The following is a 57,671-nucleotide window of genomic DNA, read 5'->3' on the forward strand; positions in this document are numbered from 1 at the left end:
GATAATCTGTCAATACCTTTTAAGAAAAAAAGACCCCTATGTCATTTCTGACATAGAGATCTTTTGGGCTGTCATCTTAACTTAATGACATTGATTTTCTATCGGCTAGCCTTTTTCATTCTTGTTTCCACTCAACTGATATAAAAAATCATACTAAAAACCGACTAAAAAGAAGTTTTTAGTATGTACACAGGCTTTAGCTTGTGCTAAGCAAAATTTACTTTTGACACTCACATCATTATATAGGGTGATTATATCAATTAATTTCCTTAATAAAATTAACCAGGATATCTGAGCATTTCTCAGGTTTATCCAGATATATTTCATGCCATCCAGGGCACTCTACCATCTGACAATTTCCTAGCTTTTCCATATATGTTGCTTTTATATCAGGATTTTCACTTTCTACTCCATATGTTGTGGCCGCAACATATACTTTAGGTATTTCATTCGTTTTTAAGGTGTCCCAAGTCTTTCTAATGTTGTCTCCAAATAGCTTTTCTTCTGAGTTACAGGCATTTGAACCCATAGTCTTAGATAATACTCTCCAGGCTATATCTCTATGCTTTTCATCCAAGATAGCAAAAGTACTGTCGTCATCATCCTCATTACAGATAGGCTTAATCAGAGCGTTGATTAGACCAAATTTACCAGCTGTATGCATCCAACCAGGGAAGAAGTCCCAAGCACTGTACTGGTCCTCTTCAATCGGATAAACTGGTACGCCATCAAAAATTGCGACACCTTCTATTTCATCAGGATATTTGCTTTCCCAATAAGTAGAATATATACCGCCTAAGGAATGGCCTATAAGAACATATGGAGGCTTCACGCCGGCATTTTTAAGAGCCTTGCGATAGTCCTCAACAACATATTCAACTGTCATATCGTTTTTAGTGTCGTCACTCAAGCCATATCCAGCCCTGTCGATGAAATACAATTCATTATTCTTTTCAATTTCTTTTGTCATTTCTCGCCAGGCTATGACAGCTTCACCATCAATAAATCCCGATAAGCAAACTATTCTATGATTACCATTTTCTTTTCCACACTGATACACATTAAGCGAATAATCACCCACTGAAACTCGATTTTCATAGCCTTCTGTTCTAAGCTGCTTAAGAGCTCCATGCATATTCAAATGCTGATAAACAGCAAATATAGTAATAAACAGGACAATCCCTGCCAAAATAACACCTGTGACACGGCCTATTATCTTCTTCATCTTTCTCTCCCCTATTAATAAAACATATTCCGATTTCTATACTCGACTGTCATAGTATGTCTGACGTAGTATGTTATATCATAGGATTTCTTCCCTGTCAAGGATTCAACAAGATAGAGTTTCGCTATGCGAAACTCCCGCAGTGCGAGCCTGCAATTGCTGAAAGCAATTAAGTACATATGCAGGCGAGACACATCTTACAAGCGCAGCTTGTTTTTTATGTAATAGGAGATTCCAGAGGAATTTCCTATTACATAAAAAAGGCTAGCCACGGCTCAATGTCATTAAGTTAAAATAACAAACATAGATTCCTATATCAGAAATGGTATAGGGGTCTTTTTTTTAACACTTGACACGAGCGACAAAATGTGCGGCCGCTTTCGCTACTGATCGAATAGAGAGGTAGCGAAAGCGGCCCTTGTAATTAGCAAGAGTTAATTGCAAGGAGGTGCTTATATGAAACCAAAACACATTAAAAAGCTATTAATGTCGGAAATTGAAACTGTTGCAAATGCTTCTGATAAGTATTGTTCAAATCCAGGGCGTGATTTTTCACGAGAACGAAAACTCTCTTTTAAAAAAGTCGTGGAAAGTATTATCGGAATGGGTAGCAAGGGACTTACAAATGAGTTGATTGACATCTTTAATAATGACCCTGAAATGCCCTCCGCCTCTGCTTTTGTCCAACAACGGAGCAAAATCAAGCCTGAAGCCTTCAGGGATATATTGGCAGGGTTCACAGAAAAGATAACCGAGCAATCTTGCCAATTAAGATTATTGGCAGTAGATGGTTCTGATATTCAAATCGCAACTAATCCAGATGATGAAGATACCTATTTTCCAGGGGCAAATGGTCAGAAGCCTTACAACCTAATTCATTTAAACGCCCTTTATGATCTTGAACAACATATTTATGTTGATTCAAGAATACAAGGGCGTATGAGTGGGAATGAACATATGGCATTGTAAGAAATGGTTGATAAATCAGACATACAGAAGGCCTTAGTCATCGCAGACAGGGGATATGAATCTTATAACAACATGGCTCATATACAGGAAAAAGGATGGTTCTTTTTGATACGTGTAAAAGATGGAAAAGCTGGCATAAAGGACGGATTGCTACTCCCTGAAGAGAATGAATTTGATGTTGATATTTGCTTGAAGCTTGTACGAAAACAAACCAATGAAATAAAGGAACTTATGAAAGATAAAAATAAATATCGATTTATCCCCCATAACGCAAGTTTCGATTATTTACCGGAGAAAACAAGAAAAGCAGATCCTGTTATATTTTATGAATTAAAGTTCAGGGTGGTCCGTTTTGAAATAGGAACTGAGAGTTACGAAACAGTACTCACGAACCTTGACAAAGACGCGTATCCAGCGACAGAGTTAAAGCGACTATACGCTGCCCGTTGGGGAATTGAAACATCTTTCCGAGATTTAAAGTATACATTAGGGATGCTTGATTTTCATTCAAAAAAGGTGATGTGCATCCATCAAGAAATCTATGCACATCTGATTATGTATAACTTTTCTGAAATGATTACCTCGCATGTAGTCATTGCTAAAAAACAAAGAAAGCATACATATAAAGCAAACTTCTCAGTTGCCGTCCATATGTGCAGACTCTTCTTCTATGAAAGAGCATCACCACCCAATCTGGAAACCATAATTGCAAGAAATCTTATACCGATACGGCCAGAACGACATCGCACTCGAAATCTGACTACAAAGATTTTTCATGGTTTCTTGTATAGAGTAGCATAATTATACTTAATTGAATACTTTTTGCGGCAGACTTTCGTCTGTCTTGTTGTGATGCTCAGAAATAAAAAAAGAACGATTGAAGATATAAATACCTCAATCGCTCTTGTTGATTCTTTGGTTAATCCCTTAATTGGTCAATGTTAACTTAATGACATTGGTCATGTACGACGCATTGCTTTTTTTACTCACTCCAGTTCATACACAACCTTCCGAATCTCCTCATTAAGCTCCTGCCTCCTGTCATTCAAAAGCAGTATCTTATTATATTTATAATACGCTTCATTTCCCGTCTCGCGCACAAACTTAAGACTGTAGTAAGCATTCGAAAGCTCCGTAAGAAAAATGACCATCTCCTGGCTTCCCGAAAGAGACTCCTCATCGCCAAACACGCGATTTATAAATTCAAGACTGTTCGTAAGATGTCTTCCGCTCACTTCACTTGCATTTTTCCTTGAAAGCTCCCTGCTGTTGAACCACTCTTTTACCACTAAGACAGGATCCTTATCGTAGTCTTTAGCAATAATCTCCGCGCAGTTCTTTAGCTCTGCTGCCGCAATTCGCCTGTACTTCTCATCATCGCGGCTCACCATTCCGGTCTCGACATCCTTTTTTAAATTCTCCAGCTCCTCATCGGCTTTTGACAATAAATACTCCGAAGCAGCATCGGCTTTTAAGACTTTCTTTTCACAGTAACCAAGAAACTCCTTCATGACTGTGAACAAGCTCTTCTGAACCGCCTGATCTTTTGCATAGTCCCTAAACTCTTCCATCAGCTTATCTGTAAGAAGCCCGATAATACTGAGCTTTTCATCAAAACTTCCGTTTCGAAGGGCATCCCTGTCCTCAAACACCTCTCCCTCAAGAATCTTGGGAATCTTATAAAGTTCTCTGTACCTGTGATAAAGCTCATAGTACGTCGCAAAATCAGCAGCAATATCCGCATTCTGAATATACTGACTGACAAGATTCTCATCCACAACAACGCCGAGTTTCTCATGAACCTTGATAACTCTCGATAAATCCTCCCAGCCTCTTGCGGTCACAAAGCTTCTTTTCTCGAGCTCAGTCCTGATGCTGTAGAAATTATCTTTTTTAATCTCCAGATAAGCGAGGATTGCACCGTGAACGCCTACCTTATATGCATATTCCTTCCACGCCTCAAAGTCCTCTTCAATATCAATCTGACGCACTCGGTCGAGAGTTACTATATCGAAATTTCTGACCGACTTGTTGTACTTCGCAGGATTTCCCGCAGTCACAATGATATAGCCGTCAGGAAGCTTATGTGTTCCGAAAGTCTTGTACTGAAGAAACTGAAGCATCGTAGGCGCAAGCGTTTCCGAGACGCAGTTTATCTCATCAAGGAAAAGAATTCCCTCTTTTACCCCGGACTTCTCTATCTGATCGTAAACAGCCGCTATTATCTCGCTCATAGTGTATTCGGTTACCGAATACTTCTTCCCACCGTACTCTTTCTCAGAGATCATCGGAAGTCCAATGGCGCTCTGCCTCGTGTGATGAGTTATCGTATAAGACACAAGACCTATTCCAAGCTCCCACGCAATCTGCTCCATTATCGCAGTCTTGCCTATTCCGGGAGGCCCCATAAGAAGAACGGGTCTCTGCCTGTTTACGGGAATCTCATACTGCCCGCTCTCATCTTTCGTAAGATATGCCCTCACGGCATTTTTCACTTCTTCCTTCGCTTCATTTATGTTCATGGTCAATCCCTCATCTATTGTGACGTAATTATATATCCTTATACATAGAGCTTCAGCGCCCACTCCGGCACCTTTGTATCATCGATGTCCCCGTCCTTCGGAAACGCAAACGCAACATCGTAGTCAGGGCTCTTTTCCGGATACTCTCCATATCCGTCGGTAAAATATATAAGCCCCTTCAGATTCTCAAACTCTCCCTTTTCGCGCAAGTTCTCGACATATTCAAACACAGGCCTAAAGTCCGTCCCAAAGCCACCTTCAACCGTAATCTTACCGATGCGCCTCTCCATATCTTCAACGGATTCAATAAGCTCATCCTTCTGCACCCTGTCATCGCACTCGATAAGATGCACCTTGATCTTCTGAAAAAAGCTCTCTTTGTCTAAAAGAATCTTCGCCGCCTCTCGAAGAAATCCCTCAAGTAGCGTATCCGTACAGGACGCCGACGTATCTACCGCGATCACAAGCTCTTTTAACCGCTTAACTTCCCTGAACTCGTTCTCTTCAATGAGTGGCATATTGCCGTAATGCGCCATCCCAAATGAATACATCCCATAGTCGAACGTATCAAGATCGATACCGCCCTCTTCCCTAAGTATCATAAACCTTTTCAGGAACTCACGGTAATCCGTCCTTGAAGTATTCTGTATCTGCAGGAGAAAAGAGAGCTTCCCGACCTTATCCGAAGCCCTGCTCGAAAGCGCATCTATCTCGCTCTGAAGTCGCTTTGCCTCTTTCTCCCAGTCTTTTTCCTTATCTTTTATTTCTCTTAAAACAAGCGGACTTATCAGTTTTTCCTTAATTTTCTCGTCTTCGTCGTTTTCTTTCTCCGGCTCATCCTTCGGAATCCTTCTGAAAAAGCTGTGATCATCAAGCTTAAACTCCCGCTCTGCCCGTTCAAGCTCATCTATCGAAAGTTCTTTTCCCTCAGCAGAAAAAAATCTGTATAACTTCTCCACAGTCAAGACCTTGAGTTCATCCTCTAAAAGCGCATACATCCTGTCCCTGTAATCCGACGTAACCCTATAGATGCAAGGATAGTCCATACCGTCGAGAATAGATTCGACCACGATATCGGCGCACAGATCAAAGAGCCTCTCATCCTCATAAAACGCCGAAGTGTACATATGCCTGAATATGCAGTGAAGTATCATGTGAAGATACGTCCTGTTAAGCTTTCCCGGCTCCTCGACAAAGAGCTTTAATATATACGAAGGGTTGTACCTGATGTTCACCGCATCGGTTCCTACAGTCACGGTCGAAAGATCCATCTCATACCGAAGGCTCATAAGCGCCGCCCCCATGAATCTCATAGCAATATAGAGTTCCGTTCTCGAAGCCTCAAGCGCCTTTACACCTACAGCCTCAAGCTCCCTTCTTTTCGCACTTCCGGAAGTACCTTGATCCATGTCTTTCTCCATCTCAGCCTCCGCCTTTTACAAAAGATTGAATTCCTCGAAATTTCCACCGGACTTTCTGCTCCGTTCGACAATAACCGCGCACAGTAACGTCTTTCCGGCAGCCGTAGCTCTTTTTATCCCCTCTTCTATATGTTCATCAAGGAAAAGAGCTCCATCAGCCCCTGTCCTGTAATCAAGGAGCTTACCTATATACTCAAGATTCTCTTCCGTCTCAGATGCCTCATCTATCAATCTGTTAAAAATGCTTCCAAAATTATCGGAAACATACTCTTCATACTTTTCTCTGAATCTGTCTTCAAGTTTAAGCGGATACAAAAGCCGCCCTATCGCTATATCCTCAGCGATCTCGCTTCCGTCTATTATCGCCTTTTCAAAGAGCTTGTCATACTCCCTGAAATTGATGAAAGTCCTGTCAACGCACTCCCTGTACGCATAGCCCGATCCGCCTATAGAGAACTGAATCGTCCTTGCCATGGTATTCTCATTGAAGTCATAAAGAAATTCAGGAAAGATCAAAAGAGCTTCTTCAACGCTTCCATCCTCTTGATGAATCTTTATCCAAAAACTCAGCGTCCTGTCCACATCCGCGAGAAAGTTTCGTATTATCTCGTATCTTCCGCTGTTTACAGTCACATCTATTTTTCTCAGACTGTCGCACTGCCTCAAAACACCGTCGTAATAATCGATTATGCCGTCGTACACGCTTATCTCTTTAAGCGACTTACAGTTGTGAAAAGCAAATCCGAAAACAGTCTTAATACTCTCGGGAAGTACAACACTTTCGATATCGTCTCTTCCTGAAAAAGAGTGATTTGCGATTTCCTCAACCGTGACGCCGTCAATCTTATGAGGTATCACAAGTTTCCTGATGCTGCCCTCATAGCCCGTTATCGCAATATATTCATGTCCGTCTTTTTTATGATTCTTTTTCTCATACAAAAACATTTCGTTTTAATGTTCCTTCCTGCACTACTCGAAGTTTACCAAAACCACTACCTTGGCGCAACATTGTGGACACAGCGCTTTAAAACTTGTATGCACAACTTACGTTTAATCGGTGATAAAATACATATATGATCTCATGCTTATTATAAGGGGGAGCAATCATGGATAACAAAAAATCAACATCACTTAAATATCAGCAAATAGAGAAAGAACTAAAGCAACTCATCCTGGAGGAAAAGATAAAACCCGGAGAAAAAATGCCGTCCGAGAACGTGCTTACCGCAAAGTATGGCGTAAGCCGTCAGACAGTCAGAAAAGCCATATCCAACCTGATAAATGAAGGCTTTGTATATGCGGTTCAGGGAAGCGGCACTTACTGCTCCGATGCTTCAAGATTCAAAAAGGACTCAAAGGATATCGCCGTTGTGATGACGTACCTTTCGGACTACATTTTCCCGAAAGTCATAAGCGGTATCGATTCCGTTCTTTCTGAAAACGGGTACAGTATTGTGCTCAAAAATACAAACAACTCAAGAACAAGAGAAATAAAATGTCTGGAAGAACTTATTGAAAAAAATATCGACGGCATAATCATAGAACCCAGTAAGAGTAACGTTTTCTGCAAGCACAAGTATCTGTATGACAAGCTTGATTCTTACGGAATCCCCTATATCTTCATTCAGGGTGCATACTCCGTTATGGAAGACAAGCCGCATGTCATCATGGATGACGAGAAAGGCACATATCTTTTGACAGAGCACCTAATCAATCTTGGCCACAGGAATATCCTCGGAGTATTTAAAAGCGATGACACACAGGGACAAAACAGGCACAAAGGCTACGCCAAAGCTCTCGCAAAAGCAGGAATCACCTACGATCCCGAGAACGTCATATGGTTCTACACGGAAGACAGAGCCGTGCACCCATACACCACTCTCCAGAAGATGATAAAGAGCGGTAAAAAAGTTGACGCCATCGTAGCCTACAACGACCAGATAGCCTTTCACCTCATAAAAGCCATACGCGAGCTCGGTCTCAAAGTTCCCGAGGACATCTCAATCACAGGATATGACAACTCTCAAACTACAAGTAACACAGACATTACCCTAACAACCATTGCCCACCCCCAGCAGGAACTTGGCAAGATTGCCGCTGAAGCACTACTTAAAATGATCCGCGGCGAAGAAGTCGACAAAACAATAGTAATAGAGCCCAAACTCATAGTCGGAAACTCCTGCAAAAGCAAATAGAATTTGTCATCCAAACGATAACCCTCCGAAATGTTTACAACTTGACCACTCGTACGTACAAGTTTGAAAATCAGATTATAACGTATTGTCTTTTTTGTGAGAAGGGAAAGCAATACATGGGGTAAAAACGCTATATTTTAAGGAGGGTTACAAATGATCAAAACAAAGTCATACAAGTTTTGGTTTTGCACGGGCTCTCAGGATCTTTATGGGGATGAAGTCCTGAGACACGTTGCCGATCATTCAAAAGAAATTGTTGAAGAGCTCAACAAATCCGGAATGTTACCGTACGAAGTTGTATGGAAACCGGTTCTTATAACAAACCAGCTCATCAGACAAACTTTCAACGAGGCAAATGCTGACGAAACATGCGCAGGCGTCATCACATGGATGCACACATTTTCACCTGCAAAGTCCTGGATAATCGGACTTCAGGAGTTCAGAAAGCCTCTTCTTCACTTGCACACTCAGTACAATGAAGAAATTCCTTACGACACAATCGATATGGACTTCATGAACGAGAACCAGGCTGCACACGGTGACAGAGAATACGGTCACATCGTAAGCAGAATGCGTATTGAGCGCAAGGTTATCGCAGGCTATTGGAAAGATAACGAAGTAAGAAGCAGAATCGCATCCTGGATGAGAACCGCTGTCGGCGTCATGGAATCAAGCCACATCAGAGTTATGCGAGTTGCCGACAACATGAGAAACGTTGCGGTTACAGAAGGTGATAAGGTTGAAGCACAGATCAAATTCGGCTGGGAAGTTGATACCTATCCCGTAAACGAGATTGCAGACAGCGTAGCTGCTGTAAGTGCTGCCGACGTAAGCGCACTACTCGATGAATATTATGACAAGTATGAGATCATTCTCGACGGAAGAGATCCCGATGAATTCAAGAAACACGTAGCCGTTCAGGCTCAGATAGAACTTGGTTTTGAGAGATTTCTTGAGGAAAAGAACTATCAGGCAATCGTAACACACTTCGGTGACCTCGGTTCACTCGGCCAGCTTCCCGGACTTGCAATCCAGAGACTCATGGAAAAAGGCTACGGATTTGGCGCAGAGGGTGACTGGAAAGTTGCCGCAATGGTTCGCCTTATGAAGATAATGACTGCAGGCATGAAGGACGCTAAGGGAACTTCAATGCTTGAGGACTACACATATAACCTTGTAAGAGGAAAAGAAGGAATACTCGAAGCTCACATGCTTGAGATATGCCCTACTATCGCAGACGGCCCTATCAGTATCAGGGTTAAACCTCTTTCAATGGGTGACAGGGAAGATCCCGCAAGACTCGTATTTACATCAAAGGAAGGAAAAGGTATTGCCACATCACTTGTTGACCTCGGCAACAGATTCCGTCTTATCATCAACGAAGTTGAATGTAAAAAGACAGAAAAGCCCATGCCTAATCTTCCTGTTGCAACAGCATACTGGACACCTTATCCGGATCTTTACACAGGTGCTGAAGCATGGATTCTTGCAGGCGGTGCACACCACACAGCATTCTCTTATGACCTCACAGTAGACCAAATGGCTGACTGGGCTGAGATCATGGGAATTGAATCTGTAATTATTGATAGGAACACTTCTATACCGGCGTTTAAGAGAGACCTTAAGCTCGGTGAAGTATTCTATAGATAACCCCACAAACCTCTTTTTTTCAAGGAAATACCGGCCATTACAGTATTTCCTTAACCACTTCGCGGGAAGTGCAAAACGCTTCGCGCTTCCCTAAAAAATTGCACAACTTATGCAAAAGGCTGACGCTTAGGTACCCCCGTAGCGTCAGCCTTTTGTATATCTTTATTAATTCTTTGTCCTGATGGTTATAGCTTTCTCAATAACAGATACATCAGTCTCCTTGTAAGAACCGCCATATTCGCCGTCCAAAGTCCATTCAACTTCTTCAGAAGCCTTGAACGTAACATGCTTAACCTGCTTATATGTAAGGTACGGATTATCGGGAAGCTTCATTGCAAGTGCCGAGATTATTGAATTAAACTCCGCAAGATTCTTAGGCGCGTGTATAAGGATAAGCTCCATCTGTCCGTCATCCTGCTGTATAAGCTCATCTCCAAAGAGCGTCATTCCCGCAACAGATGACGAGTTGCTCACTGCTCCGAAAACGTAGTCACCGCTCTCTTTTACTCCGTCCGCTTCAATTTCCATATGACAGCTGTATCCGATATTCTGCGGAAGTTCTGCAACCGCACTGAGTAAGTATGCCGCATAACCAAGAACATTTTTTAGTTCCTGATCCGTCGCGTAACTTACTTTAGAAAAAGCTCCGAATGCCGCAACATAGTTAAAATACGTGCCATTCATCTTTCCTACATCATACTTGAACGGCTTACCGTCCACTGCAGCTTCGATTGCCTTCGCTCTTACTCCGGGTATTCCGAGGCCTTTCGCAAAATCATTTGTACTTCCCGCAGGTATGTATGACAAAATTGGCTTATTGCACATACGCATTATCGCGTTTACAACATGATTAAGCGTTCCGTCGCCGCCGCTGCACAGTATGGCGTCTACACGACCGTCATACTGATAAATGATAGTTTCCGAGGTAATATCATCCTCAGGCAAAATAGGGAACACAACCGGCTCATATCCTGCCTTTGCAAACCTCGTAACTATGTCCAACGTATAGTTTCCTGCTTTTCCAACCCCCGCAGTTTTATTTATCAAAATAAGAACTCTTTTCTCCATATGCGTTACCCCCGTTGTAGCTTTATTTCTTTTTATATGTCCTGTACGTATATGTTATGTCGAAATAAACCTGTTCCTCACTCTCTTCTACAAGTTCCCAGGCAGGGTTTTCATCAAGATTAGGAAAAAAACTGTCTGCCTGATATTCCTTATCGATAAAAGTGACAATAGCTGTATCACATTCATCGATAAATTCATTATACACGCTTGCTCCACCAATGATAAATATATCGTCGGAAGGAACATCTTTTAAAAGCTCAGCGAGCTCTTCCTTATTATGTGCAACAACAGCATCCTTTACTTCATAGTCTTTCCTTGTTGAAAGGATAATGTTACTTCTTCCGGGAAGCACTACCCCTCGTGGAAAAGTCTCAAGAGTCTTGCGACCGTACACGATAGTCTTTCCCATTGTTAAATTCTTAAAATTCTGCTGATCGGCTCTGATGCTCACCAAAAGGCGTCCCTGATATCCGATTGCCCAATTCTTATCCACTGCTACTATTGCTTTCATATTCTCCTCCAAAATAGTAAAAGGCTGCAATATATTGCAGCCCTCATAGTCTATTATTTTATTACTGTACAGTAAGTGAATCCCATGTATCAGCCGGAACAAGTGTGATATATGTCTTACCTGTGTTGATCTGAATCTCTTCGCCCTTATCGTCATAGTACTTAGTTACATGTGTCTCGCCGTCCTTAACCCATGTAATGTCCTTGGCAACACCGTTTGTGATATACCATCCGGGCTGTCCTGCTGCGATACAGTTGTAAATAAGATAACCGTGCTCATCATACTGATGGAAATCACATTTCTGGATGAGTACATTCTTGAAGCTGAGGGGCTCGTTATCCTCTCCGTCCTCGTGACGTGAGCCGTACTCATAATACTCATATTCCTTAGTCTCTTCGTTATACTTAAGTGTTGAAGTATTGTGCCAGAAAGGAAGTGCAATCTCAGTTGCAGGATATGTTCTGTCATAAACCTTTGTAAGGTCTACTTCCTTACCGTAGGGAGCAAAGTTGAAGTGACTTCCTTCGTTCTTATACTCTGTATAAGTTGTTGAATATGCAGAATCACTCTTTTTGCTTGAGAAGTTCTTATCAAGATCTCCCTCGCAAACATACTCTGTAAATTCTCTGGGCTTACCGTTCTTTACTCTCTGGAATGTTCCTGAGAAATGCTGTGCCCAAGGATTCTTCAAATACTCATCGATATAGAAAGGGCCACCGTCATGGCAAAGAACCGCATTCCACTCAGCTGCAAGAAGAATGTTTGTGGGACGTGTACTTCTTACGCTACCCATCTGTTTGATCTGACCCCAATCCTTAACGATACACATAAGTCTTGTGATTCTGTCATTCTGTGTGCTGTTCATAAGCTCATAAACAACGTCTGCTTCCGATGTTCCGAAATGAGGAAGCGCTGTCTTCTCATTATCAACCATTACAGCGATAGGACGCTGATCTTTGAGTTCTTCACTGATAGGCTCACCTGTGATCTCACTGAGGTACATTCCTTCAGGAATTTCAAAGTTCTCTGCTTCCTCTGATGATGCCTCTGAAGAAGCATCGCTTGCAACATCTTCAACTGAAACTGAGAGTGATGAATCATCAGCTCCCTTATCTTTTCCACAAGCTACAACGGAAAAAGCCATAGCTGTGCACATTGCAATCGCAATAAATTTTTCCCTTTTTTTCATAGTAAACATCTCCCAATTTTTCTTAGCTAATTAAGTCAATGCAATTATTTTACCAAATATCGCCTATTTTTTCCACCAAGAAATTATGATATGCTATTTGAAAGGGGGAAACGCCATGAAACTTACCTTTATCGGCGCTGACCACGAAGTAACGGGCAGCTGCCATTTACTTTCCGCTTGTGGAAAAAATATTCTTATAGATTACGGAATGGAACAGGGCAAAGATTATTTCGAAAATGTTCCCATTCCCGTTTCAGCTCCCGAAATAGATTATGTATTTCTCACCCACGCTCACGTGGATCATTCGGGAAATCTTCCGCTTTTATACGCCAAAGGATTCAGGGGAAAAATATACTCAACCGACGCAACCTGCGATTTGTGCAACATCATGCTCAGAGACTGTGCTCACATTCAGATGCAGGAAGCCGAATGGCGCAACAGAAAAGCCAAACGAAATAAAGAAATAACGCAGATGGAGCCCTCCTATTCCATGGAAGATGCAGAAAAGACGATCAAGTCTTTTATTCCATGTAAATATGGCGATGAGATAACCGTCTGTGACGGAATAAAGATACGTTTCACCGACATCGGCCACCTTCTCGGTTCGGCCAGCATTGAAGTATGGATTACTGAAAAAAATATCAGCAAGAAAATTGTCTTTTCCGGCGATATCGGAAACAAAGATCAGCCACTGATAAAAAATCCGCAGCTTACAGATTCCGCAGACTATGTTCTGATTGAATCAACCTACGGAGACAGACTGCACGGGACTGAGAAACCCGATTATATAAAAGAGCTGTCGGAAATTCTCGACAGAACTTTTGCAAGAGGCGGAAATGTTGTCATCCCCTCTTTTGCCGTCGGAAGAACTCAGGAAATGCTATACTTTATCAGGAAAATAAAAAAGGACGGACTCGTAAGATCCTTCCCGAATTTCCCGGTATTTGTAGACAGTCCGCTTGCCGTTGAAGCAACTGAGATATTCGATGAAAACCGATACGAATGCTACGATGAAGAGGCTATGGAACTTGTAAAGCGCAAGATAAATCCCATAACTTTTCCGGGTCTTAATCTTGCCATCACAACAGAAGAATCAAGAGCCATCAACGAAGACCCTGAGCCGAAGGTCATCATCTCTGCATCCGGAATGTGCGAAGCAGGCCGTGTAAGGCACCACTTAAAGCACAATCTCTGGCGTGAAGAATGCACAATTTTGTTTGTCGGCTACCAATCGGTCGGCACAACGGGAAGAACTATCATTGACGGCGCCGAACAGATAAAACTCTTTGGCGAAACTGTTGATGTTAAGGCAGATATCTGCAAGCTTGAAGGGCTTTCGGGACATGCCGATAAAAACGGACTTATTGAATGGATAAACGGATTCAGCGCAAAGCGTCCCAAAAAAGTATTTGTCGTACACGGTGAAGACAGCGTATGCAGCTCTTTTGCCAAACTTCTCAGGGACGAGTACGGATTCGATACATATGCGCCTTACAGCGGAACTGAGTTTGACCTCGTGTCAGGAACCTTCATAAAAGAGGCTGTTCCTGTTCCCAAGAAGACCAAAGAAGCCACTCTCGTATCCGATGTCTATGCAAGACTCAAAGCAGCCGGTGCAAGACTTGTCGGCATAATCGCAAAGAGCGAAGGCATGACAAACAAAGACAAAGCAAAATTTGCAGATCAAATAATCGCATTATGCGACAAATGGGGAAAATAAAGTTATATATATTTAGGAGGAACGGTATGTCAAAAGCCGATGAAATTTTTATTTCCATGTGCAACGATATCATGGAAAACGGAACATCAACAGAAGGTGAGAAAGTTCGCCCACACTGGCCGGACGGAACTTCCGCTTATACCATAAAGAAATTCGGTGTCGTAAACAGATACGACCTTTCAAAAGAGTTTCCTATCATGACTCTCAGAAAGACCGCACTTAAGAGCGCAACTGACGAGATACTCTGGATCTACCAGAAAAAAAGCAACAACATAAACGATCTTCACAGCCATATCTGGGACGAATGGGCCGATGAAACAGGCTCAATCGGAAAAGCCTACGGCTACCAGATTGCTCAAAAAAGCATATACAAAGAAGGCGAGTTCGATCAGATCGACAGAGTCATCTATGACCTTAAAAACAATCCTTTCAGCAGACGTATCATGACAAACACTTACGTATTCTCAGATCTTCACGAAATGAACCTGTACCCCTGCGCTTACAGCGTAACTTACAATGTCACCCAGAAAAAGGGCGAAGACAGGCTTACGCTCAATGCTGTACTCAATCAGCGTTCACAGGACGTGCTTGCCGCAAACAACTGGAACGTTGTTCAGTACGCGGTTCTTGTTCATATGCTGGCTCAGGTCTGTGATATGAACGTCGGCGAACTTGTACACGTTATCGCAGATGCACACATCTACGACAGACACATTCCTCTTGTAAAAGAGCTTATTAAGAGAACTCCTCTTCCCGCTCCCAAATTCACATTAAATCCGGACATAAAGGATTTCTACGAATTTACAAGAAATGACGTATCACTTGAAAACTACGAAGTTGCCGGAGAGCAGCTTAAAGACATTCCTATTGCAATCTGACGAAGCGGAGCTTAGACTGATGGACAAATTTGCAAGTTTCCGCAAATTATCAGGAAACACACTAAAAATAATAGCTTGCGTGACAATGCTTATAGACCACATAGGTGCAGCTATAATTGCTCCACTGGTAGAAGATGACATTTTACCCGTGGGGATGTCTTTTGACACCCTTAACGCGATATATAAGTCGATGAGATTTATAGGAAGGACTTCTTTCCCTCTCTTTATCTTTCTCATCGCAGAAGGATTCCTACATACTTCAAGCAGACTAAAATACGCAATTAGTCTGCTTGTTTTTGCTTTGATATCAGAGCTTCCTTACGACTATGCCTTTTACAGCGGACTACATCTTGAAAACAATAACGTATGCATAACTCTTTTTCTTGCGCTTATCACATTATGGAGTGTAGACGCCGTAAGTAATTATTTTCAAAAAAGGAATCTGAATGCCACTTATGCTATGGTCGCAGGTATCTTCATTATCCTGTTCACATCCGGCACTGCCGCTTTCATGCAGAGTGACTACAAATGCTATGGTATCTTCCTTGCAGTGATATTCTGCTTCTTTAAGCCTCTTTTCCCTTTAAATGTACTCGCCGCATATTTTGTTATTGCTTCATACAACACGGAATGGCAAAGTTTTCCTGCCTTTCTCCTCATATGTCTGTATAATCAAAAACAAGGTAAAAAGCTTGGCAGATATAAATATCTGTTCTACGCCTTCTACCCTGTTCATCTCATCATCTTATATGTGACCAGGCTTCTTATTGCCGGTGCACTTTCAAACTGATCAATCGCCTACGATTCCCGCCATAGCTTCCTGTGCTGCAGCGATATTCGTTGTAGACAAAGTATATGTCTGCAACATATCCGTTGAAAATCTGACAGTGTTGTACTTATCTACGGTAACAACCGCATATTCCGTATAACCCGAATCCTTATCTCCGGTAAGTATATAGACCTCATCGCCCTTTAATACATCCATCTCAACTTCAACAGTAGCCTTGTTTGGCAATAGATCATTCTGATTAAATGATATCTCATATGTCCCCGGATAAAATGAATCCGGATCTTTTGTTATCGTTCCGCTGTATGGGAGCATCTCATCATTATCGTCTTTAACCGTTACCCGCTGAGTAAACCTGCTGTTTGTAGACAAATCTGCAACTATTTCTTCGTCGCTACCAGAAGCATCATCCTTTTTGTCATCGACGCCCAAATACTTAAGAAGTGTTTCTTCTGCGGCATAGTATGCATCTTCGTTATCAGCTGCCTGCTGATTTGAACCGTGTCTGTTATAAACATGCAGACATACGGCTGACAAAGCAACTACAAATACCACAGCAAGAACAATAACCACCCATCTTGCTCTTTTCATCTTCACCTCAAAACAAACTTTATACTTTTTTAACTTTTATTTCACAGAATAAACTAAAGTTTATCACAATTTGGACACAAATTCCAATAGATTTTTTCAAAAATATTGCAAATTTTATTCAGTTTCTCAACAAACGCCTTATCTACGCCATGTTTTGGGTTTCATGATAATAAATATTGGCAAAAGTTCAAGTCTTCCCGCCAACATATCAAACATAAGAACCAATTTGGACAAAGCAGAGAACTCTGAATAATTGCCCATGGGACCAACCATTCCAAGTCCGGGTCCTATATTGTTAAGAGTAGCCGCAACTGAGGTTACTGTAGTCTGAAAATCAAAATTATCAAGTGCAACGATTATTGTTGAAACAATAAATGTCATAACATACAGGCCAAGATACGCAGAAACCGACTTAACCGTGGTACCTTCAACCGTATGTCCGTCCATATATACTCTCTTGATAGCTTTGGGATGAACAATAAAGTTAAGTTCATTCCTAAAGTTCCTTACTACGATAATAGCTCTCGAAAATTTGAAACCACCGCCCGTCGAACCGGCACACGCTCCGACAAGCGACAAGATACACAGGATCATCTTGGAAAACATCGGCCACTTGTCAAAATCAAGCGTTCCGAAACCTGTCGTAGTCATAACGGAAACAACTGCAAAGAGCGAATGGTGGAACGAAAGTCCTGCGTTATTAAGAACTCCCGCTCTGTAAATATTCACAGCAATAAGTGCAGCCGCTATAAACATTGTTCCGAAATAGAATTTTACTTCGTCTATTGCAAAAGCCTCTTTTGGCTTCTTGTTCAAAAGAAAATAGTAAACGGTGAAATTTACTCCGCAAAGTGCCATGAATACAATGATTATGGCCTGGCTTAATACGGAATATCCGCCCACACCGGCGTTATTAACAGCAAATCCACCTGTACCAACGGTTGAAAAAGATATTGTTATCGCATCGTAAAGCGGCATTCCCGAAAGGAACAGGCATATGATCTCAACAACCGTGATTCCGAAATATATAAGATAAAGAATTTTAGCAGTATCTTTTACCTTGGGAACAATCTTACCTACAACAGGCCCCGGGCTTTCCGCACGCATAAGATGCATACTGTAGCCGTCCGCCATCGGAACGATTGCAAGAAGGAATACCAAAACTCCCATTCCACCGATCCAGTGAGTAAATGTCCTCCAGAACTGTACACTGTATTCGATACCGTCAAGACTTGTGAGAATACTTCCTCCGGTTGTCGTAAGACCTGATATTGTCTCAAACACAGCATCGATGTAATTGGGAATAGCTCCGGTAATAACAAAAGGAACCGCGCCCAAAAGACTCATAAGTATCCATGCCACGGCCGTAATGGAAAAGCCTTCTTTTGCATAGATAACTTTGTTTGAAGGTTTCTTACGAGAGCCAATGACTCCGACAATCATGGCAACCGCCGCGAGCGCCAGGAAAGACACAGCACTGTCGTATTCCTTATAGATTATTGCCACCACGAATGGCAAAACAAACAGACATCCCATGACTCTCATAAGTCTGAAGAGAATGTATCTGATCATTGAATAATTCATTTTTTAGTTCTCCAAAATATCATTTATGTCTTTTAATCCTGTTTGTGTTGTAACAACGATAACAGAATCTCTGTCCTTTATCACACTCGCACCTGTAGGAGATATGATCTCTCCGTAGTGATTAATGCAGGCAATAAGAATACCCTTCTTAAGATTAAGCTGTGCAAGAGGAACTCCAATTACAGGGCTTCCGTTTCTGACAATAAACTCAAGTGCTTCTACGCGCTCATCATTGAGCTTATAAAGTGTCTCGATATTACTGTCTTGGGAAGCAGACATTCCTCTTACAAACTGAACAATCCTGTCAGCCGTAATATTCTTGGGATAGATGACACTTCCTATATCAAGTGAACCGATTATATCGCCATAATTTACCCTATGAACCTTGGTAATGATCTTTGCCTTGGGATTTATGCTCTTAACATACATTGAGAGCATAATATTCTCCTCATCAAGATTTGTAAGAGCTACAAAAGAACCGACAGAAGTAATGCCCTCTTCAAGGAGCATGTCTTTATCTGTTCCGTTCCCGTTTATTATAAGTGCCTGAGGAAGAAGTTCTGAAAGCTCCTTACATCTTACAGGATTTTTCTCAAAGAGCGTAACTTTGATTCCGATAGACATGAGCTCTTTTGCAAGGTAAAAACCTGTCTCTCCTCCGCCTACAATTATCGTCGAAGGAACCTTTGCTGTCGGAAGTCCGAGCTTTCTGAAGAAAGCAAGTGTATTTCTGCCGGATCCGAAAATTGTTATCTCATCCCCTGCCCTTAATATAAAATTACCATCGGGAATAAATACTTCATTGTCACGTGATACCACAGAGATAATGACCTGTTTCTTAAGATCGTCGGGGATATCTTTCAAAGCTTTATCGCAAATTCTGAGATTCTTGGTAACGATAAACTTTACGAGCTCCGCTCTTCCCCTTGAAAAAGTTTCAACCTTAGTTGCAGACGGGAACTTAAGCAGTCTGTCCGCTTCTCCCGCCGCTGCTTCCTCGGGATTGATTACCATTGAAAGACCAAGTTCTTCTTTGATGAAATTGATCTCTTTTTTATAGATCGGATTACGAACTCTGGCTATTGTATGACAGTTACCTGCTTTCTTTGCTATAAGACAGCAAAGAAGATTAAGTTCATCCGACTCAGTAACAGCAATCATAAGATCCGCCGACTCAATACCTGCATCCTTCATTATGGAATAGCTGGCACCGTTACCTACTATTCCCATGACATCATAACTGTTGACCACATACTGAAGAACATTGCTATTCTCCTCTATGACCGTTATATCATGTCCTTCCTTGCTAAGTTGTTGAGTAAGCGTCTGGCCGACATTTCCACAGCCAACTACTATGATCTGCATATAATTCCTCCATATAAAAGACTAAAAGGTTGCTCCAACAAAAAAACCTGAGCAACCTCTATTATTATAGAATTTAATCAGATAATAATCAACCTGCTCAAAAAGCGCTAAAACAAGGTTTTCTTGAACATAAAAGTCCTGAAAGTCGCTGTTTTATCGTTTTTTTATAATAATTTCCCCTTAAGTTCATTGTATATATAGCATTCTGACAGTACAATTATGATGTCGGTGAAGCTTTTTACACCGACTTTTGTATATAATTTCATAATAAGGAGACCGAAAATGAGAAATATTTTCTCCCAATTTTTCCAAGGACGTTACGGTTCCTACGGAATGGACAAACTCACAAGGTTTCTTTTGATATTGTCAGTAATAGCTTTGATCGTCTCGCTTTGTTCACCATTTGGTTTCTTATACTATGTTGCCTTTGCGTTATTGATCTACTCATATTTCAGGCTTTTATCGAAAAATATCACTAAGAGATACAAAGAAAATGAGAGTTTTATCAAGACCGAACAAAAGATCCGTTTATTCTTCGGAAAGAAACACAACAAAATTTTACAGTACAGACACTATCACATTTATACTTGCCCGCAGTGCAAACAAAAGATACGCATACCAAGGGGCGCCGGAAACATTATGGTTCGATGTCCCAAATGTATGACAGAATTTAAGAAGAAAGCTTAACATGAAAAAATATCTGGTAGTATACGCCAGTGAAACAGGAAACACCCTTATGCTGGCAAAAGAAATTTATAACGCCATAGGTTGTCCAAAAGATGATAAAGCGCTTGTGGACATAAGATCATGGAACGGGACTCTGGATGCAGAGCTTTATTTTATAGGCTTCTGGATTAACAGAGGTTCATGCAGCCTGGAGATAATTGACCTTATCTCCTCTCTGCATGGCAAAAACGTTGTTTTCTTCGGCACATGCGGTTTGGGTGACAGCTACGCGTACCATAAAGTTCTTGAGCAAAATGCCAGAGCATGGCTCGCTGCTGACAATAATTTTCTGGGTTCATTCTTTTGTCTTGGAAAAATGCGTCCGGAAATCAGAAGCAAATATGAATCTCTTCGCGGAAAATGCGAGGATGTTCAGATAGATATCATGCTGAGCATGCTTGATGATGCATCAAGCCATCCCGATAATCAGGATCTTTTGCAGGTAAGACTTTTTACGGATGAAATACTTGTAAAAGCCGAAAATTATACTGCGGCTTATATCTGACTTTTTTTAGCTAACAATCAGTGCACTCTTATCGTACTTGCGCTTATCTGAAAGCTTTCTTCACATTCATCGTCGGCAGCTCTCTGATAGGTTATTGTGAACGTACGATACTTTGATCTGATAATATACACAGTCTGATAAACAGCTTGAGAACCTTCGGGTTCATAGTGGGCGTCTATCTTGTAACCGGGATAGCCGTCTATTTCTATGCGTTCAAAAGATTCTACTTTATAACCTACGTCTCCTCCATACTGTGTCTTGTAGCCGGCTGAAACAAGAGCTTCGTACTTATGCTTATCAAGCTTAGCCAAGCTGTCTATAGTCTTTTCGCCGCTTGCTTGCTGAGCTTTTTCTCTGTTTGTAAGCATAAAATCGTTGCTGTTATTGTGGACAATATAGCTTACGGAAGATGATTCCATAGGTCTGTACTTATTTACATAATAGCCTTTCACTCCGGCCGGAACAAATTCGGGATTAAGGACAAAAGTACAGCCGGTCGCTTCCTTAAGTTCCTCTCCTGCCGCCAGTTCAAGGCATAGAGCGTCAGTAACAAAAATGACAAATGCCATTGATGCCGCAAGTATTACATTGAATAAAATTTTCTTTTTATTCATAAACAAGACGCTCCGTTTCATTAAATGACCTGACCACATTACATGGCCAGGTCTTAAAAATTTCTTTTACCAAAAATGTAAAAAATCAAGCCTCATAGCTGTCGATAAGCTCAAGAGTATGTTCTTCGTTCATCTTCTTGCACATCTCAACGAGCGCATCAAGAGGAACATTCTGAACCTGCTTGTTGGAACCACGAACATTGATAGATACAGTGTTCTCCTGCGCTTCCTTATCACCGACAACGATGATGTACGGATCTTTGTAGTTCTTGAACTTCTTGATCTTCTCTTTCATGTTGTTGTCTGAATAATCAGCCTCAACACGAATTCCTGCATTCATAAGAGCAGTTTCAACCTTCTTGGCATACTCATTGTGCTCAACACGGATGGGTACGATACCAACCTGATAAGGGCTGAGCCAGAACGGGAATACTCCCTTGAAGTTCTCAATGATGATACCGATGAATCTCTCAAGTGAACCGTAGATAGCTCTGTGAATAACTACAGGCATCTGCATTGTTCCGTCCTGAGCCTGGTATGTAAGGCCAAAGTTATGAGGAAGCTGGAAGTCAAGCTGTACGGTACCGCACTGCCACTCTCTTCCGAGCGCATCCTTGATCTGAAGGTCGATCTTAGGTCCGTAGAACGCACCGTCACCTTCGTTGATCTCATATCCACCCTCGCCGTACTTCTCATCGAGGATTTCCTTAAGAGCAGCTTCTGCTCTGTTCCAAACTTCAATGTCACCCATGAAGTCTTCAGGTCTTGTTGAGAACTCAGCTCTGTAAGTAACACCGAATGTTGAGTAGATCTCGTCAGCGATTGCGATAACATCGGCAATCTCTTCTTTTATCTGTGATTCCATTACGAATGTATGGTCATCATCCTGACGGAACTCCTGAACACGGAAAAGACCGTTCATCTGGCCTGACTTTTCTTTACGATGAAGAACATCATATTCACTGTAACGGATAGGAAGCTCTTTATAAGAGTGATTTGTTCTCTTATATGTCATCATCGCATTAGGGCAGTTCATGGGCTTTGCAGCCATTGTGTCATCCTGCTCACGGTTATAAACAACAGAACCTGCCTGGATTTTTATGTTCTTAGGCTCTTCTGTGGGTTCGTTGATATTCTCAAGCACTCCGGGAATCTCGGCATCTGCCTTGAGCCATCCCGAAACACCGGGAACCATAAACATGTTATCTACGTAATGAGCCCAGTGTCCGCTTATAAGCCAAAGCTTTTTATTATTTACAAGAGGAGCTGCGATTTCTGTATATCCGTGTCTCTCCTGTACTTCTCTTGAATATTTAAGAAGTGCCTGATACATCTTCCAGCCTCTGGGAAGCCAGTAAGGCATACCGGGTGCAGTCTCATCAAACATAAAGAGGTCGAGCTGTGCACCGATCTTCTTGTGATCGCGTTCCATTGCCTCCTGAATCATCTTGATGTGCTTTTTAAGCTCATCCTTGCTAGGGAATGCATAGAGATAAATTCTTGAGAGCTGATCTCTCTTCTCGTCACCTCTCCAATACGCGCCTGAAACAGCCTTGATCTGATAAGCTGCGTTCATAAGCTCCTGTGCGTTACCTACGTGAGGTCCGCGGCAAAGATCAACATAATCATCGCCTGTATAGTAAACCGTCAAAATCTCATCTTCAGGAAGATCCTGAATAAGCTCGGTCTTGAATTTCTGGTCTTTGAACATTTCAAGTGCTTCTGCTCTTGAAACTTCCTTGCGTGTAAAATCTTCTCTTCTCTTGATGATCTCGCGCATCTTATCTTCGATGGTCTTGAAATCATCCTGTGTCACAGCCTTGGGAAGTACGAAATCGTAGTAGCAACCGTCATCGATCTGAGGTCCGATTGCGTACTGTACTTCTTTTCCGTAAAGCTCGATAACAGCCTTAGCGAGAATGTGTGCCAATGAATGGCGGTAAACTTCTAAATATTCTTCTTTTGTCATTTCAGCTCCTTCTGCTATACCTACCGGGTACAGCCATGCATGTTTTATAATGATGTTCCGCTCTCGCGCACAGTGCTCGCCGGAACTAAGTAGTACACCGGGCTAGAAAAACCCTCGCCAGGTGATTACTTATGCGTTCTTGCCGCAGCACTTCTTATATTTCTTTCCACTTCCGCACGGGCAGGGATCGTTGGGGTAGATCTTGACTTCTTTTCTGATTGTGTGAGAAGCCTTCTCTTCTTTGTAGAGTGCCTTTCTCTTGTCCTCATCAAAGATTTCTTCCCATTCAGGAAGGTTGTAGAGCCAGTCTGCGCCGGCGTTTACCATATTCTTGTAAAGGAGTTCTTTCTCGAAACCAAGGTTAACCTCAGTATCCTCCTCCATCTCTTCAATAGGGTTCTGCACCTTAAGGCTGTCGTTGATTCCGTCAAGGAAGCCAACCATAGTCATAAGGTCAACTTTGTACTTCTCTGCGAGCTCTTTAACTGTTCCCTTAACAACCTCATCAGGGTTCTTCAAAAGCTGCGCATAGATGTCGCGCTCTTTCTGGAAGTACTCTGTCCATAATTTCTGGAGGGTACCCTTATCTGTAGTCTCTGAATAAGCCATATCATGCCATTTTTTTAATAATGCCATATCCGTTACTCCTGTTTTTTCATAATAAAATTCGTGATCAGGGCATAGTAATGCCACTGACTTTTATACGTAAAATTTATTCTATCGTATTATCAGTGGGGTGTCAAAAAAGTCGCTCCAATTTCTTGAGACGACTTTCACTATTTTCTTTATATTTTCATATGATTCATCAGAGCTTTTTGATTCTCTCAAGTGCCTCTACGCTGTTCTCGTAGCTTCCGAAAGCAGTGAGTCTGAAGTAGTGCTCTCCGCTGGGGCCAAATCCCGATCCAGGTGTACCTACCACATTTGCCTTCTCAAGAAGGTGGTCAAAGAACTCCCAGCTTGTCATGTTATCAGGTGTACGAAGCCATACGTAAGGTGAGTTTACACCGCCTGAAACGTCGTATCCCGCCTCTTTAAGGCCGTTAAGAATGTAGTTCGCATTCTTCATATAGCGTGCGACCATATCTTTTATCTGAGCCTTTCCTGCATCCGAATAGCAAGCTTCTCCGGCTCTCTGCACGATGTAAGGAGCTCCGTTGTACTTTGTGCCGTGTCTTCTTGCCCAGAGACTGTGCATCTGAACTTTTTTGCCCTCAAAATCAACTGTAAGCTCATGAGGAATAATGGTAGCTCCAAGGCGAAGTCCAGTAAAGCCTGCGTTCTTTGAAAAAGATCTGAGCTCTATAGCGCAGGTCCTGGCACCCTCGCACTCATAGATTGAATGAGGAACGTTGTCCTCTGAAATATATGCCTCGTAAGCTGCATCAAAGATGATAACAGCGCCGACTTTGTTTGCGTAGTCAACCCAAACCTGAAGCTGATCCTTAGTGATTGCGCTACCTGTAGGATTGTTGGGGAAGCACAGATAAATAAGATCCGGTGTCTCCTTGGGAAGTTCAGGCGCAAATCCGTTCTCAGCCGTACAAGGCATGTAGATGACATTGCTCCAGATTCCTGTGTTCTCGTCGTAATCTCCTGTTCTTCCTGCCATTACGTTAGAATCAACATAAACGGGATATACGGGATCGCAAACCGCAATCTTTGCATCCTGTGAAAAGATCTCCTGAATGTTGCCGGAATCGCTCTTGGCACCATCTGAAATAAAGATCTCATCGTCAGCGATATCGCATCCTCTGCTTCTGAAATCGTTCTCGGCCATTGCGTGGCGAAGGAAATCATATCCAAGATCGGGAGCGTATCCTCTGAATGTCTCGGCTACGGCCTGCTCGTCAACAGCCTTGTGAAGTGCCTCGATTACTGCGGGGCAAAGAGGCTGTGTAACATCTCCGATTCCGAGTCTGATTATTTTTTTATCCGGATTAGCCTGCTGATAAGCATTAACCTTCTTCGCAATTGTGCTAAAGAGGTAGCTTCCGGGAAGTTTCAAATAGTCACTGTTAGGTCTAAACATTGATTCGTCCTCACTTTCATGCGAATATAAAAAAAGTTTACTACTTTTTTGTATAATTGTATACATTTTTCTTTTCGTATTATATATAATGATAAAGATAGCTGTTCCACTGATAATTCAGATGCCATAAATCACCAATGCGACAGCACCAAATCCAAACTTATTTATTTTATAATGCAAATATAGTACATAACACTAACAGAATGTGAGGTACCCAATATGAAATTTACCAAAATGCACGGCTGCGGCAACGATTATGTATATGTGGATGGAGGAAAAGAAAACGTTCCTTCCGGGAAAAAGTCTCAAGTGGCACAGATGGTCTCAGACCGCCACTTCGGAATCGGCTCCGACGGAATCATTTTCATAAATCCCGTTGACGATCCTAATATTGATTTTGAAATGGAAATGTACAATGCGGACGGTTCACGCTCTGAGATGTGCGGAAACGGCATCAGATGCGTTGCTAAATACGTCTATGACAAAAAGCTCACAGATAAGACCAACCTTACAATCGTAAGCGCAGGCAAAAAGAAATATATAGATCTGACAATCGGATCTGACGGGCTTGTAGAAACCGTTAAAGTTGACATGGGCGCTCCCATCCTTGACTCTGCAAGCGTTCCCGTTTCGGTATCCGATGAACTTCTTTCAAAAGACAATAAAAAGTATGAAATCCTTTCCAAGGAATACGGAAGACTCACTGTAGATGTTCCTATAGAAGTTTCAGGAAAAACATGGCACATGACATGCGTTTCAATGGGTAATCCCCACTGCGTTGTTTTCCTTCCTGAAAGTGAAGACCTTGCAAACTTTGACATTGAAGCCGTAGGACCCTTATTTGAAAATCACAAAGTATTCCCTAACCGCACCAATACTGAGTTCGTAAAGATTGATGACAAGAACAACGTACACATGAGAGTTTGGGAACGTGGAACAGGCGAAACTCTTGCCTGCGGAACAGGTTGCTGCGCTACAACAGTTGCCTGCATACTTAACGGACTTACAGATACAGAAGTTACCGTACATGTTCTCGGCGGTGACATCAAATGCTCCTGGGATAAAAATCCCGAATCGCCCGTGATCATGGAAGGCCCGGCGACTACTGTGTTTGAAGGCGAGATTGAGATATAAAATTCTGTATGGACCAAGGGGACGGGGTTAGTGGATCATTTTTGAAAAACAAAAATGATCCACTAACCCCGTCCCCTTGATCCACATATATTCACCTTGGCTTAAAGCCGTCTTTCACAGTTGTCCCTATCGGCTCACTTCGATTCATCATATCGCCGTAGCATGAACTCGGACAATTATAGTAGCTGTTTACTTCATCGTCCTCATGAACGGTATTGTAGACAATTACTCCGTTCATATCAATTCTTTCCGTCTCAGAATCGGCAAAAGGAATCGGCGTTACATAAAAGCCGTCTTTCACATGTTCCAAAAAGCGATTCTTATCTACCTTAAGATAATGAGCCGTCCAGTTTCCGAAACATACAACTGCGATAGCTACCATTGCAAATCTAAGAAACGCTTTTCCCTTGAATAAATTCTCCGCAAGATCCATAGCCGAACAAAGCGGAAGAAGCATAAGAAATGCCAGTCCGTATCTGATAAACGGCGCGGTAAAGAACCACATCGCAATGTTGATAAACACGGTGATATAAAACATTGCAACATCCGCACGAATCTTTTTTCTAACTGTCCTGATAATAAGATTAAGAAACACAGCCCCCGCTCCCGCTACCTGGAACAAAATAAGGAGTTTCTCATAAAACCTTTTTCTTTCCCACCAGATTGGAAGCCACACGGATATTCCTTCTTTTATACCGTCCTCAACACTCGCTGTATCCTGAAGTTCTCTGCCCCAGACTTTGATCTGATCTGCGTCAAACTTCATGTACTCGGCAGGAACCTTCCAGACAACGTTAAACAGATCTATCGCTTCCGCAGGATATAATAGCCATCCCGAGATTATCACATTCCTTACAAGATACGGAAGGAAGGACAAAAAACCTATCACTATAAAAGAAACCGTCTCTTTTGTCATCTTCTTTTTTACCAGAAGAATAAAAGGAAGAACCGCAAGCACAACAAGCGCCGCCGCGGAAAGCTTCATGCTGACCGTAAATATTGAAAGAACCGCAAGGTATCCGTATACAGGAATATCATCGGTATTATCTTTTTTCTCAACTGCCTGAGTGATCCACGCGCACATGATGTATAGCACCATGTACATCGCTCCGTAGTCCGTTGCCGGCGACTGCAGATATTCAAGAGCCGTAATGCCGTAAATGATTATCGCAAGTCTCGCCATATCAGCCGTATGGCCCGCGCGAGATGTCCACTTCATAAGGCCGCAAACGGCGTAGCAGGTGAAAAGAGCCATGATAAACCCTGTCATCGTATGAAGCGCAAACGGCAGGATAAAACTCAGCGTAAACAGCGCACAAAGCGCAAGATACGAACTGTTATATGCAAAATGTAACTGGAAATTACCGATACCCTTTATGACACCATACTCTTCAATTATCCTGATTGCCTGAGCATGATAGATGCCCGTATCCCTGTGGAATACGCCTCTCGACGCATAAAAAGCGGATATAAGCACGATGATAAAGCAGACAACACCCTCTTTTGACCTGAATCTCTTTTTTACATTTATAAGAAGTGCACTGACTTTCTTGCGACATTTATAAGCTCCGATTGCAAGAATCATGAGCATCAAGGCATGACATACCGCCCCTACCTTATAAAAGATACTGAAACACTCGGCATATACTGTAAGCGTCACCAAACCAGTGGTAACGATGCCTGTAATACCGATTCTCTCTACGTTCGGAACGGGAATAACCCTTGAAAGAACTTTTCTTATCGTCACTCCCGCAATAAGACAAACCAAAAATATATAAATATAGCTGAGTAATACTACAACCATACACTATTCCTCACATTCAATCAGCACGGACATTCACAGCGAAACACCGATCAATGTATTTCTTTCGCCGCATCTTTGCCGCACTCACCCGCAACAATATAAATTCTCTCACTTTCCTCTGTCGGAGCCTCATGGGTATCCGCATCGTAACATGCAATAAACTTAAGTCCCGCCTTTTCCACAAAAGACTTCATCTCATCAAGCGTATATCCCCTCTGATAATGAGTCTCAACGGAGCGCTTGAACACATCGTCCTCACCGCATTTTGCAAATATCGTAAGGTCATATTCATTGATATGCTCTTCATCGTGATAATAATTATCCCAGATGAAGCTGCAATCCTCGCGATTCTCCGCTATCGTCACATCGCCGATCACATCTCTGTATTTGTGAAGCGTATTGAAGTCAAATATGAATACTCCGTTAGGGAAAAGAAAATTATTCACAAGTTTAAATGTCTCGATAACATCCTCATCCTCAAGAAGGTAATTGACACTGTCGCACACGCTAAGCACCGTTCCACAGGTACAGTAAAGGTCAAGCTCTCTCATATCCTGCTCAAGATACATGACGTTAAGTCCTTCGGCCGCAGTCTTCTTCCTGGCAATATCAAGCATATCGGATGACATATCTATTCCGATTATATCATAGCCGCGCTTCGCCATATTCAGGGTAAAAGAACCTGTTCCGCAGCCTAGTTCAACGATAAGGTTCTTTTCTTCTTCAAGCGCCTGCTCGGTATCTTCCTCTGTCGTATACTCGGAAGCATCGCTTTTTGCCGGCTTTGTAACGCCGAACTTATTCATCAATTCCACTATAAAATCACCCCATACGTCGTATGGGGTTTCATCCATGAATGTGTCATATACATTTGCAAAATCTGTGTATGCGTCCATATTTAATCCTTTGCCACAACTAAATGATCAGAACAAGCTGATTATAAGTTGTATTGCCTTAGTTCCAAGTCCCATAATAATACCCGCAAGAACCACTCCGCAAACAACTGCTTTAACACTCTTCTTAAAATCCATATCGAGGATTGAAGCAGCAAGCGTACCTGTCCAAGCACCTGTTCCCGGAAGCGGAATACCTACAAATAAGAAAAGTGCCCAGTACAAGCTATTTCCGGCTTTCTCTTTTAATTTTTCTCCGCCCTTATGTCCCTTTTCAAGACAGAAAGTAAAAAATCCTCCGATAACCGGCTTATCTTTTCCCCACTCAAGAACTTTTCTTGCAAAGAAGAAAATAAAAGGCATCGGAAGCATATTACCGATAATTGCGACAATGTAGCTTGGAAGTATCGGTAGTCCATTAGCGATAGCGTAAGGCACTGCAACTCTAAGTTCTACCAAAGGAACCATTGAAATCAAAAAAACAATTAAATACTTCACCATAATTAAACAAAACTCCTTATCAAATACTGTTGGCAGCTTGATCCTGCCATCTCATAATATCCATCTTCTTGACATATATGACCTTTATTAACATTCTTGATATAAAAAGTCATGTATTTCTCAAGCTTCATCCTGTCTTTCATACCACTCACATGACTTTTTTGCCGCTTTTCTTCATAAAAGTCATACTTGCTCAGGTCTTCAGCCTGCTTTTCATTACTCTCACATGACTTTTTTGCAACTTTTCTTCATAAAAGTCATACTTGCTCAGGTCATCGGCCTGCTTTTCATACCACTCACATGACTTTTTTGCAGCTTTTCTTCATAAAAGTCATAGTACAGCGTCTTGAAATAAAATGAGAAACAAAGATTTCATCCCAAAAATTCATTCAACTTCGCAATAAGAATATCCATCTCTTCATCCGTTCCGATTGATATTCTCAAATGATCCTTGATCCTCGGTGCATCCCATCTTCTTACAATAATGTTGTTTGCCCTGAGGTAATCAAAGATTTCTTTTCCGGACTTCTCTTTGTGCTTAGCAAAGACAAAGTTAGTCTTGGAATCTGCAAACTCAAAACCAAGCTCGCGAAGCTCTGCCTTAACGCGCTCTCTGGTGTTAACGATCATGCTTACAGTCTTTTCAAAATAAGCTTTGTCCTTAACCGCAAGAGCACCAAGCTCAAGTGCCGGAATATTCATGGTATATGAATTGTACGCAAACTTCACGTCAAGAAGATATTTAATAATCTTCTTGCAACCAAACGCATAACCAATTCTCATTCCCGCCATCGAACGTGACTTTGAAAAAGTCTGAACAACCAACAGGTTATCATACTTGCTTATCAAAGGCAAAACCGACTGTCCGCCGAAATCAGCGTAAGCTTCATCAACAATAACAACCACGTCGGGATTTCTTTTTATAACTTCCTCAACGGCATCTATCGGAAGCTGTGCGCCCGTGGGTGCGTTGGGATTAGCAAGAACCACACCGCCGTTCTCACCAAAGTAATCCTCTATCCTTACAGAGAAATCATCAAGTAGAGGAATCTGCTTATAAGGAATTCTTAAAAGCTCTGCCCAAACATCATAGAACGAATATGTTATATCCGGGAAAAAAATCGGCTTATCCGAATTAAAAAACGTCATAAAAGCCATTGCAAGCACATCATCGGAGCCAACTCCGACAAAAACGTTATCCTTATCAACCTTGTAGAAATCAGCTATTGCCTCCACAAGAACATCGCAGGTAGGATCGGGATATTTCTTAAAACTTTCCGCATCCATATTCTTAAGTGCCTCCTGAACCGCAGGAGCCGGCGGATAAGGATTTTCATTTGTATTAAGCTTGATTATATTCTTAATCTTGGGCTGCTCACCGGGTGTATACGGAACAACCTTACGTACGTTTTCTTCCCAACTCATAATATTCTCCTCATCTTGCTGTATGGCACATTTTTGTGCACAGTAACGATATTATAACTTAAAAAAGAGCGCCTATGCAAATTATCTTTGCATAGGCGCCCTTCAATAATCATTTTTTATCTGAACCAATCAGTGTGTCGCTGTAGCAACCGCTGCAACTCTTACGAATGCAAGAGGTCCGTGCTGGGTAAGATTAACTGTTACGTGGTTGTCTGTAACCGATGAAACAAGTACCTGAACCCAGTTCTTGCCCTGAAGCTGATATACTGCGATGGTATCGTTTGCAAATACGCCGGTAACAGTGAAATTCACCTGTGCAGTCTTAAATGAAACTCCGGGTGAGCTTGTTGTTACACAGTGAAGAAGTGTGCCACCCACGCTGTTTGCATACTTGTTTGCTGAACTGAGAACTCCTGATGTGGGAGCTGCAAGTGTAAATGTAACGTTGCTCTTTCCACCGTTGATCTGAACGTGTCCGCCCTGAGCAACATATCCGCCGTATCCGTCGCCAACTGCATTATTTCTGCTAAGAATCTGTGCTCTTGAAGGAACCTCCTGCTTCTTAGGTCCTCTTGTTGCGTTTTTGTACTTTTCCTTATATGTATCTCTTGCCTTTACAGCCTCGTCAAGGCTCTTCTGTGTAGCCTCGAGCTGCTTTGTAAGTGCATTTTTCTGGTTAGTAAGTGCATTCTTCTGTTCAGTAAGTGTAGCATTATTCCTTTCCTGAGCCTGTTTGAAAGCTTCAAACTGCTGCTGAAGAGTCCTTATTGTACTCTCATTGCTAGCGTTCTGCGCCTGAAGATTCGCAACATCACTGCTCAGATGCTCGTTTTCTGATTCCAGTCTACCTATCTGCTGATTTGCTGTATTGAGCTGATTTTGCAAATCCTGCGCAAGTCTGCTTGGATTTACTGTACTTCCCTCATTTGTACCTGTTCCTGTATTCCCCTCGGTAATACCAATACCCTCCGCAGCAAATACACATACGCAATTTGTCACCATAAGTGTACCTGCAACTGCAAGTGCCAGAATCTTTTTCATAATTGTTTGCCTCCGTTCCTTTATTAAACATTACTGATTTATCTGCAACTATTCAGCCTTATATCAAAGCATTAGTATTCTTCATTTCCGTAATCAATCTCGCGATTTATATTCCCTGCCGCATCACCAACAAGGCATCCAACGACTACCGTCTGTTTACCGGGTTCGATCGTACTGTCTGTAGTAAGCGTAATAAGAAAATGCTCGGGAGAAAGCCCCGTTTCGCAGCCTTCCCTTATAATCTTATTCGCGTCGCCGTTATTATAGATCTCATCAATAAACTCAGAACATCCCGAAGCATACGAGAAATCATATTGCTCAAGAAGCCTTGTATTATCGCGCGTATAAGCGGCAATTATGTAATATGTAAGGGAGTTGTCCTCCATATACACATATGCATATTCATGCTCATCAAAATATTTTTTGTCCAAAAAATTATTAAGTCCCGCAAACCTGCTTCCATCCGCAGGTGAAGCACCGTGAATGACCTCGTTGAAATCACACATATCATTCAGATTGGCCGCCTCGATATATATGGCACCGTTTGCATCCGGTTCTTTGAACTCATTATGATCACTGTAAAACAGATCGTCCCCTTCGGCATTTTGAAGGATCGGATAGTTGATCTCCGTATCCGGAATATACAGCCAGGCAAAAGCATCCTCGTTGAGTCTTTTTACACTGTCAAAGCCCGACTCCTGCTCCGTTGGAAGTGTGCTCGTTTCATATCCCGTATTTCCCACGGAATTCGCTGCCTTCTTGGAACATCCTGTAAGGCAAAAAGCAATAAACAGTATAAAAAATCCTTTTACGGCTATCGTATCTATATCAATATATCGTCTTATTTTGTGCATTACATTAGTTCGCGTCATTAATTTTTTCATAAAAAACATTTATAATAGCCTCGTACAGACTATTTTCATCCGCATAAAATTCTTCATACTTGCCGTTTTTCTTGGTCTCTCCGTCAATCGTCACGATATCGTCCATATCGAACTTGTACGATACAAGAAACGGAGCCAGATAAGAAATCTCATCGGCAGAAATATTTGTAACCATCTTATCTCCGATCGAGGTAAAAAGCTCAACCGCCGCATTATTATTCTCCCTGCAAATAGTTCTTGCAGAATTAATAAAAGAATTTATGTACTGGCGCTGCCTCTCAAGTCTTGATCCATTCGAATTGGGAATATAGATATCTCTGCTCTTCACATAATGAAATGCCGTCTCTCCCTCAAGATGAACCCTTGCGCCCTTTTTAAGCTTTTTATCAAACTTGGTAAGATCCTCAAGTACAACAACGTCCACGCCGCCTACCTGATCGTTTATCGTAGGAATCGCACTCATATTTATAGCTGCATATCCGTGAATCGGAAGCTGGTGAAAAAGATTTGACACCGCCTTCACCTGATATTCGCAGGACTCTTCCATTCCATCGCCAAATCCATGCTGCAATGAAACCTGAGCCTTAGCTGTTGTCTGATATCTTCCGTACTCATCGTAAACATCGACATCAGTCATTGTATTTCTGTTGATGCCGATAATGCTTATTGACTGAGTGTGCGGATTAAGAGCAAGCAAAAACAATGCATCCGCCTGGCCTCCGTCGGTTCCCTCAGCCACCTTGGTAACGATCTCATCGTCCTTGTCGATACCCATTATTAAAAAAGTGATTATATCTTCATTGTAATCATAAACAGCACCGTTATATCTGATCCAGTCGTCCTGCCACTTGGTACTGCCTGTTGTATTGCCCTCATAGAGAGCAGACTTAGCCATCACAGGTGCTGTTGTTGCCGATTTCGAATCAAGATTTGCTCTTCCGAAACCTCTCATTATTTCAAATCCAAGCAACGCCCCCGATATAATCGTCATAAGCACTGCCCATATAATGAGAAAAATCTTTCCTTTTCCCCTCATCCTTGACTCCTAGTTACCGTTTGTTTCTTCTTCACTGTCGGCTGATGATGCCGATGTCGTGCTGTCCCCGTCTTCAAAAGAAAGTTTGGGGTGCATACCGTCCTCTATCTTATCAGAGGAATCACCGTTAAATTCTATATCCGCAATGTTTGCTGGAAAAACTCTCGACTGTTTTGTTACGTTTCCGCTGTGATCGGCAACCGCATAGTAAACTACCGCTGTTTCCGCATCTTTGTTAAGAACCACCTTCTCAACAACTATTCTGTCCGTAATGTCACCGTCCTTGGCGTCATATGCATTGATCCCTACGATAAGGTCTTTGTCTTTTGTCTCCGAATCATAAATTAGATCAAGTGCCGAAAACCTGAACTCGGGAGCCATCTTGTCGCTCCTTCCGTATGCCAAAACTATAAGAGCGATCATCACTCCGCTCAATATGGTAAAAAATATACCGAGTATATTTCCTCTCACTTCTTCCTCCGAATGTGCTACATGCAGCCTTTTTGCTGCCGATAGTAATAATTCTTATCTGTCTTTTCTGGTAACTCCGGCAAGATAATTAAGCTCGTCCAGATCGTCATCATCAGGTTCCGGAACAGTCTCCTGCGTCTTTGGACGAGTCACCTGCATAGCTTCGCCTTCTCCGTACTTGCCATAATACTTGCCGTAATACTTACCGTAATATTTGCCGTAGTAATGACCGTAATGGCCATAGTAGCCTTTGCCGTTTATATCAACCTTGTTAAGAACAACTCCGAGCATCTTAGCCCCCGCCTTATCAAGCTGGTCTTTTACCCTCTGTGCAAATCTGTAGCTTATTGAATTGCTCTCAATTACCATAACTGTTCCGTCACACTGCTTGGCAACGACAGCCGCATCGATAACGCTTCCAAGAGGAGGCGTATCAACTATTATGTAATCAAAGACCTGTTTCATATTTTCAAGCGCCTTGGCAAATATCCTGCCACCCAGAAGCTCACTGGGGTTTGGCGGAACAGGTCCGCTGAATATTACGTAAAGGTTTGGTGTATCCGTCTCACAAATAACACTTGATAGGCGTTCTCTTCCGACAAGACAATGAGTAAGCCCAAGCCTTACGGAACCTGTCCTGTATCTTCCTACAAGGACAGACTTACGCATATCGGCGTCGACAAGAATCGTCTTCTTGCCCGCCTCGGCAAATGCCCTGGCAAGTGCCATAGCAACTGTTGTTTTTCCTTCTCCCGGAGTACAGCTTGTAACAGAGATGACTCTCACATTCTGTCCACTGAACTCTACGTTACTTCGAAGTGTCTTATATGCTTCTTTTACCTGATAATTATTTTCTGCCTGACTGAAATGAAGTTTTGCGGTCTGCATAAAATCTCCATTCTAATTTTATTTTTTCTTTTTCTTTTTTCCCTGCTCATCCGAAGAAAGAGGGATAAGTCCGATAGTGCTGAGTCCCAGATACCTCTCGACATCATCGTTACTCTTAATAGTGTCATCCATAAGGAATCCCAATACTACGAAAAACGCTACGATAACCGTTCCCGCAAATCCCGAAACAATCGTCCATCTAAAGACGCTCGGGCTTGCTTTTTTTGTCGGAACATTGGCCGTCTCCGCAACGTTGATGGCATCTATATCCATAACGTTTGTAATGTGTTCACTTGAAACTTCTCTGATACAGTTCGCTATCTCCATTGCCATAAGCGGATCTTCGTCCTTGGCTGTAATGGCAACGATTCTGGTATCGGACGGGGTATCAACCTTAACTACTTTTGCAAGATCCTCATAGGTTGTGTCGACAAGATTAAGCCTTTGTATCGCTTCTTCCAAAACATATCTGCTCTTTATAAGTTCCGCATAGTCCGAAGTCAGCTGCGTTGAAATCTGCACATCGGAATATGTCACCGTCTGATTTTCCTCTTTGTTAAGTATGTAAATCTTGGTAGTCGATTCAAAAACGGGATGAATAACAAACTTGCTCACAAACAGTCCTACCAGGGCAAAAAACAGTCCGGCGCTGATTATGAGAAACGCTCTTCCCAAAAGGATCGAAAAAAGTTCCCCAAGATTAATTTCAACGATGTCGTCTCTTTTATCCATCAATTACTCCAACAAACATTTTTTCATATTAAGGGAACCGTCGATTACATCCGTATTCCCTCAGATAACCTCATTATTTATGACACTCATGGGATTATCGTAAAAAATCTTTCTCCCGTATTCCTCCCCAAATTTCCTGTCTACATAGTTTCTGCAATCAAGAATATCAGGTGCTCTCTTTGCCGTATCGTGAGCATCGGTCGCAACGAAGTGTACCAGCCCCTTTTTGAGAAGCTTTTTGGTAAAAAGACCTATTCCAAAGCCGTACTTGCCCATAATACTTGATGAATTAACCTGGATGTAGCATCCCATATCACGAAGTTCTTCCACATAAGAAGGATGTGAAACCACATCACTGTATCGCTCAACATGAGCTATTATCGGCATATATCCGGCACACTGGATCCTGTACACCGCATTGTGTATTGCTTTAAAAGTATTGGTCGGATGAAACTCCACAAGTACATACTCAGAATCTGCAAGTGTTGTTATCTTGCCGGATTCAAGTTCTTCCTGAGTCTCATCGCTGTAATATATCTCATTTCCCGAGTATAGCTTGATATCTATCCCCAATTTATCAGCAGCCTGCTGCAAACGGTCTCGATAACTCCTGTTATGTGCAGGGCTCACATTGTGATGCATGGGCTTATGATGCGGCGTAAGTATAACGTGGGTTATTCCATTCTTCTCCGCTATCTTAAGCATCTCAAGGCTTGTCTCAATGTCCCTTGAGCCATCGTCTACACCGGGCATAATATGACAATGAATATCAATTGATTTTTGCATATCATTCGCTTTCAAATTATAAGTATCCGATTAAATGCAATAAAACAGGCACTTATATCATATTAAATTATACACCAACAAAATAGGCACTTTCAACATAATGTGTTGAATTATACTTTTTTTCAACATATTGAGGAGGGGCGTCAAAAGCAGGGATCGTTTGCGGGGTATGTGGGGATATATAAGCACTTTCGGCACGCTTGCGCTCTCCTCGCTTCGTAGCGGTACTAATGCCACAAAAGACGTGGCATAAGTACCGACGAGCTCAGAAGGCCGTGCAGTGCTTATATATCCCCACATACCGGTATACGTCGTGAGCTTTTGACGCGCACTCGCTCACAGGCTGATTTGGGAATTCTACAGCGGAAGATATGGCGCGAAGCGCGACATAAAGTTCAAGTAGTAAATGCTTTTCATGTTTTTAGAATTGAGCTTTTATTTCAAGCATCGTATTATATGAATTAGTTAAAATTATAGTGTATAGGAGGTATTACATGTTACCGCAGGATCCGGTTATGTTATTAAGTTATATGAATATGAAATTGAGGGATAATTACTCGAGTCTTGAGGCTCTTTGTGATGATCTTGATATAGGTAAAGAAGAGCTTGCCGAGATTATCGGCAAGCTCGAAGGTATTGGATATAAATATGATTCTGAAAGGAATCAATTCTCATAATTAGTATTTGTTTTTTATATGTTTCTTGACTTCATACGGATATTACCATATATGAATCATGGAATACAGTTTCTTTCCTTGATTCCAATATAGTTTTTCCTTGATATAAGTCAAGAAACATAGATTCTTTCCTTGACCCCAATTTGTTTTTTCCATATACGAATCAAGAAACATAGCTTTTTTCATTGACCACACTAAGTTTTTCCAATATATGAATCAAAGAGCATAGCTTTTTCCTTTGACCGCACTACACTTTTCCAATATATGAATCAACAAAAATAGCTTTTTCCTTGATTGCAATATGTTTTTCCAGAGTCAATGATTCCGTAATTCCGACAATCCCATGACTTTTTTAGGCAAAATCATTTCAAAAAGTCATACACTTTCTTTTTCTCCTATTCCAAACGCCACAAAAACGCAAAGTAAAGGACCACATCAATAGCAGAACGTTATATTTCTCATGCTTCAGTGCTTAGCGGAAGCGATAAGTTCGCCGTCTTGCACGTCGAATTCGATGGTGTCGTGAGGTTTTACTCTGTCTTCAAGTATGAGTTTTGCTGACAGGGTTTCTACGTACTTTTGGACATATCTCTTAAGAGGTCTTGCGCCGTAGATCGGATCGTATGCCTCATCGATTATGTAGTTCTGCGCCGCATCGGTTAGTCTTATCGAAATCTCACGTTCTGAGAGTCTGCTGTTAAGGTCATCAACGATAAGTTTGATGATTCCGCCGATGTTATCTTTTGTAAGAGGCTTGAACATGATAGTCTCATCAAGTCTGTTGAGGAACTCAGGTCTAAAGTGGTTTCTTAAGTCCTCCATCGTCGCTTTTTGCGCTTCTTCGCTGATATTTCCGGCGCCGTCTATTCCGTCAAGAAGATACTGGGCACCTATATTGGAAGTCATGATAAGAATCGTGTTCTTAAAGTCTACGGTTCTGCCCTGAGAATCAGTGATTCGTCCGTCGTCCAGAACCTGAAGCAGGATATTGAACACATCGGGATGTGCTTTCTCAATCTCATCAAAAAGAACTACCGCATAGGGTTTTCTTCTCACTGCTTCCGTGAGCTGACCACCCTCCTCGTAACCAACGTATCCGGGAGGAGCACCGATAAGACGTGACACGCTGTACTTCTCCATGTACTCACTCATATCGATACGGACCATGTTGTTCTCATCGTCAAAAAGCGCCTGAGCAAGACTCTTTGCAAGCTCTGTCTTTCCGACACCTGTAGGTCCGAGGAAAAGGAACGATCCTATAGGCTTTCCGGGATCTTTTATTCCCGCTTTGGATCTCATTATAGCTTCTGAAACAAGTGTTACCGCATCATCCTGTCCGATAACCCTCTGGTGGAGTTCATCCGCAAGATGAAGTGTCTTGTTTCTCTCACTCTCAGTCAGCTTATTTACAGGAATTCCCGTCCATCTGCTGATGATTCCGGCAATTTCCTCATCGGAAACTCTCTCATGAACAAGCGTTGTATCCGCTTCTTTTTGATGTGCAAGTTCCTCCGCTTCTTCAAGTTCTTTCTTAAGAGCAGGAAGCTTACCGTACTGAAGCTCTCCGGCTTTCTCGTAATCACCGTTTCTCTGTGCGATCGCAATCTCGGAATTGATTGTATCTATCTGCTCACGCATGGCGGCAAGTCTGTCAACCGCCTGCTTTTCGTTCTCCCACTGAGCCTTTCTCGTATCAAAATCTTCCTTGAGATCTGCGAGCTCTTTTTGCAAATTGGCAAGTCTCTCTGCACTAAGAGAATCATCCTCTTTCTTAAGTGCCGCTTCCTCAATCTGCATCTGCATGATCTTGCGGTTAAGTTCATCAAGCTCTGCAGGCATAGAATCCATCTCGGTCTTTATCAGAGCACACGCCTCATCCACAAGATCGATTGCCTTATCGGGAAGAAAACGGTCCGAAATATATCTGTTTGAAAGAACTGCCGCACTAACAAGTGCGCTGTCCATAATCTTTACACCGTGGAAGACTTCGTATCTCTCCTTCAATCCACGAAGAATACTGATCGTATCTTCAACAGTGGGTTCATCCACCATGACAGGCTGGAAACGCCTCTCAAGAGCCGCATCTTTTTCGATATACTGTCTATACTCATTGAGCGTTGTCGCACCGATGCAGTGAAGCTCGCCTCTTGCAAGCATGGGCTTAAGCATGTTGCCCGCATCCATTGCGCCATCAGTCTTGCCCGCGCCGACTATCAGATGAAGCTCATCGATGAAAAGAATTATCTCACCGTCAGAGCCTTTTACATCCTCAAGTACAGCTTTCAGCCTTTCCTCAAACTCACCTCTATACTTAGCTCCCGCAACAAGAGCACCCATGTCGAGTGAAAAGATTTTTTTATCCTTAAGAGCCGAAGGCACATCGCCGCTTGCAATTCTCTGCGCAAGTGCCTCAACGACCGCAGTCTTACCGACACCCGGTTCACCTATAAGAACAGGATTATTCTTGCTCTTTCTTGAAAGAATCCTTATCACGTTTCGAATCTCGGTATCACGTCCGATAACAGGATCAAGCTTTTGCTGCTTTGCCTTCTCAACAAGCTCCGTGCCGTATTTGCTGAGCGTATCGTATGTTGCCTCGGGATTGTCGGTCGTAACGTTTCTGTTACCCCTGACCTCCGACAGAACCTGAAGAAATCTGTTCCTGTCGATTCCGAACTGAGCAAAGATCTCTTTTACCTCTTTATTGGGATGCTTTAAAAGAGCCAGGAAAATATGCTCGACAGAAACGTACGAATCTCCGAGCGCCTTGGCCTCGTCCTCAGCGGATAAAAGAGCTTTATTAAGCTGCGCGCCTATATATGGCTGTCCGCCCTGCACTTTGGTTCTCTTGCCGATTCCCTGCTCAACCCTTGTGATAAAAGATGCAGTATCAACGCCCATTTTCTCCACAAGTCTTGAAATAAGGCTATCTTCTATTGTCATAAGGGCATAGAGAAGATGTTCCTGTTCTATCTCCTGATTGCCGTATTCAACCGCAATCTTCTCGCATCCGCTCACAGCCTCTATGGACTTTTGTGTAAACTTCTGGATATTCATAATTCCCTCCTCATGTAACGCACACTTACAAGGAAGTTCCGATCTTTATTCGCAAATTTCGGAACTGTTTTTCATAATTCTAGTTGTTCTACTACAACTATAACACGTTATTTTCTATTGTCAACTCCCGCGATGCCAAAAACCCGAAGATGCTGACTTCTCTGAACAACGTGATAAGAAGCATCTTCGGGTTTTATTTAAGTATGAAAATCACTGCGCAGCCGCACACAGCGCATTTCCGAATATATACCTTTGCGGCCGGGCGTACAAATTGTCAATACACTCAATGCTTGCCAAGCCACTCTTCGAGAAGGCTCAGGCTCTCCTTAAGCGCTTTCTTCGTACTCTCATTCCTTGTGGGAAATTCAAACATCTTAAGAACATATCCCTGCTCTTTTGCAAGCTCGCGGCTCTTGTCATACACAAGCTCAAACGTAAGCGCTATATGACCGATAAGGTGCTCGGCCGGCGAATTCATAATATCGCGGTTGATAGCATGGCGCTCCCTGACCTGCTCCATAACTTTCTCAGACACTCCGGACGTAAGAAGCACCTCTTCTGTGACGTTGTAAATCTCCTCCATCGGCGTTTCAACATTCACCCTAAAAATATCAACCTTATCGGCATCACGCAGAATATTGCAAAAGACAAGCGTCTTTCCCGAAATACTCTCATCCATCCTGTACTTATTGTGCTGCCTGATCACGATTTCAAGCATCTCATCCCAATCTCTGTCATCGATGTAATCAGTGATCAAGCCCTCTTCACCAAAAAGAAGATCTGCTCCAAACTCAGCATGATCTACCGACTCAGAGTCGATGAAAGTGTTATATCTTTTGACCTGCTCGAATCTTCCGATATCGTGGAGCATGCCTGAAAGCCAGGCAAATTCAACCTCCTCGTCCGTAAGTCCTATCGACTTTGCAATCTGTTCGCAGTTATCGGCAACTCTGTATGTATGCGCGATCTTAAGCGCTATCTTGGTATCTTCAGGATCGTAATTTCTTGTATATGAAGCAAACTGCTCCTTCACTCTCTGTCTGTCAATTTTCATATTTTAATATCTCTACCGTTTTGCTTTGCGAATCAATACAAACAGAAAATCTGCATATTCCTTCGCTAAACGTATCAGTACTCTATCCCTTCTCTGGCTTCAATTCCCTTGTCATAAGGATGACGGATTTTTTCCATATAAGTTATATAATCCGCCCTGTCCGCAAGGAGCTCGTCAGCATTTCTTCCCGTCATAACAATCTCCATGCCTGACGGCTTATTATCTATCAGCTCTTCAAGCCTCTTTTTATCAATAACTCCGTAGTTGTACGGGTAAGTAATCTCGTCCATTATAAGAACATCGCATTCTCCCGCCTGAATAAGTTCCGAGATTTTTTCAAGGATTTCATTATGCACAACGCGAAAAGCCTCGCACTGCTCGTCATCATCGCGGTGCAACCATCCAAGTTCCTTGTCGCTTCTGACAATCGTAATTCCCGGAATAAGCGAAAGGCTGTTTAACTCGGAAGTCTGTCTTCCTTTCATGAATTGTGAAAAGACAACCTTCCTGCCCGCGCCTGCTGCCCTCACGGCAAGTCCGATTGCAGCGGTAGTCTTACCTTTTCCTTCTCCGGTATAAAGATGGATAAGCCCCTTCTTACGCTTAGTCCCTGACTTTGAAGTACTCTTTTTCTTCTGCGGCTCTTTCCTCATAGGACAACTCACCGCACTGCAACTCGCGCAGTCAGAATGCTTCTCGGTTCTCTCCTTATGTAGCTTTGCCGAGAACACAACACTCTTTTTCGGAACAAGAACAAAAGACTCATTGCACTTTACAATCTTCTGCCCAAGCTTAGCCATAACCGCCGCAAGATCTTCAAGCGGCATCTTGTCGCTTCCGGCAAAAACGTAGCTTCCTACATATAGCCCCGTCTCTTCAAATATCTTTTTGTCAACTTCTTCATATGCAAGTGACAACATTTCAGTTCCGAGGCAGTCTATTATGAAGGCTTTCTGTATCTCGCCTCTTTGCAAAAAACTGTCCTGAAAGCTGTCAAACGCATCTCCGAGCGTCACGACAACATAGACGGTATCACCCTCGATCACATGATGAAAGCTTGCATGAACTCTTGGGTGAAGCTGCCTGTAGAGCATCACGATATCTTTTTTCTCACTTGCTTTAAAATGGTAGCGCTTGATGAAGTTCTTAATCCCACTCTCATCAAGAGCTACCGATAATGGTTCAAAAGTCATATAACTCCATTACAACTATTTACAGGTTCAGAATAAAATTACAACTATTTGCACCTTTTTACAACTCTTTACAGTTTTATGTTATTTCTTATCATCCTCACTGTCATCGTAGAAGATCTGCTCTTTGCCTTCGATTCTCTTAGAAAGTTTCCTTGCGATACGCCTGAATATCTTAGGTACCTTCTTGCTACCACATATAGTGGCAATAACAAGAAGCGCGATAAATACAAGTCCGATTATGATCGCCGCGATAACCATGTACTTATACTTAGACACCGCAAGTCCCGCCTTGGGGAATTTAACTTTCAAAGTAAACTCATTGCCTTCGATATCGTATGTGCTGTATTCTCCCATCTCGCCTGTCTTTGTAAGGAGCTGTTCTTCCTCGCCGTTTACGAGGTAAACCTCGAAACTACCAAGCGCGTCATTTATCTTGTATAAAGGCTTATATCTAACTGTGTGAACAGTCTCTCCGTCATCGGGAACGGTGACTTTGAGCGTTGTATAATTCTTAAGAGTTTCCGCATCATAGTCTTTTGCCGAGGTGAATTTTTTTACGTCAAAAGAGTCATTTCTTTCAACCACAAGTTTATCCTCAGCCTTAAACTTACCGTCAACGAGAAGCTCACTCTGATAAGCCTCGCCGTCGTCATGCTCTTTATCTTCTTCAGCAATTGTTGTCCTGTATCTGCAATACTTTGCGGTTATGATCTGGTCCGAAGTAGCCGAATCTATCGACGATTTATCCCATGTCACATAATATCCGTCCTTGGGTTCAACAATCGGATATCCCTGTTCATCAAGCTTATCGCCGTACTTCCTGTTGCTCTTTTTGACAATTGTCTTTCCGTCACCGTTTTCATCATCGTCAAGTTCGTAAGTAACCGTAAGATCCGCAAAATCAGTCGGAAGATCCTTGCTATCATGCGGCACAGGCTCTGCCTTTAACGAATAGCTCACTCTGTCAATTCCCGCAAGTCTATCGCTTACAAAGTAGTTGCCCCTGACTTCACCCTCATCGCTCACGTGTCCCGCGATCGCACCATACCAGCTGTCAGCGTCCTTGATATCGACCAAAGCCCTGCAATCCCTGATATTGGCACCGTCGCCCACTATACCGCCAACATAGGACATTCCGTCAAGTATTCCTTTTGAACTCGAACTTACAATGTAGGATAAAGAACTTCCGCATACGCCTCCGACATACTCACCGGAATTGGACTTCATATTTCCGTAGTTTGCACAGTTTATGATGGTTCCCATCTCCTGAAGTCCGCAGATACCGCCTATATAGCTCTTTTCACCTTCCGCGGTATTGTAGTTCTTATTGTCGCGCAGAACGCATTTGGAGATAAAAGAGGTGTTGAGCTTTGCATCCTTAATTCCCGTAATATCGCTCTCTGCATCAAAGTCATATTCTATCGCCATCGTGCCCGCAATTCCCGATGTGTCGATGTCGCCGTAGGCCTCACCGTAGTTGATGCATCCGTCTATCGTCGCATCCGTGCAGATAAGAGCCTCCTCCAAAGATACATCCTCAAATGTATTCGAATAATCTTTTTCCAGAACACCGTCAATCGCATCCGCATACAGGTTCATTATCACATTGAACTGATCCGCCACAGACTGAAGGTCGTCGACGATAACTCCCGTCGCGTTGTTCATCTCGTTATTAAGAAGCCCGAAGTTGTCGTTCATCCCCTGCATATTGTTGGCAAGTGACACCGTGTGCGCCTTATACTCTGCGCTGAACCGGGGAAAAGAAATCTCTCCTCTTCCCGCGATATTCCTAACAATTCCTTTTGCCTGATCTCCGGCTTCTTCCAGATGATCCGTCGCCTCTTCCAAAGAACTCATGGCGTCAAGAGCATCACCTCTTGCCTCTTCCGCCATAAGGCGAATGTACTTCTTTGTCAAACTTTCAATTTCTGCTTTCGCATCCGCAAGATCTCTTGTGTAAAAGAAACTTCCTTCCCCGCCGTCCACGCCGCTCTGATAATGATTCTGGGCATATTTATCAGCTTGCACCGTTGCATAGTTTGAAGCATCTTTTGCCAAACTTATATCACTCTCATCCTCTTTATCCGGAAACGCCCTGCCATCGGATAAATGTGTCCAATCTCCGGGAACATTATATGATTCAACAAGTTTGGTATCCGAATCTGTGAGAGGAGAATACGATCCAAACGTTCCGCTATAATCAAGATCCGAAGCATTCGGATAAAGAGCTGCTGCAGGCGTCGACGGATTCTTTGCATCTGCAATAAATTTATTGTAATAAGCTTTATAAGCAGGTTCACTTAAGATTGCATACTGACTCGCAATACTCTCAAGTGTTTCCTTGGCCTTTTCATATTTCTTTTTATCCTCTTCCGACATATACTGTTCATAATCAAGATCCTTCACCGTTTCTTTAAGACTTGATACCGCATCGGAAGTATGCTCTATCGCATCATCGGCATTATCAAGAAGTCCGTCATCCTTTGCAGACTCTTCAATAATATACTGAACTCTCGAAAAAGCTTCCGACGTTGCGCCTGATACGCCGTTTGCAAAATCAGTCGTTTCATTCGAAATAAACCTAACGTCCTCAATGGCTCCCGCCGTATACTCCTGAATCACATTAAGCCTGTTCGTGATAGTATTCGACTGATATTTGACGTCCTTCAAGGTCTTTGTAACTTTGTTATGGAGATCGTTTATCGCTATGTTGAGCTGGTATGCGACATCTCTGCTAAGGTCAACCGTTACATACGGCTCAGCCTGTCCCACAATTCCGCCGACATCTTTTCTTCCGCGGATAACGCCGTTATTTATGCAGCTCGACACATATCCCGACTGCCTACCGACAATTCCTCCCACGTTGTAGCCGACGTGCTTGTAACCTACCTGCCCTTTATTTGTGCACCCCGATATGATGCCGATGGAAGTTCCCGCAATTCCGCCGATATCCACGCTTGTTATATCAGCACTTGCTTCATCACTGCCTTTATCACCGTTCTTTATTATATTAAGAACTTTATTAAGCGTATTCATGCTGTCTATGGTAATCTGCGAATCTACATTCGTCGTATTTACCGCACTTTCATTGACACAGCCCGATATATTTCCCATGTTCTCGCCCGCTATTCCGCCGGTAAAATGAACACCTTTTATATATCCTTTAGCCGTGCAATCCTTTATGTTTCCCTCAAGCTCGTTTTTGCCCGCAATTCCGCCGACATAATCATCGCCCGAAACAACTCCTTCGTATGACAGCTTGCTCAAAAGCCCGTGATTGTCCGCAACGATTCCGCCTATGATAACCTGTTTTCCCGTCGGAACTATGGTTCCTTTCACGTTCAGATTCCTAATAATACCTGTTTTTTGAACATTGGAAAAAAGAGCCACGTAGGACATGTCACTCTTTATGGAAAGATCGCTTATCGTATGTCCGCAGCCATCAAATTCTCCGCCAAAAGTCGGCACTCCCGCAAAAGAAGTGTTTGCAAGCGAGATGTCTTTGGATAAGACCACTCTTTTGTTTACAGACCATGTATCAAGTCTGCAACTTTCCGCAAACTTAAGAAATTCTTCAGCGCTTCCAATCGTGATTTCCTCGATATCGTCAGGAATAAGCGAATCGATATCATCCTTTATATCCGCATCAACATCTTTTTGTTCTTCCAAAGCCCCTGTCTGCGTGCCTGTCGTAATCGTTTCCTGCCCGTCATTTCCTGTTTCTCCGTAAACACAGACAGCAGAATTGATAAAAAGAACTATTCCCGGAAGAAGCATGCACACTCTTTTTTTCATATCAGATGTCCTCCCCTTCCGTGTAATAGAATTCAATATCTTCCGCATCAATCGGTTCATCCTCCATCGGAGTGATATCGCCGTTTTCGATATATGCACTGACATCGCCCTTTACAACGGCGTGAATGACACCTGTCACATTACCTTCAACGCGGCCTCTGATAAATCCGTCAATACGCATGGTTCCTGTTCTTTGCTTGAGCCTGAGCGGCATATTCATAACAAACGCCGTGAGCTCGATTACTCTGTCGCCCACAAGAAGTATCTGCGGAAGAACAAACATAGTGACAATAATGGAAATAATAGTTCCGCGACCAAGACATTTTCCGATACCGTATATCGCGCAGTCCGACGTCATATTTCCTATAAGTGTTCCCGCAACGGCAAGCATTGTTCCCGAAGTGATGATTGTTGGAAATGAAAGATTCATTGTATCGATGATCGCATCTCTTTTGCCCATGCTCTCTCTAAGCTCTGTGTACCTGCCTGCAATAACGATGGCATAGTCGATATTCGCACCCATCTGAATGGAGCTTACTATCAGGTATCCGAGGAAAAAGAGATTGTCATGCCGGATGGCAGGTATCGAGAAGTTGATCCAGATACATCCCTGAATGACCGCAATAAGTAAAACCGGCATACCTGCTGATTTGAATGTGAAAAGAAGTACCACAAGAACCGCAAGTATCGAAATAACTCCGGTCACCGTGTTATCCCTTGAAAAGCACTTCTTAAGATCGTACTGGCTGACAGATTCTCCCACCACATAGATCTTGCTCGCTGCGTAATATTTCTCCGTTATTCTGTGAAGCTTTTCTATAAAATCAAAAGTCTCATCCGACTCCTGAGGAAGATCCACATAAATAAGTATTCTTGAATATTCGTCGCTCTCAAGCTGTTTCTTTGCAAAGTTCATCATCCTGTTTGCATCTTCGAGCTTTTTCATCAGCTCGTCATCAAGAGTGACGTAGCCCTCTTTGATTTCTTTATAAACAAACATGAACATGTCGATCAGCGGCACCTTGTAATTGGCAAGACCGTTGACCGCCTTGGCATAGTCCTCGTCATTGACGGCGTATGCGGCGTAGACAAGCTCAGCCACCTCGTAGTCGATATTTAAAAGTTCCGAAAACTGCCTCGGTGTAAGCTTCTCCGTCAATGTATAACCGTTCATCGCCTCAGTATTTGCAAGACCTGTAACAGACGTAACATCATCCTCCAAGAGGATCTCATCGATCAGTCTCTTTTCCCTGTCATAATCACCTGCCGGAAAAACAAGAGCCATCATGTTATCCGACGCAAAATTCTCCTTCTGGATATTCTCTGCCCTCTGAACAGCGTTGGTAAGGGGAGGCGTAATCTGTGAATAGCCGTATACATACGGGGTTTTTGCAGAAACCCTGTTTGCAACAATTATCAGCACAACGAAGAGCGGCGCAATGATATATCTTGTTTTGTAAGCAAACATGCCCACAAAAGGAATCTGCGGGATGAAATTTTTGTGCTTAGTCTTTTCAAGAAGTCCCGCAAATACCATGATAATTCCGGGCATCAAAAGAAATACCGACAACAGACTCAGGATAATTGCCTTGATAAGTACAATACCCATATCCGCGCCGATTCCAAACTGCATGAACAGCATGGCAACAAGGCCTCCAATCGTAGTCAGAGAACTTCCCGTTATCTCGGGAATTGATTTGGAGAGCGCCACGATACACGCTTCTCTGGGCTCAAGCGTCATATGCTCTTCTTTGTATCTGTTTAGGAAAATGACCGCATAGTCGACTGACAGTGCAAGCTGAAGAACTATCGTAACCGAATTGGAGACAAAAGAAATTGTGCCAAGAAGGAAGTTCGTGCCCATCTGAACAAGCGCCGCACTTCCGAATGTAAGAAGGAGTATCGGAACCTCGGCATACGCCTGCGATGTAAGCACAAGTACCAATACAACGACAATAACTACGATAACCGAGATGACATTCATCTCCTGATCTATAAGTTCAGACTGCGTATCGCCTAGCGTCGTGGTCAGGTAATAATCGTACGGTTCAAAATACTCTTTTACCGTATCAAGTAGCTCAAGGCATTTATCATTGGTCTCATCATAATCAAAGGTAATATTAAAGAGCGCAGAGCCGTTGGCATAGTGCTCATCCGAATCATCAATTTCCGCCGAAAAAACTCCCGATATCTTCTCAACATCCTCCTGTATCAGAAGTGCCTGGTCATATGATATATTCGCAACCATCACTTTAGCGGAGCCGTAAGTCGTAAACTGCTCCTCCATAAGTTCAAGTCCCCTATATGTCTCTGAAGTTTTCGGAAGATACTTGGGAAGCTTATTCTCTACACCTACCCAGCCCCTCGATATCACAGAAAATATGCACACGATCGCATATATCAAGAAAAAAAGATTACGCTTATCCACGATAAACGTACAGATCTTAAGCATAAAGCTGTTTCCGGCCTTTTCATTACTACTCATTTTCGCCCCCTCAAAAATTCCTTCATAATGAATATCCACGCATCACTGCTCGTTATTTAATTTATATATACACTATATATTGTACACCACTGAGTGAGCATTAACAACCAAGGCCTTTGCCACCACAGTTTCGGGGATAGCAGCCCTTGGGGAGCGTTTTTTGTATCATATGGAATTTCTCCAAAATTCCATATGATACAAAAAGGCATACCGCGGTATCGCGATATGCCTTTTGATCACTTTTTGCAGTAATCTTCCCATCCGGATTCTTCTTTGATTCTGAGGACGTCGGTGGAAGGTTTGAACTCGTATTCGTAAGTGTCGCCACCTTCTGTGGTTATTTTGCCATCGGCCCAGGTTATCTTTACTGTATCCTGGAGGGTAAGGCTTCCTGTTCCGTCTTCATTAAATGTAACGGAAAAGATCTGCTTTACTTCTTGGCCGTCGATTTCCTCTGTATATTCTCTCGAATAAATACCTACAGGTTTGTCGCTCACAACATTGTCACTTCCCGGAGCGCCGTTTCTCTCTTTGGTAGCAGCCTTTGATGAACTGTCATCTGCTGATTTTGCTGCAGAAGAAGTATCTTTTGCCGCTGAATTGTTTGCTCCAGTGCTGATATCCTCTTCATCTGCAAACATACTTGCAAGTGCATCAGCTGTGTCTGAATCCGAATTTGAATTGTTAAAAGAACACCCGGTAAACACTAACGCGAGTGCTAAAATACTGATAATCCTTTTTTTCATCTCCTCAATTCCTTTCTTAATCAAGCAAAAACCATTATGTTAATCGGAATGTAATCATCATAACATATATTTCTATGTGTAATTTACGAGTGTTCTCTTCAAAATTAGTTTGCCATTTCGCTCTCTGTAGCGTCGGCATTATCTACACTACCTATTGTGATAGTGTTATCTTCTTTGGAAAAGCCGCTTTCTCCGCCTGTTCTGATAGTCTCAAGCGCAGCTTCTTTTTCCGCATCAGATTCTGCATTTTTGGATGAACATCCGGTCATTACCATAGCAAGTGCCAAAATGCAAATAAGCTTCTTTTTCATCTACTCGTTTCCTTTCAGAATGTTAATTTTGTCATAACCCATAATACCCCATCCTTTTGGAAGCGACAACAAAGTTTATTAGCATTTTTTTAACATATTGTGTTCATTTTGTACTAAATCAAAATTGCGCATATCTGCAGTACAAAATTCCCTCAGCTTCATCGCCATTCTTGATTGCCCTGATATATACCTTATCCTTCAGATCAGGCTTATCTGCTTCTTTTTCACCTATCACACCCTCGGGATAAATAATATATTCAAAGTCATAATTATCATATTCGCAAAGATACGAACCATCTTCATTTTTGGTGATCTTATCAGGCCAAACCTGAGGATAACCTTCTCCGCCTCCGATCATTCCTCCATAGCTAAAATACATATCACCATACGTCTTTGCATTTTCCTTTTCAGCTTCTGAATTTTCTATCTTTCTATAAACTCCTGCAAACTCAACCAAATCGCCATTCTCTATCGGATCGTCTCCGGGCTTTTTAGTATATTCCTGCCAGCCGTCAACCTCTTTTACTTTCAGGATATTCCCTTCAAGTTTATATTCATGAGATTCAAAGCCTTCCTCTGTCGGAACTTCCCAATATATATTTTTATCATCCCATGTAATCCTAAAATCATCCATACAACGCACAAGACCTGTTCCATCTTCACGTAGCGAATATATGAATTCCTGCTCTAATTCTCCCTCTTTGCTTATTCTGCTATATACGCCGTAAGGTTCGCTTGATATGCTGTTTTCTTCGGAAGAACTTTCTCCTGTCACATCGGTACTTGCAATAGCAGAAGCCTCTGCAGTTCCCATAACATCATCAGATGCCGCATCCTTTCCGGCCATGCACCCTGTCAACACAAGCACCATGGACATGCAAGCAACAATCTGTTTTTTCATACAAAACTCCCTTCTATATAAAAATCTCTCTCTTCATCAATCCTCTGTTAATATTTATTCCCCCATTATAACTATACGTCGCCGTTTTTCCAAGTTAAGCAAAGGACGTTTTCCCGTATGTGCAAGCGTTTTTTGCCTGTTTGAAGCATATAGTGTAGAATATACGGGAACCAAAAATCGAATTCAATTGATCATGGAGACAATACAAGATGGTAATAAAGAATGTAAACCTCGAAACAGTATGCGGTATCACAAGTACTCTTCCGGACAATCCGTACCCCGAATTTGCCTTTGCGGGAAAAAGTAATGTCGGCAAGAGCTCACTTATAAACGGCATAATGAATAGAAAAAATTATGCGAGAACTTCACAGGAACCGGGTAAAACCCAGACAATAAACTACTACAACATAAACAACGAGTTCTATCTCGTAGACCTTCCGGGCTACGGCTTTGCGCGCGTTCCCGAAAAAGTAAAGGAGCAGTGGGGAAAGATGGTAGAGAACTATCTTCACACTTCCAAACAGCTCCTTCGAGTTTTTCTTTTGATAGATATAAGGCATGAGCCCTCTGCAAACGACGTTCAGATGTACAAATGGATCGTGCATCAGGGATTCCAGCCTGTCATAATCGCAACCAAATCCGACAAGATCAAGAAGAGCCAGCATGAAAAGCACCTGAACATGCTCAGAAACGGACTCGGTCTTCCGGATGATGTAAGGATTTTCCCTTACTCAGCACTAAGCAAGGACGGCCGCGACGATATTTATGATTTCATGGATGAACTCTTAGCCGAAGCAAAAGAATCATCACTTTAATCTGATCATTACAAAGCTCTGTGCCTTCAGCACAATCTTTGAACCACTGCGTTCTATCCTGCCGATTGAATAGACTTCTTCATAGTCGCCGCTTTCTATCGCGGGATAGTCCGCTGTATATTCAATATCTTTTTCACCGGGATTAACCATAATCACAAGACTGCCTCTCTTATAAACAAAAGGCTTATCTTTTCCGCTGCACAAAACTTCAAACGAAGCATCTGCGCAAAGCTCTTTTTCTTTTCCCCTGATCGCAAGAATTTCTTTTACAACATTATATAAAGAAGTCTTATCATTCTGCTGCCCCGTAACACTCGGACCGTTTTCATCAACGGGAAGATAGAGCTTATCCTTGGATGCGGCGGAAAATCCCATATTAACAGCACCTCCGTCCCACTGCATGGGAGTCCTGCTGCCCGTTCTGGTATATCCGCCTTCTTTAGTCGGAAGGTTCTCAATATATTTCATGCCTATCTCATCACCGTAATAGATAAACGGAACTCCGGGAAGAGTAAAAATCGTAGCATAAGCAATCTTAAGCTCTGTCTCGTCCAGTGTCCTTGCAGGTCTTGGCGTATCGTGATTGCAGGTCATAAAGCATATGTACCCCGCATCTTTTGTCTTTTCATATTTTGGAATGTAGTCACTAAGAAAAGCCGTGGCATCGCTGTCACCGTCTTTTTTGAAATAGCTTCTGTCCCTGCCTTCGGTGTTCTTCCTGTCTTCCGCAATCGGAAATACATGGTACTTCTCAAGTGTCTCGTAGTCACGGAAAAGTCTGTTATATCCGTTTCCCGCATGATCAAGATAAAAGTCCATGTGGAATCCGGCGTCCGCCAAAGAAAGTTCGGGGTTAGACCACTCAGAAACCATCGCAGCTTCGGGGTATTCTTTATCAAGCATTGCTCTTACTTTCTTCCAAAGCGAGCACGTGCATGACTTTCTGTCATCATCGTCTTTTACAAGAGAATCAGCCATATCCACTCTAAAGCCGTCGCATCCCATATCAAGCCAGAATCTCATAACATCCATCATAAGTTCCAGCGTTTTTTGCGGTTCGGGATCTTTGTAAGACATTTGCCAGCTCTCGGTCGGAGCGGCAAAACCATAATTGAGAGCGGGCTGCGACTTAAAGAAATTCAGCATGTACACGCCGTTTCTGTCACATTCCCCGCTTATGTAAGGATGGCCGCCAATACCTGACAGCCAGTATTCAGTCCAGATATATCTGTCGGAATGCTCGTTTTTCTTGGGCACTCCGTCTACAACGGGAATTGCTTTCCCGCTTTCTTTAAACCACTCATGTTCTTCGGATGTATGGCCCGGAACGAGATCTAAAAGTACGCGAATGCCCTTACTGTGAGCCGTCTCAAAAAGGCGCTTTGCATCCTCGTTAGTTCCGTATCTTGAAGCCACTTTTTTGTAATCTCTCACATCGTAGCCCGCATCCTTGAACGGAGAGTCGTACCACGGATTGATCCAGAGCGCATTTGCCCCAAGGTCCTTGATATAATCAAGTTTCTCTATGATCCCCCCAATATCTCCTATTCCGTCATCGTTGGTATCATAAAAGCTCTGCGGATAGATCTCGTAAAATACTGCATTCTTAAGCCAATCAGGCATTGCTTATATCCTACCTTTCCGTCTCCTTCTCTTATCCTCATACATCAAGGTATCTGCTCTGCTTATGTATTCATCCAAAGACACTTTGCCCTTGCCTTCCGTCACAACATATCCAAAACTAAGCGAAAGATCTACAGGAAGCTCTATCTTTCTGGAATCTCTTACTAAGTTTTCTCTTATCTCAACGATGCAATCCCTTACGATCTCATCACTCATGAATTTATCTATTATAAGGAACTCGTCACCGCCAAGTCTGAAGCACATTCCCTCGGGAGTAACATGCTCTTTTAACTCGTTGGAAGCACATATTATGGCCTTGTCACCAACCTCGTGGCCATAGGTATCATTCAGGTACTTAAGCATATCAAGATCGGAATAAAGAATGAGCATCGGCTTTCCTTCTTTGTGTCCGTCAGCGATAAGCTTCTCTGCGTATTCTCCAAATCCAAGTCTGTTGTAGAGGCCTGTAAGAGCATCTTTTACAGATAAATCCGAAAGTTTCTCGTTCGCCCTTGCAAGACATTCTTTCTGGTAAAGAATCTCCATTCCCGATAAGAACGTATTTATAAGGTCAAACAGGAATTGCTGTTCCATAAGGTATATAGGATTCTTCATGGCAAGGTAACCTGCACTCTTTTCCCTGAAATGAATCGGGATAAAAAGATAGCAATCGCCTTTTCCTCTGCCTTCAAAAGTCGGGAAAATATTTTTTATACAATCTTCGTTGATATAAGCCGTATCAAATATCCATTCTTCCTCGGCAGTCTCAAACTGCGCCCAGAACTTGGGTTCCAAAACCATTATGATGTCTTCGCACCTGGATACTTTAACAACATCACGGATAACATCGACCATTTCCTTCATGCTGTCCGCATGAGTAATCCTTGAAGAAAGCTTTAATAAGTCGTTTGCAAACTCCACGCTGCTCTCGTTCCACAGGATATTGCCCTTCATCTGTGCACGGCTGTCAACAACAATATCAGACTCGCAGTCACAGCTGTCCCAATAAATATTTGTGGACTTAATATAATTCTCCTGATTGACAGGCTTTCCGTCCCATATATCCATGAATAGCTGTATTGCCATCTCTCCGGCATCTTCTCTCTTATAACTTACAGTAGAGATCCTCGGAGTATAGAATCTTGCTTTATCAAAATCATCAAATCCAGTTATATAAAAATCTTCGGGACACTTAATTCCTGCTTCTTCCGCCTCGGCGAGCACACCGACCGCAAGGTTGTCGTTGACACATATTACCGCATCGGGCATCTTCTTTTTTGCCCCATACAATTTCCTAAATATATCTCTGCCGTCCTTAATATCAAAACCACTGAATTCAAGAACATAATCTTTGTTCTTTTTAAGGCCGTTCTCTTTTGCGAAGTCAACAAGTGCCTTGGCGCGCATCTGGCTCTCGTAATTTCCCTCGGGTCCCATTGCAAACCAAAAGCTCTTACAATTTTTCTCGTTATATAAAAAGCTTATGTTATCATACATGCACTGATAATTGTTTACGCCAACCAAATAGAAGCCATCTTCCTTTGAATTTATAAGTATGGCCGGAACTTTGGATTCCCTGACTCTTTCAATAACTTCGTCCCTAACAGCGGGAATCTCTGTGTTATTAAGCTCAACAATTACTCCGTCAAAATCACAAAAATCAGGGAGACCAAATATATAATGTTCTCCCTGATTGTACAGCTCATCTGTGCTCCAATTGGCATAAGCGTTAAATACATATAAGTTTATATCTGCATCCGCTTCCTTAATCTTGCTGAGGATTCCACTTATCCATGCGTTAGTGATGTATCGTCCCCAGCTTTCCATTACCAGAGCAACCTTCTTCATAAGCCCTTATTCTCCTAAATATCAAAATGCCACTTCGTAGACAAATGTACTTTTTGCCGACACACTTAGTATAACACACATCGTTAACATTTATAAATAGGGCAAATTCATTCTTTATGCTTTTTTAAGGCAAATTTTTAAGTCAAAACTATCATTATTCGTGTTCCGAGTTCCGTTCTCGAAACAATTTCGAAGTGTCCTCCGTGTCTGTCAACTATCCATTTCGCTATTGAAAGGCCAAGGCCCGTTCCCTGAAAACTTCTGGCTTCATCGGCTCTGTAGAACCTCTCAAACATGTGCTCAACATCTGTTTGAGTCATACCTATACCCGTATCCTGCACCATCAGATACGGCCTGTCGTCTTCGGTACGCCCAACTCCAAGTATTATCTCATCGTTTTTATCCGTATACTTTGCGGCATTATCCACAAGTATGCGCACCGCCTGCTTAAGAAGCGTACGGTCGGCGTCAATCGTTATAAGTTCCGAGGCATCCCTAAACCTGTACGGATGCTCTTCATCTATTAAAAATGATTCCTCATATATTTCCTTCATCAGTTCATTTAAGAGAATGCTCTCTTTTTGCAATACCGTCTTTCCGCTGTCGCCCCTCGCAAGGAAAAGAAGCTGCTCAACCAGGTGGTTCATGTGCTCGGCTTCATTTGATATAGCCGCGATCGACTCATCAAGCACTTTTTCATCAGACCTGCCCCATCTCTCCAGCATTCCTGCGTATCCCCTGATAACCGCTATAGGCGTTCTGAGCTCATGCGACGCATCATTTACAAAACGCGCCTGCTGCCTGTATGAATCCTGCAGTCTCTTTATAAGGTGATTGACCGCCTGCTCTATTCCCAGAAGATCCCTGTCGTGAAGGTTTATCGTACCCTCCGGATCCGCATGTTCTATCGCATCCTCTATATGCCTGAATTTATCCTCCGAAAAAGCGAGTCTGTTCAGTTCATCCGCTTTCTCCGCAATCTCTCTTATTGGTCTGAGCGTGCGATGTGCCTTTTGAAACACGATCGGAAGCGAAAGCATAAGTCCTATCATCTGCAATACAAAAAGTGCCGCCACAAAAACAGCTATCCTGAAAGCTATCATAAAAAATTCGGCGGACATAAGCATTTCCCCGTCCGTTGAAAAAACACGATAACATATATCGCTCAAATGCCCTGTTTCCGAATATAAGCTGCGATTATGATTAAAAAGAGAAAATTCCCCGATAACCTCCAGCTCTTTCATATATGCCCATCCCGCGTTCAGCAGGATGAACAGGAGCAGATCCGTTTTTAAATATACTTTCGTCTTTGCCCAGCTTATCTGAACCACGATATGATGCGCGATAGACGTCATTTTTTTTGACGGGCGAACATTATTCTGCATCGGATTTGATGACATAGCCTACTCCCCTCACGGTCGTGATCATATTAACATCAAACGCATCATCAATCTTTGAGCGCAGATATCTTATATATACATCGATCATATTGGTTTCACCGACATAGTCATAGCCGCACACTTTCTCAAGAAGAGTATCCCTCGAAAGCACAATGTCTTTATTCTTTAGAAGCATTTCAAGCATCAAAAACTCACGGTTTGTAAGCGGGATGATATGGCCGTCATAAGTAACCTCCCGCTTTTTCTCATCAAGCTTTAATTTTTGCCAGGTATAAACGCCTTCTTCATTTGCGTCTGAAGTGCCTTTGGCTGCGCTCTCAGCACCCACCTTTCCGTGAAGTTTAAGCGCAACCCTGACTCTTGCAAGAAGTTCCTCGATGGCAAAAGGCTTTGTGATATAGTCCACAGCTCCGCCATCGAGTCCCGATACTTTATCCATGACTTCGTCACGTGCGGTCAAAAGAATCGTCGGCGTCGGATTATCCTGCATCAAGCGCCTCAGTACTTCCAATCCGTTTAAGCCCGGCAGCATGATATCAAGCAAAATGAGGTCGTAGTTCCCTTCAGTTGCCATCCTAAGGCCTTCGCGGCCATCGGCCGCTTTGCTAACCTCATATCCTTCATGCTGCAATTCAAGCTCGACAAATCTT

Annotated in this window: 48 protein-coding genes (1 of these 48 running past the window's edge); 11 read left to right on the forward strand and 37 right to left on the reverse strand. The window is 42.5% G+C overall.

Annotated elements, in window-relative coordinates; translation table 11 throughout:
* Positions 1-256: 256 nt before the first annotated feature.
* Positions 257-1,225: an alpha/beta fold hydrolase gene (locus BM398_RS07420; RefSeq protein WP_026512991.1), complete on the reverse strand. Its 969-nt coding sequence runs from the start codon at positions 1,223-1,225 to the stop codon at positions 257-259.
* 456 nt (positions 1,226-1,681) lie between these two features.
* Here BM398_RS07420 and BM398_RS17395 point away from each other — a divergent pair, with 456 nt between their 5' ends.
* Positions 1,682-2,194 carry a hypothetical protein gene (locus BM398_RS17395; RefSeq protein WP_051563075.1) on the forward strand — a complete coding sequence of 171 codons (513 nt, stop codon included), beginning with the start codon at positions 1,682-1,684 and terminating at the stop codon, positions 2,192-2,194.
* A 3-nt stretch (positions 2,195-2,197) separates the two neighbouring features.
* Positions 2,198-2,995, forward strand: coding sequence for an IS4 family transposase (locus tag BM398_RS17400; protein ID WP_218141017.1), 798 nt, complete (start codon positions 2,198-2,200; stop codon positions 2,993-2,995).
* Positions 2,996-3,180: 185 nt separating this feature from the next.
* Here the strand turns inward: BM398_RS17400 and BM398_RS07430 are convergent, their stop codons facing one another.
* From BM398_RS07430 to BM398_RS07440, 3 genes are read right to left on the reverse strand one after another with little or no spacing between them, the layout of a single operon-like run.
* A complete protein-coding gene (locus tag BM398_RS07430; RefSeq protein WP_092337115.1) occupies positions 3,181-4,716 on the reverse strand; it encodes an ATP-binding protein in 1,536 nt (511 codons plus the stop codon).
* A 38-nt stretch (positions 4,717-4,754) separates the two neighbouring features.
* Positions 4,755-6,137 carry a vWA domain-containing protein gene (locus tag BM398_RS07435; RefSeq protein ID WP_092337116.1) on the reverse strand — a complete coding sequence of 461 codons (1,383 nt, stop codon included), beginning with the start codon at positions 6,135-6,137 and terminating at the stop codon, positions 4,755-4,757.
* Positions 6,138-6,152: 15 nt separating this feature from the next.
* Complete coding sequence (locus tag BM398_RS07440) at positions 6,153-7,082, reverse strand: leucine-rich repeat protein (protein ID WP_092337117.1); 930 nt, start codon at positions 7,080-7,082, stop codon at positions 6,153-6,155.
* Between the two features lie 161 nt (positions 7,083-7,243).
* Between BM398_RS07440 and BM398_RS07445 the strand changes: the two genes are divergently transcribed.
* Positions 7,244-8,332 carry a GntR family transcriptional regulator gene (locus BM398_RS07445; RefSeq protein WP_092337118.1) on the forward strand — a complete coding sequence of 363 codons (1,089 nt, stop codon included), beginning with the start codon at positions 7,244-7,246 and terminating at the stop codon, positions 8,330-8,332.
* Between the two features lie 153 nt (positions 8,333-8,485).
* The gene (araA, locus tag BM398_RS07450) at positions 8,486-9,982 is read left to right on the forward strand and encodes an L-arabinose isomerase (protein WP_092337119.1); all 1,497 of its coding nucleotides are present in this window, start codon (positions 8,486-8,488) and stop codon (positions 9,980-9,982) included.
* Positions 9,983-10,147: 165 nt separating this feature from the next.
* On the opposite strand, the gene BM398_RS07455 is transcribed toward araA, so the two are convergent.
* The 3 genes from BM398_RS07455 to BM398_RS07465 form a co-directional block, all read right to left on the reverse strand.
* Positions 10,148-11,050 (reverse strand): diacylglycerol/lipid kinase family protein, encoded by a 903-nt coding sequence (locus BM398_RS07455; protein ID WP_092337120.1) that lies wholly within the window; start codon positions 11,048-11,050, stop codon positions 10,148-10,150.
* 22 nt (positions 11,051-11,072) lie between these two features.
* A complete protein-coding gene (locus BM398_RS07460) occupies positions 11,073-11,561 on the reverse strand; it encodes a dihydrofolate reductase (RefSeq protein ID WP_092337121.1) in 489 nt (162 codons plus the stop codon).
* Between the two features lie 61 nt (positions 11,562-11,622).
* A complete protein-coding gene (locus BM398_RS07465; RefSeq protein WP_092337122.1) occupies positions 11,623-12,750 on the reverse strand; it encodes a DUF3048 domain-containing protein in 1,128 nt (375 codons plus the stop codon).
* Positions 12,751-12,865: 115 nt separating this feature from the next.
* Here BM398_RS07465 and BM398_RS07470 point away from each other — a divergent pair, with 115 nt between their 5' ends.
* The 3 genes from BM398_RS07470 to BM398_RS07480 are packed head-to-tail and all read left to right on the forward strand — an operon-like array spanning position 12,866 to position 16,138.
* Positions 12,866-14,470, forward strand: coding sequence for an MBL fold metallo-hydrolase RNA specificity domain-containing protein (locus tag BM398_RS07470; RefSeq protein WP_092337123.1), 1,605 nt, complete (start codon positions 12,866-12,868; stop codon positions 14,468-14,470).
* A 26-nt stretch (positions 14,471-14,496) separates the two neighbouring features.
* Positions 14,497-15,348, forward strand: a complete 852-nt coding sequence (gene thyA / locus BM398_RS07475; RefSeq protein WP_092337124.1) for a thymidylate synthase — start codon at positions 14,497-14,499, stop codon at positions 15,346-15,348.
* Positions 15,349-15,367: 19 nt separating this feature from the next.
* Positions 15,368-16,138 (forward strand): TraX family protein, encoded by a 771-nt coding sequence (locus tag BM398_RS07480; RefSeq protein WP_175531876.1) that lies wholly within the window; start codon positions 15,368-15,370, stop codon positions 16,136-16,138.
* Here the strand turns inward: BM398_RS07480 and BM398_RS07485 are convergent, their stop codons facing one another.
* The 3 genes from BM398_RS07485 to trkA all read right to left on the reverse strand — a co-directional run bounded on the left by BM398_RS07485 (position 16,139) and on the right by trkA (position 19,675).
* On the reverse strand, positions 16,139-16,726 hold the full coding sequence (locus tag BM398_RS07485; RefSeq protein WP_092337126.1) for a hypothetical protein: 588 nt from the start codon (positions 16,724-16,726) through the stop codon (positions 16,139-16,141).
* Between the two features lie 138 nt (positions 16,727-16,864).
* Positions 16,865-18,310, reverse strand: a complete 1,446-nt coding sequence (locus BM398_RS07490; protein WP_092337127.1) for a TrkH family potassium uptake protein — start codon at positions 18,308-18,310, stop codon at positions 16,865-16,867.
* 3 nt (positions 18,311-18,313) lie between these two features.
* Positions 18,314-19,675 (reverse strand): Trk system potassium transporter TrkA, encoded by a 1,362-nt coding sequence (gene trkA, locus BM398_RS07495; protein ID WP_092337128.1) that lies wholly within the window; start codon positions 19,673-19,675, stop codon positions 18,314-18,316.
* A gap of 688 nt (positions 19,676-20,363) precedes the next feature.
* Between trkA and BM398_RS07505 the strand changes: the two genes are divergently transcribed.
* Complete coding sequence (locus BM398_RS07505) at positions 20,364-20,906, forward strand: flavodoxin family protein (protein WP_092337130.1); 543 nt, start codon at positions 20,364-20,366, stop codon at positions 20,904-20,906.
* A 17-nt stretch (positions 20,907-20,923) separates the two neighbouring features.
* Here BM398_RS07505 and BM398_RS07510 read toward each other — a convergent pair whose 3' ends face one another.
* From BM398_RS07510 to BM398_RS07525, 4 genes are all read right to left on the reverse strand, one after another.
* Positions 20,924-21,520, reverse strand: a complete 597-nt coding sequence (locus BM398_RS07510; RefSeq protein ID WP_092337131.1) for a hypothetical protein — start codon at positions 21,518-21,520, stop codon at positions 20,924-20,926.
* An 85-nt stretch (positions 21,521-21,605) separates the two neighbouring features.
* Positions 21,606-23,489, reverse strand: coding sequence for a threonine--tRNA ligase (locus BM398_RS07515; protein ID WP_092337132.1), 1,884 nt, complete (start codon positions 23,487-23,489; stop codon positions 21,606-21,608).
* 129 nt (positions 23,490-23,618) lie between these two features.
* Positions 23,619-24,125, reverse strand: a complete 507-nt coding sequence (locus tag BM398_RS07520; RefSeq protein WP_026656853.1) for an SEC-C metal-binding domain-containing protein — start codon at positions 24,123-24,125, stop codon at positions 23,619-23,621.
* A gap of 169 nt (positions 24,126-24,294) precedes the next feature.
* A complete protein-coding gene (locus BM398_RS07525; protein ID WP_092337133.1) occupies positions 24,295-25,521 on the reverse strand; it encodes an LL-diaminopimelate aminotransferase in 1,227 nt (408 codons plus the stop codon).
* Positions 25,522-25,740: 219 nt separating this feature from the next.
* Between BM398_RS07525 and dapF the strand changes: the two genes are divergently transcribed.
* On the forward strand, positions 25,741-26,655 hold the full coding sequence (dapF, locus tag BM398_RS07530; protein ID WP_092337134.1) for a diaminopimelate epimerase: 915 nt from the start codon (positions 25,741-25,743) through the stop codon (positions 26,653-26,655).
* Between the two features lie 91 nt (positions 26,656-26,746).
* On the opposite strand, the gene BM398_RS07535 is transcribed toward dapF, so the two are convergent.
* The 11 genes from BM398_RS07535 to BM398_RS07585 form a co-directional block, all read right to left on the reverse strand.
* Positions 26,747-28,459 (reverse strand): LIC_10190 family membrane protein, encoded by a 1,713-nt coding sequence (locus BM398_RS07535; RefSeq protein WP_092337135.1) that lies wholly within the window; start codon positions 28,457-28,459, stop codon positions 26,747-26,749.
* Between the two features lie 50 nt (positions 28,460-28,509).
* Positions 28,510-29,355, reverse strand: coding sequence for a class I SAM-dependent DNA methyltransferase (locus tag BM398_RS07540; protein WP_092337136.1), 846 nt, complete (start codon positions 29,353-29,355; stop codon positions 28,510-28,512).
* Between the two features lie 27 nt (positions 29,356-29,382).
* A complete protein-coding gene (locus BM398_RS07545; protein WP_207648070.1) occupies positions 29,383-29,853 on the reverse strand; it encodes a COG2426 family protein in 471 nt (156 codons plus the stop codon).
* 372 nt (positions 29,854-30,225) lie between these two features.
* Positions 30,226-31,281 carry a histidinol-phosphate transaminase gene (gene hisC, locus BM398_RS07550; RefSeq protein ID WP_092337138.1) on the reverse strand — a complete coding sequence of 352 codons (1,056 nt, stop codon included), beginning with the start codon at positions 31,279-31,281 and terminating at the stop codon, positions 30,226-30,228.
* A 126-nt stretch (positions 31,282-31,407) separates the two neighbouring features.
* Positions 31,408-32,319 (reverse strand): coiled-coil domain-containing protein, encoded by a 912-nt coding sequence (locus BM398_RS07555; protein WP_092337139.1) that lies wholly within the window; start codon positions 32,317-32,319, stop codon positions 31,408-31,410.
* Positions 32,320-32,390: 71 nt separating this feature from the next.
* On the reverse strand, positions 32,391-33,191 hold the full coding sequence (locus BM398_RS07560; protein ID WP_175531877.1) for a class B sortase: 801 nt from the start codon (positions 33,189-33,191) through the stop codon (positions 32,391-32,393).
* Positions 33,178-34,239, reverse strand: coding sequence for an LCP family protein (locus tag BM398_RS07565; protein ID WP_092337141.1), 1,062 nt, complete (start codon positions 34,237-34,239; stop codon positions 33,178-33,180). Before BM398_RS07565 ends, BM398_RS07560 begins: the two co-directional genes overlap by 14 nt.
* Before the next feature lie 9 nt (positions 34,240-34,248).
* Positions 34,249-34,710: a DUF5011/hyalin repeat domain-containing protein gene (locus BM398_RS07570; RefSeq protein WP_092337142.1), complete on the reverse strand. Its 462-nt coding sequence runs from the start codon at positions 34,708-34,710 to the stop codon at positions 34,249-34,251.
* 54 nt (positions 34,711-34,764) lie between these two features.
* Positions 34,765-35,598, reverse strand: coding sequence for a polysaccharide biosynthesis tyrosine autokinase (locus tag BM398_RS07575; RefSeq protein WP_026656840.1), 834 nt, complete (start codon positions 35,596-35,598; stop codon positions 34,765-34,767).
* Positions 35,599-35,616: 18 nt separating this feature from the next.
* Positions 35,617-36,330, reverse strand: coding sequence for a YveK family protein (locus BM398_RS07580; RefSeq protein WP_026656839.1), 714 nt, complete (start codon positions 36,328-36,330; stop codon positions 35,617-35,619).
* 60 nt (positions 36,331-36,390) lie between these two features.
* Positions 36,391-37,116 (reverse strand): CpsB/CapC family capsule biosynthesis tyrosine phosphatase, encoded by a 726-nt coding sequence (locus tag BM398_RS07585; protein ID WP_139233794.1) that lies wholly within the window; start codon positions 37,114-37,116, stop codon positions 36,391-36,393.
* Positions 37,117-37,610: 494 nt separating this feature from the next.
* Here BM398_RS07585 and BM398_RS07590 point away from each other — a divergent pair, with 494 nt between their 5' ends.
* Positions 37,611-37,793 carry a DUF4250 domain-containing protein gene (locus BM398_RS07590; protein ID WP_092337144.1) on the forward strand — a complete coding sequence of 61 codons (183 nt, stop codon included), beginning with the start codon at positions 37,611-37,613 and terminating at the stop codon, positions 37,791-37,793.
* Between the two features lie 465 nt (positions 37,794-38,258).
* Here the strand turns inward: BM398_RS07590 and clpB are convergent, their stop codons facing one another.
* The 8 genes from clpB to BM398_RS07630 form a co-directional block, all read right to left on the reverse strand.
* Positions 38,259-40,850: an ATP-dependent chaperone ClpB gene (clpB, locus tag BM398_RS07595; protein WP_092337145.1), complete on the reverse strand. Its 2,592-nt coding sequence runs from the start codon at positions 40,848-40,850 to the stop codon at positions 38,259-38,261.
* 283 nt (positions 40,851-41,133) lie between these two features.
* On the reverse strand, positions 41,134-41,904 hold the full coding sequence (locus BM398_RS07600; RefSeq protein ID WP_092337146.1) for an HD domain-containing protein: 771 nt from the start codon (positions 41,902-41,904) through the stop codon (positions 41,134-41,136).
* 74 nt (positions 41,905-41,978) lie between these two features.
* Positions 41,979-43,097 carry a cob(I)yrinic acid a,c-diamide adenosyltransferase gene (locus BM398_RS17405; RefSeq protein ID WP_242949779.1) on the reverse strand — a complete coding sequence of 373 codons (1,119 nt, stop codon included), beginning with the start codon at positions 43,095-43,097 and terminating at the stop codon, positions 41,979-41,981.
* An 81-nt stretch (positions 43,098-43,178) separates the two neighbouring features.
* Positions 43,179-46,892, reverse strand: a complete 3,714-nt coding sequence (locus tag BM398_RS07610) for a GLUG motif-containing protein (protein WP_092337147.1) — start codon at positions 46,890-46,892, stop codon at positions 43,179-43,181.
* A 1-nt stretch (position 46,893) separates the two neighbouring features.
* Positions 46,894-49,377 (reverse strand): efflux RND transporter permease subunit, encoded by a 2,484-nt coding sequence (locus BM398_RS07615; RefSeq protein ID WP_092337148.1) that lies wholly within the window; start codon positions 49,375-49,377, stop codon positions 46,894-46,896.
* Between the two features lie 236 nt (positions 49,378-49,613).
* Positions 49,614-50,123, reverse strand: a complete 510-nt coding sequence (locus tag BM398_RS07620; RefSeq protein WP_092337149.1) for a hypothetical protein — start codon at positions 50,121-50,123, stop codon at positions 49,614-49,616.
* A 104-nt stretch (positions 50,124-50,227) separates the two neighbouring features.
* Positions 50,228-50,434, reverse strand: coding sequence for a hypothetical protein (locus tag BM398_RS07625; protein ID WP_092337150.1), 207 nt, complete (start codon positions 50,432-50,434; stop codon positions 50,228-50,230).
* A 118-nt stretch (positions 50,435-50,552) separates the two neighbouring features.
* On the reverse strand, positions 50,553-51,335 hold the full coding sequence (locus tag BM398_RS07630; protein ID WP_092337151.1) for a hypothetical protein: 783 nt from the start codon (positions 51,333-51,335) through the stop codon (positions 50,553-50,555).
* 209 nt (positions 51,336-51,544) lie between these two features.
* On the opposite strand from BM398_RS07630, the gene yihA reads away from it, so the two are divergent.
* Complete coding sequence (gene yihA / locus BM398_RS07635; RefSeq protein ID WP_026656825.1) at positions 51,545-52,150, forward strand: ribosome biogenesis GTP-binding protein YihA/YsxC; 606 nt, start codon at positions 51,545-51,547, stop codon at positions 52,148-52,150.
* Here yihA and BM398_RS07640 read toward each other — a convergent pair.
* From BM398_RS07640 to BM398_RS07655, 4 genes are all read right to left on the reverse strand, one after another.
* The gene (locus BM398_RS07640) at positions 52,142-53,773 is read right to left on the reverse strand and encodes an alpha-amylase family glycosyl hydrolase (RefSeq protein WP_092337152.1); all 1,632 of its coding nucleotides are present in this window, start codon (positions 53,771-53,773) and stop codon (positions 52,142-52,144) included. The two genes, yihA and BM398_RS07640, sit on opposite strands and share 9 nt — an antisense overlap.
* A gap of 3 nt (positions 53,774-53,776) precedes the next feature.
* Complete coding sequence (locus BM398_RS07645; RefSeq protein ID WP_092337153.1) at positions 53,777-55,621, reverse strand: diguanylate cyclase domain-containing protein; 1,845 nt, start codon at positions 55,619-55,621, stop codon at positions 53,777-53,779.
* Positions 55,622-55,758: 137 nt separating this feature from the next.
* The gene (locus BM398_RS07650; RefSeq protein ID WP_092337154.1) at positions 55,759-57,021 is read right to left on the reverse strand and encodes a sensor histidine kinase; all 1,263 of its coding nucleotides are present in this window, start codon (positions 57,019-57,021) and stop codon (positions 55,759-55,761) included.
* Positions 56,996-57,671 carry the 3' portion of a response regulator transcription factor gene (locus BM398_RS07655; RefSeq protein WP_092337155.1) on the reverse strand. The gene runs 44 nt beyond the window's last position, so 676 of the gene's 720 nt are visible here — the last part of the coding sequence; its start codon lies off the right edge, out of view — the gene reads right to left on this strand; the stop codon is at positions 56,996-56,998. Before BM398_RS07655 ends, BM398_RS07650 begins: the two co-directional genes overlap by 26 nt.

This window comes from Butyrivibrio sp. M55 (assembly GCF_900116865.1).
Classification (GTDB): domain Bacteria; phylum Bacillota; class Clostridia; order Lachnospirales; family Lachnospiraceae; genus Butyrivibrio.

Bases quoted from the DNA above. Each gene is read 5' to 3' on its own strand.
- BM398_RS07420 (WP_026512991.1), bottom strand. From the start codon at position 1,225: ATGAAGAAGATAATAGGCCGTGTCACAGGTGTTATTTTGGCAGGGATT.
- BM398_RS17395 (WP_051563075.1), top strand. From the start codon at position 1,682: ATGAAACCAAAACACATTAAAAAGCTATTAATGTCGGAAATTGAAACT.
- BM398_RS17400 (WP_218141017.1), top strand. From the start codon at position 2,198: ATGGTTGATAAATCAGACATACAGAAGGCCTTAGTCATCGCAGACAGG.
- BM398_RS07430 (WP_092337115.1), bottom strand. From the start codon at position 4,716: ATGAACATAAATGAAGCGAAGGAAGAAGTGAAAAATGCCGTGAGGGCA.
- BM398_RS07435 (WP_092337116.1), bottom strand. From the start codon at position 6,137: ATGGAGAAAGACATGGATCAAGGTACTTCCGGAAGTGCGAAAAGAAGG.
- BM398_RS07440 (WP_092337117.1), bottom strand. From the start codon at position 7,082: ATGTTTTTGTATGAGAAAAAGAATCATAAAAAAGACGGACATGAATAT.
- BM398_RS07445 (WP_092337118.1), top strand. From the start codon at position 7,244: ATGGATAACAAAAAATCAACATCACTTAAATATCAGCAAATAGAGAAA.
- araA (WP_092337119.1), top strand. From the start codon at position 8,486: ATGATCAAAACAAAGTCATACAAGTTTTGGTTTTGCACGGGCTCTCAG.
- BM398_RS07455 (WP_092337120.1), bottom strand. From the start codon at position 11,050: ATGGAGAAAAGAGTTCTTATTTTGATAAATAAAACTGCGGGGGTTGGA.
- BM398_RS07460 (WP_092337121.1), bottom strand. From the start codon at position 11,561: ATGAAAGCAATAGTAGCAGTGGATAAGAATTGGGCAATCGGATATCAG.
- BM398_RS07465 (WP_092337122.1), bottom strand. From the start codon at position 12,750: ATGAAAAAAAGGGAAAAATTTATTGCGATTGCAATGTGCACAGCTATG.
- BM398_RS07470 (WP_092337123.1), top strand. From the start codon at position 12,866: ATGAAACTTACCTTTATCGGCGCTGACCACGAAGTAACGGGCAGCTGC.
- thyA (WP_092337124.1), top strand. From the start codon at position 14,497: ATGTCAAAAGCCGATGAAATTTTTATTTCCATGTGCAACGATATCATG.
- BM398_RS07480 (WP_175531876.1), top strand. From the start codon at position 15,368: ATGGACAAATTTGCAAGTTTCCGCAAATTATCAGGAAACACACTAAAA.
- BM398_RS07485 (WP_092337126.1), bottom strand. From the start codon at position 16,726: ATGAAAAGAGCAAGATGGGTGGTTATTGTTCTTGCTGTGGTATTTGTA.
- BM398_RS07490 (WP_092337127.1), bottom strand. From the start codon at position 18,310: ATGAATTATTCAATGATCAGATACATTCTCTTCAGACTTATGAGAGTC.
- trkA (WP_092337128.1), bottom strand. From the start codon at position 19,675: ATGCAGATCATAGTAGTTGGCTGTGGAAATGTCGGCCAGACGCTTACT.
- BM398_RS07505 (WP_092337130.1), top strand. From the start codon at position 20,364: ATGAAAAAATATCTGGTAGTATACGCCAGTGAAACAGGAAACACCCTT.
- BM398_RS07510 (WP_092337131.1), bottom strand. From the start codon at position 21,520: ATGAATAAAAAGAAAATTTTATTCAATGTAATACTTGCGGCATCAATG.
- BM398_RS07515 (WP_092337132.1), bottom strand. From the start codon at position 23,489: ATGACAAAAGAAGAATATTTAGAAGTTTACCGCCATTCATTGGCACAC.
- BM398_RS07520 (WP_026656853.1), bottom strand. From the start codon at position 24,125: ATGGCATTATTAAAAAAATGGCATGATATGGCTTATTCAGAGACTACA.
- BM398_RS07525 (WP_092337133.1), bottom strand. From the start codon at position 25,521: ATGTTTAGACCTAACAGTGACTATTTGAAACTTCCCGGAAGCTACCTC.
- dapF (WP_092337134.1), top strand. From the start codon at position 25,741: ATGAAATTTACCAAAATGCACGGCTGCGGCAACGATTATGTATATGTG.
- BM398_RS07535 (WP_092337135.1), bottom strand. From the start codon at position 28,459: ATGGTTGTAGTATTACTCAGCTATATTTATATATTTTTGGTTTGTCTT.
- BM398_RS07540 (WP_092337136.1), bottom strand. From the start codon at position 29,355: ATGGACGCATACACAGATTTTGCAAATGTATATGACACATTCATGGAT.
- BM398_RS07545 (WP_207648070.1), bottom strand. From the start codon at position 29,853: ATGGTGAAGTATTTAATTGTTTTTTTGATTTCAATGGTTCCTTTGGTA.
- BM398_RS07555 (WP_092337139.1), bottom strand. From the start codon at position 32,319: ATGAAAAAGATTCTGGCACTTGCAGTTGCAGGTACACTTATGGTGACA.
- BM398_RS07560 (WP_175531877.1), bottom strand. From the start codon at position 33,191: ATGACGCGAACTAATGTAATGCACAAAATAAGACGATATATTGATATA.
- BM398_RS07565 (WP_092337141.1), bottom strand. From the start codon at position 34,239: ATGAGGGGAAAAGGAAAGATTTTTCTCATTATATGGGCAGTGCTTATG.
- BM398_RS07575 (WP_026656840.1), bottom strand. From the start codon at position 35,598: ATGCAGACCGCAAAACTTCATTTCAGTCAGGCAGAAAATAATTATCAG.
- BM398_RS07580 (WP_026656839.1), bottom strand. From the start codon at position 36,330: ATGGATAAAAGAGACGACATCGTTGAAATTAATCTTGGGGAACTTTTT.
- BM398_RS07585 (WP_139233794.1), bottom strand. From the start codon at position 37,116: ATGCAAAAATCAATTGATATTCATTGTCATATTATGCCCGGTGTAGAC.
- BM398_RS07590 (WP_092337144.1), top strand. From the start codon at position 37,611: ATGTTACCGCAGGATCCGGTTATGTTATTAAGTTATATGAATATGAAA.
- clpB (WP_092337145.1), bottom strand. From the start codon at position 40,850: ATGAATATCCAGAAGTTTACACAAAAGTCCATAGAGGCTGTGAGCGGA.
- BM398_RS07600 (WP_092337146.1), bottom strand. From the start codon at position 41,904: ATGAAAATTGACAGACAGAGAGTGAAGGAGCAGTTTGCTTCATATACA.
- BM398_RS17405 (WP_242949779.1), bottom strand. From the start codon at position 43,097: ATGACTTTTGAACCATTATCGGTAGCTCTTGATGAGAGTGGGATTAAG.
- BM398_RS07610 (WP_092337147.1), bottom strand. From the start codon at position 46,892: ATGAAAAAAAGAGTGTGCATGCTTCTTCCGGGAATAGTTCTTTTTATC.
- BM398_RS07615 (WP_092337148.1), bottom strand. From the start codon at position 49,377: ATGAGTAGTAATGAAAAGGCCGGAAACAGCTTTATGCTTAAGATCTGT.
- BM398_RS07620 (WP_092337149.1), bottom strand. From the start codon at position 50,123: ATGAAAAAAAGGATTATCAGTATTTTAGCACTCGCGTTAGTGTTTACC.
- BM398_RS07625 (WP_092337150.1), bottom strand. From the start codon at position 50,434: ATGAAAAAGAAGCTTATTTGCATTTTGGCACTTGCTATGGTAATGACC.
- BM398_RS07630 (WP_092337151.1), bottom strand. From the start codon at position 51,335: ATGAAAAAACAGATTGTTGCTTGCATGTCCATGGTGCTTGTGTTGACA.
- yihA (WP_026656825.1), top strand. From the start codon at position 51,545: ATGGTAATAAAGAATGTAAACCTCGAAACAGTATGCGGTATCACAAGT.
- BM398_RS07640 (WP_092337152.1), bottom strand. From the start codon at position 53,773: ATGCCTGATTGGCTTAAGAATGCAGTATTTTACGAGATCTATCCGCAG.
- BM398_RS07645 (WP_092337153.1), bottom strand. From the start codon at position 55,621: ATGAAGAAGGTTGCTCTGGTAATGGAAAGCTGGGGACGATACATCACT.
- BM398_RS07650 (WP_092337154.1), bottom strand. From the start codon at position 57,021: ATGTCATCAAATCCGATGCAGAATAATGTTCGCCCGTCAAAAAAAATG.